This window comes from Streptomyces sp. NPDC092296, from assembly GCF_044755465.1.
Lineage (GTDB): Bacteria > Actinomycetota > Actinomycetes > Streptomycetales > Streptomycetaceae > Peterkaempfera.
In genome coordinates, this window is the sequence record NZ_JBIVRB010000009.1 from 115,344 (window position 1) to 173,014 (window position 57,671).

At 73.2% G+C, this 57,671-nt stretch carries 28 protein-coding genes and 1 pseudogene (2 of these 29 cut by a window edge); 16 read left to right on the top strand and 13 right to left on the bottom strand.

Annotation, left to right across the window (positions count from 1 at the left end):
- The 5 genes from ACIQGZ_RS20425 to ACIQGZ_RS20445 form a co-directional block, all read left to right on the top strand.
- Positions 1–331, top strand: the 3' end of a protein-coding gene (locus ACIQGZ_RS20425; protein WP_402603540.1) for a carbamoyltransferase. Its footprint begins 1,427 nt before the window's first position; 331 of the gene's 1,758 nt are visible here — the last part of the coding sequence; the start codon falls outside the window, past its left edge; it ends in the stop codon at positions 329–331.
- A 144-nt stretch (positions 332–475) separates the two neighbouring features.
- Positions 476–2,011, top strand: a complete 1,536-nt coding sequence (locus ACIQGZ_RS20430) for an MFS transporter (protein WP_402603542.1) — start codon at positions 476–478, stop codon at positions 2,009–2,011.
- Positions 2,001–2,756, top strand: coding sequence for an ABC transporter ATP-binding protein (locus ACIQGZ_RS20435; RefSeq protein WP_402603544.1), 756 nt, complete (start codon positions 2,001–2,003; stop codon positions 2,754–2,756). Before ACIQGZ_RS20430 ends, ACIQGZ_RS20435 begins: the two co-directional genes overlap by 11 nt.
- On the top strand, positions 2,753–3,523 hold the full coding sequence (locus ACIQGZ_RS20440; RefSeq protein WP_402603546.1) for an ABC transporter permease: 771 nt from the start codon (positions 2,753–2,755) through the stop codon (positions 3,521–3,523). Before ACIQGZ_RS20435 ends, ACIQGZ_RS20440 begins: the two co-directional genes overlap by 4 nt.
- Before the next feature lie 20 nt (positions 3,524–3,543).
- Complete coding sequence (locus tag ACIQGZ_RS20445) at positions 3,544–5,436, top strand: NAD(P)/FAD-dependent oxidoreductase (protein ID WP_402603548.1); 1,893 nt, start codon at positions 3,544–3,546, stop codon at positions 5,434–5,436.
- A 528-nt stretch (positions 5,437–5,964) separates the two neighbouring features.
- Here ACIQGZ_RS20445 and ACIQGZ_RS20450 read toward each other — a convergent pair.
- Complete coding sequence (locus ACIQGZ_RS20450; RefSeq protein ID WP_402603550.1) at positions 5,965–6,927, bottom strand: zinc-dependent alcohol dehydrogenase family protein; 963 nt, start codon at positions 6,925–6,927, stop codon at positions 5,965–5,967.
- A 93-nt stretch (positions 6,928–7,020) separates the two neighbouring features.
- Here ACIQGZ_RS20450 and ACIQGZ_RS20455 point away from each other — a divergent pair, with 93 nt between their 5' ends.
- Together ACIQGZ_RS20455 and ACIQGZ_RS20460 are read left to right on the top strand one after the other, a co-directional pair.
- The gene (locus ACIQGZ_RS20455) at positions 7,021–7,680 is read left to right on the top strand and encodes a TetR/AcrR family transcriptional regulator (protein ID WP_402603552.1); all 660 of its coding nucleotides are present in this window, start codon (positions 7,021–7,023) and stop codon (positions 7,678–7,680) included.
- Between the two features lie 49 nt (positions 7,681–7,729).
- The gene (locus ACIQGZ_RS20460) at positions 7,730–7,948 is read left to right on the top strand and encodes a hypothetical protein (RefSeq protein WP_402603553.1); all 219 of its coding nucleotides are present in this window, start codon (positions 7,730–7,732) and stop codon (positions 7,946–7,948) included.
- Between the two features lie 172 nt (positions 7,949–8,120).
- Here ACIQGZ_RS20460 and ACIQGZ_RS20465 read toward each other — a convergent pair whose 3' ends face one another.
- From ACIQGZ_RS20465 to ACIQGZ_RS20490, 6 genes are all read right to left on the bottom strand, one after another.
- On the bottom strand, positions 8,121–8,309 hold the full coding sequence (locus ACIQGZ_RS20465; protein ID WP_402603554.1) for a hypothetical protein: 189 nt from the start codon (positions 8,307–8,309) through the stop codon (positions 8,121–8,123).
- A gap of 34 nt (positions 8,310–8,343) precedes the next feature.
- Complete coding sequence (locus ACIQGZ_RS20470; RefSeq protein ID WP_402603555.1) at positions 8,344–9,081, bottom strand: SRPBCC domain-containing protein; 738 nt, start codon at positions 9,079–9,081, stop codon at positions 8,344–8,346.
- A 30-nt stretch (positions 9,082–9,111) separates the two neighbouring features.
- Positions 9,112–10,371, bottom strand: coding sequence for a cytochrome P450 (locus tag ACIQGZ_RS20475; protein WP_402603556.1), 1,260 nt, complete (start codon positions 10,369–10,371; stop codon positions 9,112–9,114).
- Positions 10,372–10,382: 11 nt separating this feature from the next.
- Positions 10,383–10,598, bottom strand: a complete 216-nt coding sequence (locus ACIQGZ_RS20480; RefSeq protein WP_402603557.1) for an MbtH family protein — start codon at positions 10,596–10,598, stop codon at positions 10,383–10,385.
- A 5-nt stretch (positions 10,599–10,603) separates the two neighbouring features.
- Complete coding sequence (locus tag ACIQGZ_RS20485; RefSeq protein ID WP_402603559.1) at positions 10,604–34,567, bottom strand: non-ribosomal peptide synthase/polyketide synthase; 23,964 nt, start codon at positions 34,565–34,567, stop codon at positions 10,604–10,606.
- A gap of 105 nt (positions 34,568–34,672) precedes the next feature.
- Positions 34,673–36,616, bottom strand: a complete 1,944-nt coding sequence (locus ACIQGZ_RS20490; protein ID WP_402603561.1) for an ABC transporter ATP-binding protein — start codon at positions 36,614–36,616, stop codon at positions 34,673–34,675.
- Between the two features lie 141 nt (positions 36,617–36,757).
- Between ACIQGZ_RS20490 and ACIQGZ_RS20495 the strand changes: the two genes are divergently transcribed.
- Entirely contained in the window at positions 36,758–37,003 is a 246-nt protein-coding gene (locus ACIQGZ_RS20495) for a hypothetical protein (RefSeq protein WP_402603562.1), read from the top strand.
- A gap of 142 nt (positions 37,004–37,145) precedes the next feature.
- Here the strand turns inward: ACIQGZ_RS20495 and ACIQGZ_RS20500 are convergent, their stop codons facing one another.
- Together ACIQGZ_RS20500 and ACIQGZ_RS20505 are read right to left on the bottom strand one after the other, a co-directional pair.
- Positions 37,146–37,484: a DUF5132 domain-containing protein gene (locus ACIQGZ_RS20500; RefSeq protein ID WP_402603563.1), complete on the bottom strand. Its 339-nt coding sequence runs from the start codon at positions 37,482–37,484 to the stop codon at positions 37,146–37,148.
- A 300-nt stretch (positions 37,485–37,784) separates the two neighbouring features.
- Entirely contained in the window at positions 37,785–39,482 is a 1,698-nt protein-coding gene (locus ACIQGZ_RS20505) for a DUF885 domain-containing protein (RefSeq protein ID WP_402603564.1), read from the bottom strand.
- A 211-nt stretch (positions 39,483–39,693) separates the two neighbouring features.
- On the opposite strand from ACIQGZ_RS20505, the gene ACIQGZ_RS20510 reads away from it, so the two are divergent.
- The 4 genes from ACIQGZ_RS20510 to ACIQGZ_RS20525 are packed head-to-tail and all read left to right on the top strand — an operon-like array spanning position 39,694 to position 45,026.
- On the top strand, positions 39,694–41,277 hold the full coding sequence (locus ACIQGZ_RS20510; protein ID WP_402603566.1) for an ABC transporter substrate-binding protein: 1,584 nt from the start codon (positions 39,694–39,696) through the stop codon (positions 41,275–41,277).
- Positions 41,278–41,291: 14 nt separating this feature from the next.
- Positions 41,292–42,260, top strand: a complete 969-nt coding sequence (locus ACIQGZ_RS20515; protein WP_402603568.1) for an ABC transporter permease — start codon at positions 41,292–41,294, stop codon at positions 42,258–42,260.
- A 40-nt stretch (positions 42,261–42,300) separates the two neighbouring features.
- Positions 42,301–44,238 carry a dipeptide/oligopeptide/nickel ABC transporter permease/ATP-binding protein gene (locus tag ACIQGZ_RS20520; protein ID WP_402603569.1) on the top strand — a complete coding sequence of 646 codons (1,938 nt, stop codon included), beginning with the start codon at positions 42,301–42,303 and terminating at the stop codon, positions 44,236–44,238.
- Positions 44,235–45,026 carry an ABC transporter ATP-binding protein gene (locus tag ACIQGZ_RS20525; RefSeq protein WP_402603571.1) on the top strand — a complete coding sequence of 264 codons (792 nt, stop codon included), beginning with the start codon at positions 44,235–44,237 and terminating at the stop codon, positions 45,024–45,026. Before ACIQGZ_RS20520 ends, ACIQGZ_RS20525 begins: the two co-directional genes overlap by 4 nt.
- Positions 45,027–45,279: 253 nt before the next feature.
- Here ACIQGZ_RS20525 and ACIQGZ_RS20530 read toward each other — a convergent pair whose 3' ends face one another.
- The gene (locus ACIQGZ_RS20530; RefSeq protein ID WP_402603572.1) at positions 45,280–46,338 is read right to left on the bottom strand and encodes an alpha/beta hydrolase; all 1,059 of its coding nucleotides are present in this window, start codon (positions 46,336–46,338) and stop codon (positions 45,280–45,282) included.
- Between the two features lie 741 nt (positions 46,339–47,079).
- Complete coding sequence (locus ACIQGZ_RS20535) at positions 47,080–47,775, bottom strand: alpha/beta fold hydrolase (protein ID WP_402603574.1); 696 nt, start codon at positions 47,773–47,775, stop codon at positions 47,080–47,082.
- A gap of 77 nt (positions 47,776–47,852) precedes the next feature.
- Here ACIQGZ_RS20535 and ACIQGZ_RS20540 point away from each other — a divergent pair, with 77 nt between their 5' ends.
- Positions 47,853–48,434: a TetR/AcrR family transcriptional regulator gene (locus tag ACIQGZ_RS20540; protein ID WP_402603576.1), complete on the top strand. Its 582-nt coding sequence runs from the start codon at positions 47,853–47,855 to the stop codon at positions 48,432–48,434.
- A gap of 369 nt (positions 48,435–48,803) precedes the next feature.
- A pseudogene (locus tag ACIQGZ_RS20545) lies at positions 48,804–48,920 on the top strand (IS5/IS1182 family transposase); the annotation flags it as partial.
- 102 nt (positions 48,921–49,022) lie between these two features.
- Here ACIQGZ_RS20545 and ACIQGZ_RS20550 read toward each other — a convergent pair.
- Positions 49,023–52,133: a discoidin domain-containing protein gene (locus ACIQGZ_RS20550; RefSeq protein WP_402603577.1), complete on the bottom strand. Its 3,111-nt coding sequence runs from the start codon at positions 52,131–52,133 to the stop codon at positions 49,023–49,025.
- 721 nt (positions 52,134–52,854) lie between these two features.
- Between ACIQGZ_RS20550 and ACIQGZ_RS20555 the strand changes: the two genes are divergently transcribed.
- Positions 52,855–56,052: an amidohydrolase family protein gene (locus ACIQGZ_RS20555; protein WP_402603578.1), complete on the top strand. Its 3,198-nt coding sequence runs from the start codon at positions 52,855–52,857 to the stop codon at positions 56,050–56,052.
- Between the two features lie 112 nt (positions 56,053–56,164).
- On the opposite strand, the gene ACIQGZ_RS20560 is transcribed toward ACIQGZ_RS20555, so the two are convergent.
- Complete coding sequence (locus ACIQGZ_RS20560) at positions 56,165–57,163, bottom strand: alpha/beta hydrolase (protein WP_402603579.1); 999 nt, start codon at positions 57,161–57,163, stop codon at positions 56,165–56,167.
- A 271-nt stretch (positions 57,164–57,434) separates the two neighbouring features.
- Between ACIQGZ_RS20560 and ACIQGZ_RS20565 the strand changes: the two genes are divergently transcribed.
- A protein-coding gene (locus tag ACIQGZ_RS20565; protein WP_402603580.1) for a discoidin domain-containing protein crosses the window boundary here: on the top strand, positions 57,435–57,671 show its start. It continues 3,318 nt past the right edge of the window; 237 of the gene's 3,555 nt are visible here — the first part of the coding sequence; its start codon is at positions 57,435–57,437; its stop codon lies off the right edge, out of view.

The window sequence follows — 57,671 nt, forward strand, 5'->3', positions numbered from 1 at the left end:
CGGTTACGGGCCCGAGTACTTCGTGGACTACCAGGACTCCCCGTACATGGAGCGCACCCTGCGGTTCCGGGACGAGGTGAAGTCCACGGTGCCCGCCGTCGTCCACGAGGACGGCACCGGCCGCCTGCAGACGGTCACCGCGGAGCTCAACCCGCGCTACCACCGGCTCATCGAGGAGTTCCACCGGATCACCGGGGTGCCGCTGGTGCTGAACACGAGCTTCAACGTGATGGGCAAGCCGATCATTCAAACCGTGGAGGACGCGCTCTCGGTCTTCTACACGTCCGGACTCGACCTGCTGGTCATCGGCGACACGGTGATCGAGAAGTGACGACCGTCCGCGCGGCGGAGAGGTTGCCCAGGTGGATCTTCCCTCCGTGCGCCCGAGCGGGGTGCCGCCGTGGAACGAGCGCCGGCCGTCGACCGCACCCACTACGCTTCGATGCGCACCGTCGACAGCAAAGAGGGACCGCACATGACTGATGTGAAGTCGGCGGTCGAGCCGGTAGTGGGCCGCAGGTGGTGGGCGTTGGTGGCGATGGCATTGCTGCTCGTCTCCGTCGGCCTCGACCTCACCATCCTCAATGTCGCGTTACCGTCGCTCGCGGTCGACCTGAACGCCACCTCCACGGACTTGCAGTGGATCGTCAACGCCTATGCGGTGGTCATGGCGTCGACGCTGCTGCCCGCCGGCCGCCTCGGCGACCGGATCGGCCCCCGGGCGCTGATCATCGCTGCCGCGCTGCTGTTCGCGATCGCGTCCGGCATGTGCGCCTGGGCCGGCAGCACGGCCTGGCTGATCGTCGCCCGAGCGCTGCTCGGCGGCGCGGCGGGCGTGTTCATGCCGCTGTCGATGTCCATGCTCACCCGCTTGTTCCACGGCGCCGAGCGCAGCCGAGCGATCTCGGTGTGGACCGCGGCCGTCGCCCTCGGCATCCCCGCCGGCCCACTGCTCGGCGGCTGGTTGTTGGACCACTTCTGGTGGGGCTCGGTGTTCGTCATCAACGTCCCGGTCGCCGCTGTGGCCGTGGTGCTGCTGATCGCCACCCTCCCGGCGGTCGCCGGGCAGCGTGCCGCGCGGATCGACGTCGTCGGCGTGGTCCTCTCCACCGTCGCGTTCGTGGCGCTGACGTTCGGCTTCACCCGGGCCGGTGACACGAGCTGGAGCGGCACCGGCGTGCTGGTGCCGATCGCCCTCGGCGTGCTCGCGGTCGCGGCGCTCGCGGTGTGGCTCAACCGCGCCCCGAACCCGCTGTTCTCGCTGGACATCTTCGGCAGCCCGCAGTTCCTGTGGGGCTGCGTCACGGCCTCGGTGGCCTCGCTGGTCATGATGACGACGATCTTCATCGTCCCGCAGTACGCCCAACTGGCCGCGGCCGGGGACGCGTTCGACCTCGGCCTGCGGCTGCTGCCGTTCATCGGCGGCCTGGTCTTCGCGGTGCCGGTCAGCGAGGCGCTGATCAAGCGCTTCGGCTACAAGGTCGTGGTCGTACTGGGCTTCCTGGTCATGGCAGCCGGCACCGCGCTCGCCGCCTGCACCGGAACTGGCAGCTCCACCGGCTATCTGGTGCTGTGGAGCGCGGTCGCCGGCGCCGGGGTCGGCTTCGTCCTGCCCAACTCGATGGACCTGGCGATGAGCGCCATGGACGACGAACGCAGCGGCGTCGGCTCCGGCATCGTGCAGAGCCTGCGGCAACTGGGCGGCACCATGGGCGTCGCGGTGCTCGGCACGCTGCTGGTGACCGCGTACCGCGACCGCCTCGACCTGACCGATCTGCCCGCGCAGGCCGCGGACGCCGTCCGCAGCTCCCCGGCCGGCGGCGCGGTCGTCGCCGAGCGCTCGCAGCACGAGGTGCCGCAGCTGCTTGACATGGTGCGCTCCGGGTTCGTCACCGGCATGGACCGGTCGTTCGCCGCCATGTGCGTGATCTGCGTGATCGGCGCCCTGGTCGCGGCGTGGCGGGTGCCCCGGGAGGTCGGTGAGAACGATGGAGCGGCTGGTGCCTTCTGAGCGGCAGCCCGGCGACGTCCTGCTGGAAGCGCGGGGCGTCCGCCGGTCACTCGGCGGCGATGCCGTCCTGCACGGCGTCGACCTGGCGATCCGGTCCGGCAGTATCCACGCGCTGGTCGGGATGAACGGCGCGGGCAAGACGACGCTGATGCGCATCCTGCTCGGCATGCTGTCGGCCGACGGCGGGACCGCGTCCCTGTTCGGCGTCCCCGTCGGCTCGCTGCCCGCCGCCCGCTGGCGCGAGGTCGGGCAGATGATCGAGACCCCGGCCGTCTACCCCGAGCTCACCGCCCGGGAGAACATCACCGCGGCCGCCCTGCTGCACGGCCTGGACCGCGCGGCCGTCCCGGAGAGCGTGCAGCGCATAGCCGAGAGCCTCGGCCTGGAGCGGTGGCTCGACCAGCGGGGAAAACGGCTGTCGCTCGGCACCCGGCAGAAGGCGGCACTCGCCGCCGCGCTCGTCCACCGGCCCACCGTGCTCGTGCTCGACGAACCGAGCAACGCCCTGGACCCCTCGGCGGTCGTCCGCCTCCGGGAGCTGATCACCGGCGTCACCGAGCGCGGCGGCGCGGTGCTGGTGTCCAGCCACCACCTGGACGAGCTGGCCCGGCTCGCGGACACCGTGACCGTGCTGCACCGGGGCCGGGTCGTCGGCGGCCTCGATCCGCGCGGCATCGACCTGGAACGCGCGTTCTTCGACCTGATCTACCAGGCCGATCAGGATCTGCCCAGGGAGGCGGGATGAACGGCGGCTTCGGCAGGCTCCTCGCCGTCGAGACGATGAAGGCGCGCCGCGCGCCGGTCTTCGTCCTCTGCACCGTCATCGTCGTGCTGGCGCCGGCGCTGCTCGCCGCGGCGGCCATTCTGGCGCTGCGGGCGAACTCCTCGTCCAGCTTCGCGGCGAAGGCCCGGCTGCTGGTGCACGGCTCCGGGTGGGACGCCTACGTCGGCACCGGCGCGGAGGTCATGTCGGTCGCGGTGCTGTTGTGCCTCGGTTTCGGGTTCGCCTGGTGCTTCGGCCGGGAGTTCACCGAGGACACCGTCGTCGGGCTGTTCGGCCTGCCGGTGGGCCGCGGCGCCATCGCGCTGGCGAAGTGCGCCGTCCTGCTGGTCTGGAGTGTGCTCGTGTCGATCGCGTCGACGCTGGTGCTGCTCGGAGTGGGCCTGGCCCTCGGCAACCTCGGGTCCCAGCCGCCGCAGTGGTGGCTGCCGCTCGGCGTCTGCCTGCTGACCGCGTGCAACACCTTCCCGCTGGCCTGGCTGGCCACCGTCACCCGGGGCTACCTCGGCGCCGTCGGCGGTCTGGTCGGCCTGGTCGTCGTCACCCAACTCGTCACCTCCTTCGGAGGGGGCGGCTGGTTCCCGTGGGCCGTGCCGGGCCTGTGGGCCGGGTTCGGCGGCGCCGAAATCCAGGTCGGCGGTATGCAGTTCGCCCTGCCCGTCGTCGTCGCGCTGATCTCGGTCGGCGCGACGGCGGTGCGCTGGCGCGGACTCGAACTCGGCAACGCCTGAAGAGACAGAAGAGAGTAACGATGACCGCGTCCAGTTTCACTTCGCCCGACCCGAGCCCGGAGGGCCCGGACCGGATATTCGACGTCTGCGTGTACGGCGCGGGCATCATCGGCATGTTCAACGCCCTGCAGTACGCGAAGCGCGGGTTCAGCGTCGCGATCGTCGACGAGCTGACCGAAGCCGACATGCAGGCATACAAGGTGGGCGAGTCGCTGCTGATCTTCTCCAACGCGATGCTGCGGTCGGTGTGCGAACTCGACGACGAGATCTCGGTGTCGTTCGACAAGCGCGGCCTGTGGTTCATCCACGGCTACGAGAACCAGACCACGTTCGACGGGGTCACCGAGTGGGCCGAATACGCCGTGCTGCCCAAGCACTGGCAGGACGAGGTGTTCAGCAGCCGCTTCGGCCGTGCCATGTTCCAGAACGCACAGGTGGTCCGACCTGAGGTCGAAGCCGTGCTGCGCGACCGCATGCACCGCCAGCCGCTCATCACCGTCATGAACACCGGCCGCGTCGCCGACCTGGCCCTGGGCGCCGCGGGCGAACCGCACGTGACGACCTGGCGGTCCCGCAACCGGTCGGTGACCGGGCAGGTCCGCTCGCGCTGGGTGGTTGACTGCACCGGCCGCAAGCGGTTCCTGGCCCGCCGGTTCGACCTGTCGGTCCCGCTGGACGACGGCTTCGTCACGTCCGCGGTCTGGGGGCAGTTCGCCCACTGCACGGACGACGACTTCAAGGACTGGGAGTACACCTTCCCGGAGGGGGACCGGGCGCGGCGCGACTACACCACCGTCCACCTCTGGGGCGACGGGTACTGGATCTGGCTGATCCGGCTGACCAAGGACCGGATCAGCGTGGGCGTCAACGTCAACCGCCGCATCCTCGCCGAGGGCGAACAACTACGGGAAGTGTTCTGGAAGATCATCCGGCGCTACCCCACCCTCGACTTCCTGGTCGAGGAGAACCTGCTGGACTTCAGCGCCTACAAGAACGTCCAGCACATCTCGGAGGAGTACGTATCGGCGGACCGCTACATCCTCGCCGGCGACGCCGCCGCGATCATCGATGCCTACTACAGCCAGGGCATGTCACAGGCGATGCTCACCTCCTGGCACGGCGCCAACATCGTCGAGCGCGACCTGCGGGAGGGCGTGCTCGACACGGAGTACGTCCAGCGCGTCAACCGGTCGATGAAGGCGGACTGGTTCCTGATCCGGTCCATCGTGAAGCACAAGTTCAGCCCGGCCATCGCCGACAGCCGGTTCTTCATCCTCGACCATCTGCTCGACTACCTCGTGTTCGCCGCAGTCGTCCCGACCCGGTTCCGGATGGCCACCTGGCTGGTCCGCACCGAAGGCGGCGACACGTCCCGGGAATCCGCGGAGATGGCCGGATACCGGCGCTGGCTGCAGCGGCGCGGGTTCCTCAACCGCTCGTTCCCGTTCAACCTGCTGAGCCCGGACGGGATCGTCGCGCTGATCGAGCGGCTGCGTGCGCTCAACGAGCGCAACGCCCGATGGCGGCTGGACAACGGTATCGAGACCGCGCCGATTGACGGCGTGCTCCGGTCGCTGTCGCCGCTGCCCGCGACCTGGCGGATCCCGTGGGGGCAACTGCGCAACCGCCCCGTCTCGGTCACCCCGTCGCTGCCGAAGAAGGAGGTGGGCCCGCCGGACTTCGAAGCGGGTCTGCCGTTCGCCTTCAAGGCGTTCGCGCCGATCGCCGCGCCGATGGTCGCGCTGACGATCGCGTTCGACAGCGTGCTGACCAAGTCCCAGCAGCTCCGGCGCCGGCTCGGCTTCCGCCCGGGGAGCCGCAGGCAGCGGTCCGTCCAGACCCCGACCCCGCCGGCCGCCGTCCAACGCGACCCGGTCGCCGCAGGCGAATCCGGCGAGAACTTCCCTGCCTGACGGGGTGTCGTCGACCGAGTCCGCTGCGCGTCGATGGCTCCGGGCGTGCCACGGAACGCCGTCGCATGGTGAACACCCGCAGGGAGGGCTTCCTCGGTTCCGGATAGGCGGCGCGCGATCGTGGGATCGCGCGGCCGCGCGATCCCACACCTGCGGCAGAGGCCGCACCCCTGTTGGGGTGGCCTGATCGCCGCGCTGTCGCGGCGGACGCATGCTGCGTGCGGGTTGTCGTCGAGGCTGCGGGTGCGGGATCTTGGACAACGTTGCTGGAAGACATCGCGCGGGTCGACCTGGCCGGCCGGCTGGTGGGGCTTCGGCCAATCTGGGTCGAAGATCCAGTTCTGCTGCCGGTCAGGCGGTTCCATGACGTTCATAAGCCCTATGGACGCCGGACGCAGCTGTTCGGCCGGCTCCGCGCGGCCGCGACCCGACCGCCGACGCTCTCCCGGGCTTCCCCTCGGCCACCCGCGCCGAGCACCAGGTGAGCATGTTGGTCCGCAGACTCTCCGTGGTCACCCAAGGTCCGGATCAGGGCGCCAGCACGACTCTGCCGAACACCTCCCCCGCGTCCATCCGGCGGTGGGCCAGCGCCGCCTGGTCCAGCGGCAGCACCTCGTGCACGACCGTGCGCAGGTCCCCGTGCGCAGCGTCGGCGAACTGGGACGACCGCACGGCCTGCCGGTCGGGGCCGGGCACGGTGTCAGAGCTGAAAGTGGCGAACGACAAGGACTTGCGGAAGGCGTCGATCAGCCGCATGCCGAAGTCCGCCGGCGGCTGCCCACCGACCACCCCGACAGCCACAAACCGCCCGTTGGGGTTGAGCTTGTCCAGGAAGAGGGGAAGCCGGGGGCCTGCCACGACATCGATCACCACGTCGAAGCCCACCGGCGCGTCCGGGCCGCCCTCGCCGGTGCGGTCAAGGACATGGGTGGCGCCCAGGTCCCGCAGGCGGGCGCCACGGTCCGCCGACGAGGTGGTGACCGCCACCGCGCTCGCGCCGTGCCTGGCCGCGAGCTGGACCGCCGTGATCCCGATGCTGCCCGCCGCACCGCGTACGAGCACCGCCTCTCCGGGCGTGAAGCGGGCCCGTTCCAGGGCGAAGTGGGCGACCACGCCGGAGCCGCCGAGGGTCACCGCGTCGGCGCCGGTCAGCTCGTCGGGCAGTGCAAGGACGTCCTCGACCGCCGCGACGGCCCACTCGGCATACCCGCCGGACAGGCCGGTGAACGCCCACACCCGCCGCCCGATCCACGAGGCGTCCACGCCCTCTCCCACCGCGGCGACCCTTCCCGCGACCTCGCTGCCGAGGAGGTGGCCCTCCCGGAAGCCGTAGGCGGCAAGCGTTCCCCGGCGGATCACGGCGTCCACGCCGCCTACCCCGATCGCCTCCGTGGCGATCTGCACCTGTCCCGGGGCAGGAACGGGCGCGGGCACATCGATGACCTCCAGGCCATCGGGGTCGCCGAACGTCCTGATCACGACGGCTTTCATCTCTGCTCCTCGGGTCGTTGGCGGGACGGGGCTGCGAGCACCACCATCGGACCGTAACGGACGCCCCCGTCCGTCTTGCTGAAGTGAGAGACGATGACCAACCCATTGCCTCAGACCGTGCGCTCCGACGCCCGCGACAACCGGGTCCGCATCCTGGACGCCGCCCGAGCGGTGTTCGGTGAGGAGGGCCTGAGTGCACCCATGCGCGAGGTCGCCCGGCATGCGAGCGTCGGCCCCGCCACGCTGTACCGGCACTTCCCGACCAAGCAGGCACTGATCATGGAGACCTTCGCCGAGCAGCGGCGGGCCTGCCATGCGGCTGTCCGCGACGCCCTTGCGGACTCGGACCCGTGGCACGGGTTCCGGAGCCTGGTCGAGCGGATCTGCGAACTCCACGCGCACAGCCGGGGATTCGCCGACGCCTTCATGACGGCCTTCCCCGAGGCCATGGACTTCGCCGCCGACCGGGAGCAGACTCTGCGCGCGGTCGGCGTACTGGCTCGCCGTGCCCAGCAGACCGGCCAACTGCGCTCCGACTTCGTCATCGACGACCTGGTCCTCATGCTCATGGCCCACCGGGGCCTCCAGGACACGCCGCGTGCCGCCCGGGTCACGGCCTCCCGCCGCTTCGCCGCCTATGTGATCGAGGCGTTCCGCGCCGCACCACAGACCGGCGAGCAGCCCCCGGGGCCGCTGATCGGGGCGGTCGACTGCAACCGTCGGCAGACCGGCACTCCGGTGGTCGGTCGGTGACCGGGCAGCCCTCGCGGGTCTTCCGGTCCACCGGGTTGACGCCGACGGCGTGCGCACCTTCACCCGGCACCGCAGCGAGGTGGGCAGCAGCCCACTGAAGTGGCTGGCGCAGCGGCGCCTGGCGCACGCGCGCCTGCTGACGGATCGCCACCGCCTGCGGCTTCGGCGACCCGTCGCCCTGCGCAAGCACTTCTACACGTACCTGGGCCTGTCACCACTGGCCTACCGCCGCGCCCACAGCGCACCGGAGCCGACGACGGCACGGTGACCACCGCGGGGGTGGCGGAACCCTCCGACGGACAGGCAACGGAGCTGCTCGGAGACCAGCGGTCTTGGCGGACTACCTGGTCCACGCGGCCCCGTTGCCCGTGTTCCCATCGGACGCCGAACTACCTTGCCACCAGCGCGAATGTGAACGATCTGGCCTTGGGGTCTGGCCCCTACCAGCGACCGCGCGTCGCTGCGGTGCCGAGCTTGGAGCTCAGCGCCGACAGGAAGGTCGGGAGCTTGTCCACCGCGGATTTGGGGACCGGGGTGATCTGGACGGTGTCCCGCACCACGTCCTGCACCACGAGTTTGTAGGTGCCGTCTTCCTCGACGAGTTCGGCGGCGAAGAGCAGTGTTTCCACCAGAAGGTCCTTCGGTTGTCTGTCGTGCGACGGGTCAGGCGCCGTTGAGCCAGTCGTTCCACACCTTGGTGGCCTGCTCCTCGTCCGCGTCCTCGGCGAACAGGTGGTGGCCCAGCCAGATCGGCCAGTTCCAGGAGCTGCCGTTGAAGAACCGGTACAGCCCGTCCGGGCCGCGCAGGCCGACGAAGTCGGGGCTGAGCCAGTCCACGACGACCGCCTGCGGGCCGCCGTCCGGACCGGGGACGTGGAGTTCGAGCCGGTCACCGACGGCCGCGTCGTCGGCGAGGCCGAGGCGGCGATGCAGGGCGGCGAAGTCGGCCGGGTCGGTGGTGGGTCCGGGGCACTGGGCCTTGATGTAGACGGCGGGACGGCCGCCGAAGTGCCGTAGGTACTCGGCAAGGCCGTGCTGGTAGAAGTGGACGTGCTTCTCGGCCGCGTCCGCCTTGGTGTCCCAGGTCTCGTCCCAGACGCCCTCGTGCACCCAGTGGATTCCCATGCGCAGATGGCTCGTTCCGCTGTCCACCGGCTCGATCCGGTAGCTGAGCGTGTTGGAGAACTCGCGGCCCAGGGTCGCCCGGACGGCGAAGTGGCTCGGCGGCTCCCACGCCACGACGGTGCTGTCGGACCGGGTGACCTTTCCGCCGACGCGCGGCTCGACCTCCATGGGGTACAGCCAGCCGAGGTTGCCGGCGCCGGTGGCGACCGCGGCCCAGACCTGTTCGGGTGTCGCGGGCAGATCCTGTTCCTTGCGGACCTCGAACTCTCGGGTCACGGTCGGTTCTCCTTCGTCGTCGTTCAGGTGTCAGTAGGTGAGCGGGAGGGCGCTCAGCCGCCGTTGCAGCGGGTTGGGCCGCCATTCGAGGGCCGCCCCGCCGGCTGCTTCGTCGGCCAGCCGCAGCTGCGGGAGCCGGCGGACCAGCGTGCCGACGGCCACCTCCACCTGGAGCTTGGCCAGCGGGCCGCCCAGGCAGAAGTGCGGGCCGTTGCCGAAGCTCAGGTGCCGGTTGCCGGGGCGGGACAGGTCGAGCAGGTCGGGGTCCTCGAAGCGCTCGGGATCACGGTTGGTCGCGGCGAGGAACAGGTACACCAGCTCGCCCGCGCGGAGCGTCCGCCCGCCGATCCCGACGTCTTCGGCGACGACCCGGACGATCGCCTGGGTCGGCGTGTCGTAGCGGGTGAGTTCGTCGACGGCGGTGCGGATCAGCGCCGGGTCCTCGCGCAGCCGGGCCAGTTGGTCGGGGTGGCGCAGCAGGGCGAGCATCCCGTTGCCGACCAGGTGGGTGGTGGTCTCGTCGCCCGCGGTGATCAGGACGAAGCAGGTGGACAGCAGCTCGGAGTCGGTGAGCCGGTCGTCCTGCGCCTGCGTCGCGACCAGGGCGCTGATCAGGTCGTCGCCGGGGTCGGCCCGGCGTCGGCGGACGAGCCGGGCGAGGTACTCCTCGTACTGCCCGATCGCCTCCTCGGACTTGTCGATGTCCTCGCTGAGCCGGCCGAGGCGGCGGAACCATGTCTTGACCTGCGGGCGGTCCTCGGGCGGGATGCCGAACAGCTCGCAGACGACGGACAGCGGCAGCGGGGCGGCGACCGCCTCGATCAGGTCCATGGCCGGCCCGGCCGCGACCGCCTCGTCGACGAGCCGGTCGACGATCCGCTGGATGCCGTCGCGCAGGGCTTCGACCCGCCGGGCCGTGAAGGCGCGGTTGGCCAGCTTGCGCAGCCGGGCGTGGTCCGGCGGGTCGGTGTTGGTCATCACCCGGCCGAGCCGGTCGGTGAGCCGGCTGAACGCCTTCAGGTCGCCGCCGAGCGCGCCGTAGGCGCGGGTCATCCGGTCGCGGTCGTTGGACAGCCGCAGGTCGCCCAGGGCCGCCTCGACGTCGGCGTGGCGGGTGAGGTACCAGATGCCCTGGGCGCTGCGGTGCACCGGGTCCTCGCGCCGCATGCGGGCGTAGAACGGGTACGGGTCCCGGCGGGCCTCGGGCGTGTGAAGCGCTGCGGCGAGGTCGCCGGGCTGGGCGGGGCCCGCAGTGTCGCGGGCCCCGCCCAGGGTGTCGGTGGAGGTCAACGTCGGCCGCGCTACCGCTGGGTGTCCATGGCGTCGGCGAGGCTCTTGGGCCGCATGTCGGTCCAGGACTGCTCGACGTACTCCAGGCAGGCGGCTTGGGTATCGGGGCCGTGGGCGACGGTCCAGCCGGCGGGGACGTCCGCGAACTGCGGCCACAGCGAGTGCTGGTTCTCCTGGTTGACGAGCACGAGGAAGGTGCCGTCCTGGTCGTCGAAGGGGTTGGTCATGGGAGTCAGTCCTCCTGGTTGCGGATGGGGGTGCCACCGGTGTCACCGGTGGCCTCGGTGGCCTCGGCGAGCTTGGCGGCCAGGATCGGTCCGATCTGGGCCAGCGAGCCGGCTTGGGTCATCCGGTTGTGCCGGGTGGCGATCTCGTGCGATTCGATCCGGCCGGCGATGTAGGGGCGCCAGATCCCGGGCCCGGCGTTGTCCTCGGTCCGGTCGATCGTGGAGTTGAAGAGCAGCAGGTCTCCGTCGAACTTCCCGGGAACGAAGTCGACCGCCAGCTTCGCGTTGTTGATCATGATCTGGACGATGACCTCGATCTGCCGCTCCGTCAGCCCGGCCAGCGCGCTGCCCCGCCGGTTCAGGATCTCGGCGACCTCGCCGTAGGTCAGCGCCCGGTCGCCCAGCTCGTCCGGGTCGACGTCGAGCACACCGACCAGCACGTCCCGCTCGGTGGGCACGGGCACCTCCTCGAACCGCACGTCCTTCACCGGGTAGGCGTCGAGGATCGCCAGCAGTGCGGTGCGCTCGCCGCGTGACTGGAGCTCGCAGGCGAGCGCGTGGGCGATCAGCCCGCCGGCGGACCAGCCGAGCAGCAGGTACGGGCCCTGCGGCTGGAGCTTGCGGATCTGCTCGGCGTAGTCGGCCGCCATCTCCTCGAAGGACGTCGGCAGCGGTTCGGGCCGGCCGAGGCCGCGCGCCTGGATCGCGTAGACCGGGTGCTGGGGACCGATGTGGTTCAGCAGCCCGCTGTACGACCAGCTGATGCCGCCGCCGGGGTGGATGCAGAACAGCGGTGTCCCGTTCCCGGTGGTGCGCAGCGGCAGCACCACGTCCAGCGCGTCATCGGGATCGTTCATGACCAGGCGTTCGGCGAGCCCGGCCACGGTCGGCGCTTCGAACAGCGTGCGCAGGCCCAGTTCGACGCCGAGGGTCTCGCGGACGCGGGACGCCAGGCGGGCGGCCAGCAGCGAGTGCCCGCCCAGGCCGAAGAAGCTGTCGTCGATGCGGACCTGCTCCCGGCCGAGGACCTCGGCGAACAGGTCGCACAGCAGCTCCTCCTGCGGCGTCCGGGGGCCGCGCCCGGTGCCCGGCGCACCGTACTCGGGGGCGGGCAGGGCGGCCCGGTCCAGCTTGCCGTTGGCGGTCAGTGGCAGCGCGTCCACGGTGACGAACGCCGACGGCACCATGTACTCGGGCAGCTCGCGGCGCAGCCGGTCGGACAGCTCGCCCGCCTCGGGCACCCCCTCGGGGGCGGCCACCAGGTAGGCGACGAGCCGCTTGTCGCCCGGCTGGTCCTCACGGGCTACCACGGCCGCCTGGGCGACGCCGGGGCAGCTCGCGAGCACGGCCTCGATCTCGCCGGGCTCGATCCGCAGACCGCGCAGCTTGACCTGGTGGTCGGCCCGTCCGGCGAACTCCAGCGTGCCTCCCCCGGCGCCCCCAGCCTGGCGGCCGGGAGGTGCCCCCACCGGCCGGGGGTGCCCCCATGGCTGCCACCAGGCCAGGTCGCCGGTGCGGTACATCCGGCTCCCGGCCGGCCCGTACGGGTCGGCGGTGAACCGCTCGGCCGTCAGACCCGGGCGGCCGAGGTAGCCGCGGGCCACTCCCACTCCCGCGAGGTACAGCTCGCCGACCATGCCCGTCGGCACCGGCCGCAGGTGGTCGTCGAGCACGTAGGCGCGCATGTTGGCCATCGGCCCGCCGATCGGCACGGTCGCGGCGGCCTCGGGGAGGGTGCGCACCGGGTGGCAGGTGGCCAGGGTCGTGGCCTCGGTCGGCCCGTAGCCGTTGACCACCTCGATGCCGGGGCAGGCCGCGCGCACGCGGGCGACGGCGGCCGGGGAGACCACGTCACCGCCGGTCCAGACCTCGCGGACCCCGGCGAGCAGGCCCGGCCGCTCCTCGGCGACCAGCCGGAACAGGCCGGCCGTCAGCCAGAGGCCGGTCACCCGGTGCTCGGTGACCGCCCGCTCCAGCAGGTCGAGGTCGAGCCGCTCCGGCGGGGCGACCACGATCCGGCCGCCGCTGAGCAGCGGCACCCACAGCTCGTACGTGGAGAGGTCGAAGGCGGTCGGGGAGTGCATCAGCACCCGCTCGTGTCCGCCGCCGCGCCATTCGGGGGTGCGCGCGAGGCCCACCACGTCGCGGTGGGTGACGGCCACGCCCTTCGGCCGCCCGGTGGACCCGGAGGTGTACATGATGTACGCCAGCTGCCGGGGGTCGCACGGCACTTCGAGTGCGGACGAGTCGGGTTCGGCCTGGAGCAGCGCGGTCAGCACGTCCTCGGTGAGCACCAGCGCGGCCCCGGTCTCCCGCAGGATCAGTTCGATGCGGGACGACGGGAAGCGCGCGTCGAGCGGCACATAGGCGCCGCCCGCCTTGACGATCGCGAGGATCGCCACGACCAGCTCCGCCGAGCGCTCCAGCATGACCGCGATCGGCGTCTCCGGCCGGACGCCCCGGCGGACCAGCGCCCGCGCGAGGCGGTTGGTCCGCAGGTCGAGTTCCCGGTAGGTCAGCTCGGTGCCGCCGGCCACGACCGCCACGGCGTCCGGGGTGGCCAGGGCCTGGCGGGCGAACAGGTCCGGTACCGCGGCCTCGGGCAGCTCGGCGGCGGCGCCCGTGGACGCGGACAGCAGCCGGTGGCGTTCCTCGGCGGACATGATGTCGATCCGGCTGATCGGCCGGTCGGGGTCGGCCGCCGCTGCGCGCAGCAGCCGCGCCCAGCGGTCGAACAACAGCTCCACGGTGGGCGCGTCGAACAGGTCGGTGGCGTACTCCACCGCACCGACCAGGCCGTCGAGGCCGCCGTCCGGGCGGAACTGCTCGGCCAGGCTGAAGGTCAGGTCGACCCGGGAGGTCCCGGTCGGCGCCTCCAGGTGGCCGGTCTCCAGCCCCGGCAGCGCGAACTCGCCCAGCGGCGCGTTCTGCAGGGCCAGCATGATCTGGAACAGCGGGTGGTGGGCCAGCGACCGCACCGGGTTGACCACCTCGACCAGGTACTCGAACGGCACGTCCTGGTGGTCGTACGCGGTGAGCGCCTTCTGCCGCACCCGGCCGAGCAGTTCGGTGAAGCCGGGGTCGCCGCCGGTGTCGGTGCGCAGCACCAGGGTGTTGACGAAGAAGCCGACGAGCTCGTCCAGGGCCTGGTCGGTGCGGCCGGCGATCGGGCTGCCGATGGGGATGTCCGTACCGGCGCCGAGCCGGGTGAGCAGCGCGGCGAGGCCGGCCTGGAGCACCATGAACAGGCTGGCGCCCCGCTCGGCGGCCAGGTCCCGCAGGGCCTGGTGCAGTCCGGCGTCCAGCCGGACGGTGATCCGGCCGCCCCGCTGGGAGGCCACCGCCGGCCGGGGCCGGTCGGCGGGCAGGTGCAGCTGCTGCGGAATCCCGGCCAGCTCGTCCTTCCAGTAGGCCAGCTGCCGGGCGAACAGGCTGTCCGGGTCGGCGGCGTCACCCAGCAGTTCGCGTTGCCAGCGGGTGTAGTCGGCGTACTGCACCGGCAGCGGGGACCACTGCGGCTCCTCGCCCCGGCAGCGGGCCGCGTAGGCCGCCGCGAGGTCGCCGGAGAGCGGGCCCATCGACCAGCCGTCGGCGGCGATGTGGTGCACCACGACCAGCAGCACATGCCGGTCGGGGGCGAGCGCGTACAGCGCCGCCCGGACCGGCGGTTCCGCGGCCAGGTCGAAGCCGCGCCGGGCCGCGTCCGCCAGCCGTTCGGCCAGCCGGCTCTCGTCGAGCTCGACCACCGGCAGCTCCGGGTACGCCTGCGAGGCGCTCAGCACCACCTGGTACGGTACGCCGTCCGTCTCCCGGAAGACGGTCCGCAGGCTCTCGTGCCGGGCGATCACGTCCGCCAGCGCGGCGTGCAGGGCCGGCCGGTCGAGTCGGCCGGTCAGGCTGAGCGCGAGCGGCATGTTGTAGGTGGCGCTCGGTCCGTCCATCCGGTGCAGGAACCACAGGCGGCGCTGGGCGAAGGACAGCTGTACGTGCTCGGGGCGCGGGTGGGCGGTCAGCGCGGGCCGCGCCGTTCCGGAGCCGTCGAGGCGGGCCGCCAGCCCGGCCACGGTCGGGGTCTCGAACAGCGTGCGGACCTCCAGTTCCGCGCCGAGGGTCGCCCGCACCCGGGAGGCCAGGCGGGTCGCCAGCAGCGAGTGGCCGCCCAGGTCGAAGAAGCTGTCCTCGACCCCGACCTGGGCCAGCCCGAGCACCTCCGCGAACAGCTCGGCGAGCAGCTGCTCCTGCGGGGTGCGCGGCGCCCGCCCGGCTCCGGCGGAGCCGAGGTCGGGAGCGGGCAGCGCGCGGCGGTCGAGCTTGCCGCCGGCCGTCAGCGGAAGCGTCTCCAGCACCACGAACGCCGAGGGGATCAGGTAGTCGGGCAGCCGCCCGCGCAGCCAGTCGCGGAGTTCCCCGATGAGGGCGCCGGTGCCCCGGCTGCCGGTCGGGCGGTTGGTCAGCGAGGACAGCGCCCCGCCGGAGGCCCTGGCCGGCCGGTAGGGCTCGACCGGGGAGCCGTGGTGCGCCTGCGGGTGGGCGAAGACGACGTCCACGGCGTCGGCCTGGGTGGCCGACCAGGTGACGCCCACCCAGCGGTCGAGTTCCCGCCCGAGCTCATGGAAGTCCTCCGGGTCGGGCGCTCCGCCCTGCTCCGGGGCGTGCAGCCGTTCCAGCAGCTCGGCGAGCGGGGTGTCCCCGTCCTGCACCGCGCGGGCCAGGGCGGACTCCCGCGCCACCCGGCGGTTGGGCACCCCGGTGACCCGCAGCACGCCCGCGAGCGGCTGGGCGAGCAGCCCGCGCAGCTCGGCCAGGCCGACGACCTGCCGCCCCCACTCCAGCTCGACCGGCCGGCTCGTGGCTGCCGGGGCGACCGGTGACTTGTGCAGCGTCACGTCGTAGCGGTAGCGGCTCAGTTCGTTGTGGTGGCGGCCGCGCTTGACCTCCACGGCCACCGCGCCGATGTCCGCACCGATGTCCGCACCGTGCTCCCGCAGGGCGGTGAAGAAGTCCGGGTCGACCAGGAGTTCCTTCTCGACCCGGAGGGCCTGCTCCACGGCGCGGCGCACCGTCGCGAGGTCGGCGCCGGCACCGGTCCGGTGCAGTTGGACGGCCGTGGCCAGCGGGCGCAGCAGCCGCAGGTTGCGGACGTCACCGATGAAGAGCGCGCCGCCGGGGGCGAGCAGCCGCATCAGCTTCCCGATCACGTCCGCCAGGTAGTCGGCGGACGGGAAGTACTGCACCACCGAGTTGATCACGATGGTGTCGAAAGTCCCGGCGGGCAGTCCGTCGGTGTCGTGCGCCGGGCGGGTCTGCAACACGACGCGCTCGGCCAGGTCCTCCTGTCGGGCCACCTGGGCGGCCAGTGCCTCGATCGCGGTCGCGGAGAAGTCCGTCGCCCAGTAGGTCTGGCAGTGCGGCGCGATCTGCGAGAGCAGCAGGCCGGTGCCGACGCCGACCTCCAGCACCCGGCGGGGGCGCAGGGCCAGGATGCGGGAGACGGTCGCGTCCCGCCACTCCCTCATCTGCTCGACCGGGATCGGGCTCGCGTCGTAGCTGCTGTTCCAGCCCACGAAGTTCCGGCCGAAGGCGGTCTCCTCGGGGGTGATGGGCAGGGCGTCGTAGATGTCCTGCCACTCGCCCACGTGGTCGGCTTCGAGACCGCTGTCCCGGGACGCCTCCGGACGCGGGACGACGTAGCCGATGAGCCGGTCGTCCTGGGCGAGGACGGCGGCCCGAGCGACGGCGGGGTGCTCGGCCAGGACCGCCTCGACCTCGCCGGGCTCGATGCGGAAGCCGCGCACCTTCACCTGGTCGTCGGCCCGGCCCGCGAACTCCAGCTCGCCGCCGGCCCGCCACCTGACCAGGTCGCCGGTCCGGTACATGCGCTCGCCGTCCGTGCCGAACGGGCAGGCGACAAACCGCGTGGCGGTGAGCCCCGGCCGGTTCAGATAGCCGCGCGCCAGGCCGGCGCCGGCCACGTACAGCTCTCCCACCACGCCCGGCGGCACCGGCCGCAGCCGGTCGTCCAGCACGTACACCCGGGCGTTGGCGATCGGTCGGCCGATCGGCGGCACGCCCGACCCCGGCGGCAGCGGGTCGCTCATCGTCGCGCACACCGTCGTCTCCGTGGGACCGTACGCGTTGATCATCCGACGCCCCGGGGCCCACCGCGCCACCAACTCCGGCGGGCAGGCCTCACCCGCCACCACCAGCGTCGACACGGTCATCGCATCCTCCGGCAGGGCGGCCAGGACCGACGGTGGCACGGTCACATGGGTGACAGCGAGGCCCGGGTCGGCCAGCGCGGCGACCGGATCCGCCGCAGGGGGCAGCACCAGGGCCGCGCCGCACAGGAGAGCGGTGAAGATCTCCGACACCGAGGCGTCGAAGCTGGGCGAGGCGAACTGGAGCACCCGGCTGCCGGGTTCGATCGCGAACCGCTCGATCTGGGCGGCGACCAGGCTCGCCACGCCGCCGTGGCCGACGACGACACCCTTGGGCCGGCCGGTCGAGCCGGAGGTGTAGATCACATAGGCCGGGTGCCGCACGTCCAGCGCGACCTCCGGAGCGGTGTCCGGCCACTCGGACACCTCAGCCACCATCGCCGGGTCGTCGACCACCACCGCCGGACGGGCATCCGCCAGCATCAACGCGATCCGCGACCGCGGATACGCCGGGTCCACCGGCAGATACGCGGCCCCGGCCTTCAACACACCCAGGACCGCCACCACCGACTCCACCGAACGCGGCAACGCCACCGCCACGACCTGCTCCGGACCCACACCCCGCCCGACCAGCGCATGCGCGAACCGGTTCGCCCAGAGATCCAACTGCCGATACGTCAACTCCACCTCGCCGCAGACCACCGCGACCGCATCCGGAGACGCCGCCACCCGCACCGCGAACGCCTGCGGGACCGGGACGGCGCCCACCTCACGGGCGGTCGCGTTACCGCTCTCCAGGAGCCGGTGCCGCTCGCCGGCGTCGAGGAGGTCGATCCCGCCGATCGGCTGTTCCGGGTCGGCCGTGACCGCCTCCAGCAGGAGCGTCCAGCGCCGGGCGAGGGCGGCGACCGTATCCGGGTCGAACAGATCGGTGGCGTACTCCACCGCGCCGACGATCCCGGCCGGGCTTCCGTCCGACGCGAACTGTTCGGCGAGAGCCACACCGAGGTCGAACTTGGCGGTGCCGGTGGCCACCGCGAAGGTGGTGACGTCCAGTCCGGGCAGCGCGAACCGGCCCATCGGCGCGTTCTGCACGGCCAGGATGGTCTGGAACAGCGGGTGGTAGGAGAGCGACCGGGACGGGTTCAGCACCTCCACCAGATGCTCGAACGGCACATCCTGGTGCGCGTACGCCGACAGCGCCGTCTCCCGCACCCGACCCAGCAACTCCGCGAAACTCGGATCACCACTGGTGTCCGTACGCAGCACCAGCGTGTTCACGAAGAACCCGACCAGATCGTCCAGCGCCTCATCCGTACGCCCCGCGATCGGACTCCCGATCGGAATGTCCGTCCCCGCACCCAACCGCGTGTACAACGCGGCAAGACCCGCCTGCAACACCATGAACAGACTCGCACCCGAACGCCGCGCCAACTCCACCAGAGCCGCATGCAGCTCGGCGCTCAACTCCAGGCCGATGAGGCCGCCGCGCCAGCCGGCGACGGCCGGCCGTGGCCGGTCGGCGGGCAGGTGGAGCAGCTCCGGCAGGTCCGACAACTGCTTCTTCCAGTAGCCGAGTTGCTCGGCGAACCGGCTCTCCGGGTCTGCGGCATCGCCGAGCAGGTCCCGCTGCCACAGGGTGTAGTCGGCGTACTGCACCGGCAGGACCGGCCAGCCCGGTGGGCGACCCTCGCACCGGGCGGCGTAGGCGGTGGCCAGGTCACGGGCCAGCGGGCCGGTGGACCAGCCGTCGCCCGCGATGTGGTGCATCACCAGCAGCAGCACGTGCTCCTGCGGCGCGAGCGCGAACAGCTCCGCCCGCAGCGGCGGTTCCACGGCCAGGTCGAACGGCTGCCGGGCGAACTCGGCCAGCCGGTCCCGAAGTTCCGCCTTCGACACCTCGGTCAGCCGGACGCGGGGCCGGGCCGCCGCCGGGGGAAGGACGCGCTGGCACGGTACGCCGTCGACCTCCGGGAACACCGTCCGCAGGCTCTCGTGCCGGGCCACCACGTCCGCGAGCGCCTCGTCCAGCGCCGCCCTGTCCAGGGTCCCGGTCAGCTGGAGTGCCAGGGGGATGTGGTAGGTCGCGGCGGCGCCGTCCATCCGGTGCAGGAACCAGAGCCGACGCTGGGCGAAGGAGAGCGGCACAGCCTCCGGCCGCTCATGCGCGGTCAGCGCCGGGCGGACGCGACCGGCCTCGGCCAGCGCCTCGGCCAGGCCCGCCGCAGTGGGTGCCTGGAAGAGCGCGCGCAGTCCCAGTTCGACGCCGAGTGTCGCCCGGACCCGCGACACCAGCCGGGTGGCGAGCAGGGAGTGCCCGCCCAGGTCGAAGAAGTCGTCGTCGACCCCGACCCGGGACACACCCAGCACCTCCGCGAACAACTCACACAGGATCTGCTCCTGCGGCGTGCGCGGCGCCCGACCCACCACCGCGCCGACCGCCTCCGGCACGGGCAGCGCCGCCCGGTCCAACTTCCCGTTCGGCGTCAACGGCAGCACATCCAGCAGCACCAACGCCGACGGCACCAGATAGTCCGGCACCCGATCACGCAGATACGCCGCCAGCACCGCCGGTCGTACGTCCGCGTCGGGACGCGTTGCCACATAGCCGATGAGCCGGTCGTCCTGGGCGAGGACGGCGGCCCGGACGACGGCGGGGTGCTCGGCCAGGACCGCCTCGACCTCCCCGGGCTCGATGCGGAAGCCGCGCACCTTCACCTGGTCGTCGGCCCGGCCGACGTACTCCAACTCGCCGCCGGCCCGCCACCTGACCAGGTCGCCGGTGCGGTACATGCGCTCGCCGTCCGTGCCGAACGGGCAGGCGACAAACCGCGTGGCGGTCAGGCCCGGCCGGTTCAGATAGCCGCGCGCCAGGCCGGCGCCCGCGACGTACAGCTCTCCCGCCACGCCCGGCGGCACCGGCCGCAGCCGCTCGTCCAGCACGTACACCCGGAAACCGGCGACCGCTCGGCCGATCGGCGGCACGCCCGACCCCGGCGGCAGCGGGTCGCTCATCGTCGCGCACACCGTCGTCTCCGTCGGACCGTACGCGTTGATCATCCGCCGCCCCGGGGCCCACCGCGCCACCAGCTCCGGAGCGCACGCCTCACCCGCGACCACCAGGGTGGCGGCGGTGAGTTCGGCGCCGTCCAGCGCGGTCAGGACCGAGGGCGGCAACGTCACATGGGTGATGCCGAGCCGCCGGTCCGTCAGGGCCGCCAGCGGTGCCTCGGACGGGGCCAGAACGAGGGCGGCACCGGTGAGCAGGGCGCTGCACAGGTCCCAGAACGACGCGTCGAAGCTGGGCGAGGCGAACTGGAGCACCCGGCTGCCCGGCGCCACGCCGAGCCGCTCGACCTGCGCCGCCACCAGGCCCGGCACCCCGGCGTGGCTCACCACGACACCCTTGGGCCGGCCGGTCGAGCCGGAGGTGTAGATCACATAGGCCGGGTGTCGCACGTCCAGCGCGACCTCCGGAGCGGTGTCCGGCCACTCGGACACCTCCGCCACCACCGCCGGGTCGTCGACCACCACCGCCGGACGGGCATCCGCCAGCATGAACGCGATCCGCGACCGCGGATACGACGGGTCCACCGGCAGATACGCGGCTCCGGCCTTCAACACACCCAGGACCGCCACCACCGACTCCACCGAACGCGGCAACGCCACCGCCACGACCTGCTCCGGACCCACACCCCGCCCGACCAGCGCATGCGCGAACCGGTTCGCCCGGACATCCAACTGCCGATACGTCAACTCCACCTCGCCGCAGACCACCGCGACCGCATCCGGAGACGCCGCCACCCGCACCGCGAACATCTCCGGCAGGCCCGTGGCGGCAGCGCCGCTCCCGGCAGCCGGCAGCAGTTCGCGGCGCTCCTGGTCGGACAGCAGGTCGATCCCGCCGATCGGCTGGTCCGGCGCGGCGGCGACCGCGGTCAGCAGCCTGGTCAGCCGGGCGAAGAGGGCCTCCACCGTCGAGCGGTCGAACAGGTCGGTGCTGTACTCGACCGCGCCGCTGAGACCGGCCGGCGCGCCGTCGGGACCGTACCGCTCCGCGAGGCCGAAGGTCAGGTCGAGCCGGGAGGTCCCGGTGGGGACGGCCATCCCGGCGGCGTTGAGGCCGGGCAGGTCGAAGTCGCCGCCCGGCGCGTTCTGCACCACCAGTCCGGTCTGGAACAGCGGGTGGTAGGAGAGCGACCGGGACGGGTTCAGCACCTCCACCAGATGCTCGAACGGCACATCCTGGTGCGCGTACGCCGACAGCGCCGTCTCCCGCACCCGACCCAGCAACTCCGCGAAACTCGGATCACCACTGGTGTCCGTACGCAGCACCAGCGTGTTCACGAAGAACCCGACCAGATCGTCCAGCGCCTCATCCGTACGCCCCGCGATCGGACTCCCGATCGGAATGTCCGTCCCCGCACCCAACCGCGTGTACAACGCGGCAAGACCCGCCTGCAACACCATGAACAGACTCGCACCGGAACGCCGCGCCAACTCCACCAGAGCCGCATGCAGCTCGGCGTCGATCCGGACGTCCAGCAGGTCGCCGCGGTACGACACGGCAGCCGGGCGCGGCCGGTCGACCGGCAGTTGCAACTGGTCGGGCAGCCCGGCCAGCGCCTCGGTCCAGTAGGCGACCTGGCGGGCGAACACGCTGTCCGCGTCGTGCTCATCACCGAGGATCTCGTGCTGCCACAGGGTGTAGTCGGCGTACTGCACCGGCAGGACCGGCCAGCCCGGTGGGCGACCCTCGCACCGGGCGGCGTAGGCGGTGGCGAGATCGCGGGCCAGCGGGCCCATGGACCAGCCGTCGCCCGCGATGTGGTGCATCACCAGCAGCAGCACGTGCTCCCCGGGTGCGGCCGCGAACAGCTCCGCCCGCAGCGGCAGTTCCGACGTCAGGTCGAATCCCCGCACCGCCGCCTCGCGGAGCAGGACCGGGACCTCCGCCTCGCCGGCCGCGCGCACGGTCAGCGGGACGGTGACCTCGGCGGCGTCCAGAACCCGCTGGTACGGCACTCCGGCGGTCTGCGGGAAGACCGTGCGCAGGCTCTCGTGCCGGGCCACCACGTCCGCGAGCGCGGCGTTCAACGCGGCCCGGTCGAGGTCGCCGGAGAGCCGCAGGGCCAGCGGCATGTGATAGGTGGCGCTCGGTGCCCCGAACTGCTGGAGGAACCAGAGACGGCGCTGTGCGAAGGACAGCGGCATGGGCTCGCGGCGAGGCCGGGGAACGAGGGCCTGCCGAGCGGTGCCGGCGTCATGCAGCCCGGCCGCGAGCCCGGCGGGCGTCGGCGTCCGGAACAGGCTGCGCAGCTCCAGTTCGACGCCGAGTGTCGCCCGGACCCGCGACACCAGCCGGGTGGCGAGCAGGGAGTGCCCGCCCAGGTCGAAGAAGTCGTCGTCGACCCCGACCCGGGACACACCCAGCACCTCCGCGAACAACTCGCACAGGATCTGCTCCTGCGGCGTGCGCGGCGCCCGACCCACCACCGCGCCGACCGCCTCCGGCACGGGCAACGCCGCCCGGTCCAACTTCCCGTTCGGCGTCAACGGCAGCACATCCAGCAGCACCAACGCCGACGGCACCAGATAGTCCGGCACCCGATCACGCAGATACGCCGCCAGCACCGCCGCCGTCGCCCCCGACTCGGCCGAGGGCACCACGTACGCGACGATCCGGATCTCGCCCTGCCCGTCCTCCCGGGCGAGCACCGCGACCTGGGCCACGCCGGGGTGCGCGGTCAGCTCGGCCTCGATCTCGCCGGGCTCGATCCGGAACCCGCGCACCTTCACCTGGTGGTCCACCCGGCCCGCGAACTCCAGCTCGCCGTCGGCCCGCCACCTGACCAGGTCGCCGGTCCGGTACATCAGCGCGCCCGCCGGACCGTACGGGTTGGCGACGAACCGCGTGGCGGTCAGGCCCGGCCGGTTCAGATAGCCACGGGCCAGCCCTGCCCCGGCGAGGTACAGCTCACCCGTCACGCCGGGGGCGACCGGCCGCAGAGCCGCATCGAGCACGTACACCCGGCAGTTGTCGATCGGACGGCCGATCGGCACCGGGAGCGGGCAGTCGGCGGGGTCGGCCGGCAGCGGATAGGCGGTGATCACATGGGTCTCGGCGGGCCCGTAGTGGTTGTGCAGCGCCCGGCCCGGCCGCCGGGTCTGGAAGCGGCGCACCGCGCCGCCCAGGCGCATCGCCTCGCCGGCCTGCGCGACCAGCCGCAGCCTCGGCAGCTCCAGCCCCGCCTCCTCGGCGGCCTCGGCCAGCGCCTCGACCACCAGGTTGGGCGCGAACAGCTCCTCGACCCCGTGCCGGTCCAGCCAGTGCGCGAACAGCTCGGCACTGCGGCGCTGCTCCTCGGTCGGCACGACGAGGGCCTTGCCGTACAGCAGCGCGGAGAGCATCTCCTGCACCGAGACGTCGAAGCTGATCGCGGTGAACTGCGCCGTACGCGTGCCGGGTCCGCCGCCGACGGCGCGGTGGTGCCACTCCAGCAGGTTCAGCAGACCGGCGGCGGGCATCACCACGGCCTTGGGCCGACCGGTGGAGCCGGAGGTGTAGATGACATAGGCCGGGTGCCGCGCGTCCACGGCGACGGCCGGATCGTGCTCCGGCTGCTCCTCGGCCGGTGTGACGGCCGCCAGGTCGTCCAGGACGACGGCCGGCCGCGCGTCCTCCAGCATGTACGCGATGCGGGCGGCCGGGTAGTCCGGGTCGATCGGCAGGTACGCCGCGCCCGTCTTCAGCACCGCGAGGACGGCGACCACCAGCTCGGCCGAGCGCGGCAGCCGCAGGGCGACGACCTGCTCCGGCCCCACCCCGCGCGCGATCAGCGCGTGCGCCAGGCGGTTGGCCCGGCGGTTCAGCTCCCGGTACGTCAGCACCGTGTCCTCGAACACCACCGCCGGGGCCTGCGGGGTCGCCCGGACCTGTGCCGCGAACAGGGCGGCCAGGCCCACGGCCGGAGCCGGGCGGGCGGTGTCATTGCGCGCCACCAGCAGCTCATGCCGCTCCTCGGCGGTGAGGACGTCGATCCGGCTCAGCGGCCGGTCCGGCTCCGCGACCACCGCCGCCAGCAGGCGCAGCCACCGGGCGACCAGTGCCTCCACCGTGGCGTGGTCGAACAGGTCGGTGCTGTACTCGACCCGCCCGATGATGCCCTCGGCCGGGCCGCCGGTGCCGCCGCGCTCCAGCAGGTGGACGGAGAGGTCGAACATCGCCGTGGGCGTCCGCACGAGGACGACCTCGGCGCTCAGGCCCGGCAGGGCGAGCTCGGTGCGGGGCACGTTCTGCAGCGCGAGCAGTACCTGGAACAGGGGCTGGCGGGCGAGCGAGCGGGTCGGGTTGAGGGCCTCGACGAGGTGTTCGAACGGCAGGTCCTGGTGCGCGTAGGCGCCCAGCGCGGTCTCCCGGACCCGGCCCAGCAGCTGCGCGAAGGTCGGGTCGCCCGAGGTGTCGGTCCGCAGCACCATGGTGTTGACGAAGAACCCGACGAGGTCGTCCAGGGCCTGGTCGGTCCGGCCGGCGATCAGGCTGCCGACCGGGATGTCCGTGCCCGCGCCGAGCTTGTCCAGCAGCGCCGCCAGCGCGGCCTGCACCACCATGTAGGCACTGGCCCCGTGCTCCCGGCCCAGGCGGATCAGCCCGGCGTGCAGCTCGGCGTCGATCTCGACCGCGAGGTGGCCGCCGGAGTAGGAGGGCGCCGAGGGGCGGCGGCGGTCGGCGGGCAGCCGGATCTGCTCCGGCAGGTCCGCCAGCGTCCGCGTCCAGTAGGCCGCCTGGCGGGCGAACAGGCTCTCCCGGTCGGTGGCGTCGCCCAGCAGCTCGCGCTGCCACAGGGTGTAGTCGGCGTACTGCACCGGCAGCGGCGCCCACTGGGGTTCCCCGCCCCGGCAGCGTGCCGCGTACGCGGTGGCCAGGTCGGTCGCCAACGGGCCCAGCGACCAGCCGTCACCGGCGATGTGGTGGACCACCACCAGCAGCACATGCTCGTCCGGTGCCGCCTCGAACAACTCGGCGCGCAGCGGTGGTTCGGCGGCGAGATCGAATCCGCGCTCCGCCGCCGCCACCAGCAGCTCCGGCAGGTCCGTCTCGTCGGCCGGGGTGGCCGGCAGCTTCGGCCGCACCGCCCCGGGGGCCAGCACCTGCTGGTACGGCACGCCGTCCGTCGCCGGGAAGATCGTACGCAGGCTCTCGTGCCGGTCGACGACGTCGGCGAGCGCCTTCTCCAGGGCCACCCGGTCCAGTGCTCCGGAGAGCCGCCACGCCAGCGGCATGTGGTAGACCGGCCCGGCGCCCTCCAGCTGGTGCAGGAACCACAGCCGCCGCTGCGCGGACGACAGCGGCACCATCCCCCGGCCTTCGGCCGGGGGTGTCCCCATGGGTCGCTCCGCCCGGCGCAGGGCGAGCCGGGCTCGGTCGGCGCCGCCCAGCGCGGCGGCCAGCCCGGCCACCGTCGGGGTCCGGAACAGGGTGTGCAGCGCCAGCTCGACGCCGAGGGTCGCCCGGACCCGGGCCACCAGGCGGGTGGCGAGCAGGGAGTGCCCGCCCAGGTCGAAGAAGTCGTCGTCGGCGCCGACCCGCGGCACACCCAGCACCTCGGCGAACAGCCCGGCCAGCACCTGCTCCTGCGGAGTGCGCGGTGCCCGGCCGGCCCGCGATCCGGTGAAGTCGGGCTCGGGCAGGGCGCGCCGGTCGAGCTTGCCGTTGGCGGTCAACGGCAGGGCGTCGAGGGTGACGAACGCGGTGGGCACCATGTAGTCCGGCAGCCACTCCCGGAGGTGGGTGCGCAGTTCCTCCGGCCGAGGCCCGGCGCCGGTGGCGGGCACCAGGTAGGCGACCAGGCGGGTGTCCTCCGTCTGGTCCTTCCGGGCGATCACCGCGACCTGGCCGACCTGCGGGTGTTGGGCCAGCGCCGTCTCGATCTCGCCGAGTTCGATCCGGAAGCCGCGCACCTTCACCTGGTCGTCGACCCGGCCTAGGTACTCCAACCGGCCGTCAGGGCGTCGGCGCACCAGGTCCCCGGTGCGGTACATGCGCTCACCCTCCGCGCCGAACGGGCAGGCCACGAACCGCCCGGCGGTCAGGCCCGGCCGGTCCAGATAGCCGCGTGCGAGCCCCGGGCCGGCGACGTACAGCTCCCCGGTCACGCCCGGCGGCACCAGGTCCAGCCGATGGTCCAGCACATAGGTCCGGAATCCGGCGACGGCACGGCCGATCGGCGGCACGCCCGGCCCCGGCGACAGCGGCTCGCTCATCGTCGCGATGACCGTCGTCTCGGTCGGACCGTACGCGTTGACCATCCGCCGCCCTGGCGCCCAGCGCGCCACCAGCTCCGACGGGCAGGCCTCGCCCGCGACCGTGAGCGTCGGCACGGCCACCGCGTCCGGCGACAGCGCCGCCAGCACGGACGGCGGCACCGTCGCATGGGTGAGGGCGAGGCTCGGGTCGGTCAGCGCGGAGACCGGCTCGCTCGCGGGTGCCGGAACCAGGGCGGCACCGGTGAGCAGGGCGCCGCACATGTCCCACAGCGAGACGTCGAAGCTGGGCGAGGAGAACTGGAGCACCCGGCTGGCCGCGTCGATGCCCAGCCGCTCGACCTGCTCGGCCACCATTCCCCGCAGCCCGGTGTGGCTCACCACCACGCCCTTGGGCTGTCCGGTCGAGCCGGATGTGTAGATCACGTACGCCGGGTGCCGGGCGTCCACCGCAACGGCGGGGTCGGTGTCCGGCTGCCCGGACACGTCGGCCACCATCGCCGGGTCGTCGACCACCACGGTCGGCCGGGCATCCGCCAGCATGAAGGCGATCCGCGACCGCGGATACGCCGGGTCCACCGGCAGATAGGCGGCTCCCGTCTTCAGGACGCCCAGGACGGCCACCACGAACTCCACCGACCGTGGCAGTGCCACCGCCACGATCTGCTCCGGCCTCGTACCCCGCGCGATCAGCGCATGCGCGAAGCGGTTCGCCCAGGCGTCCAGCCGGCGGTAGGTCAGCTCCACGCCCTCGAAGACCAGGGCGACGCCCTCGGGCGTCGCCGCCACCCGCGCCGCGAACATCTCCGGCAGACTGGCGGTGACCGCCCCGCCCGGGGCGGCGGGCAGCAGCTCGCGGCGCTCCTCGACGGACAGCAGATCGACGTGGCCGAGCCGTTGCCGCGGGTCGGCGACGGCCGCCCTCAGCAGCCGCACCCAGCGCGCGACCATCGTCTCGACGGTGGCCGGATCGTAGAGATCGCTCGCGAACTGGACGAACGCGTCGATCCCGGCCGGGAGACCGTCCTCGGCGTGCCGCTCGGACAGCGAGAAGACCAGGTCGAACTTGGACGTGGTCGTGGTCAGCTCCACCTCGCCGACGCGCAGCCCCGGCGGGGCGAAGTCGGCCCGGGGGGCGTTCTGCAGCACCAGCATGACCTGGAACAGCGGGTGGTGCGCCAGCGACCGCACCGGGTTGAGGGCTTCGACCAGGTACTCGAACGGCAGGTCCTGGTGGGCGTACCCGGCCAGCGAGGTCTCCCGGACCCGGCCCAGCAGTTCGGCGAAGGTGGGGTCGCCCGAGGTGTCGGTACGGAACAGCAGGGTGTTGACGAAGTAGCCGACCTGGTCGTCCAGGGCCTGGTCGGCCCGGCCGGCGACCGGACTGCCGACCGGGATGTCGTCGCCCGCACCGAGCTTGCTCAGCAGCGCCGCCAGCCCCGCCTGGAGCACCATGAACAGACTGGTGCCGTGTACGCGGGCGAGCTCGCGCAGACCGCGGTGCAGCTCCGCGTCCAGCCCGGCGCGCACAGAGCCGCCCCGGTGCGAGGCGACCGCCGGGCGGGGCCGGTCAGCGGGCAGCTGGAGCTGCTCCGGAAGGCCGGCCAACTGGCGCGTCCAGTAGTCCGCCTGGCTGGTGAACAGGCTGTCCCGGTCGGTGGCCTCGCCGAGCAGTTCGTGCTGCCACAGGGTGTAGTCGGCGTACTGGACCGGCAGCGGCGCCCACTGCGGCTCCTCGCCCCGGCAGCGCGCCGTGTAGGCGGTGGTCAGGTCCCGTGCGAGCGGGCCCAGCGACCAGCCGTCGCCGGCGATGTGGTGGAGCACCACCTGGAGCACGTGCTCGTCCGGCGCCAGTGCGAAGAGGTCTGCGCGCAGGGGCGGTTCGGCCGCCAGGTCGAACGGGCGGGCCTTGGCGGCCGTCAGCGCGTCCGGCAGCCCGGCCTCGGTGGTCCGGACCGTCTCCAGCCCCGGGCGGCCCGCCGCCACGTCCAGCACCTGCTGGTACGGCACGCCGTCGACCACCGGGAAGACGGTGCGCAGGCTCTCGTGCCGGGCCGTCAGGTCCGCCAGGGCGGCTTCCAGGGCCCGCCGGTCCAGGTTCCCGGACAGCCGCCACGCCAGGGCGATGTGGTAGTTCACGCCGGCGCCCTCCAGCTGGTGCAGGAACCAGAGCCGTCGCTGCGCGAAGGACAGCGGGAGCTGCTCGGGTCGCGGGCGGCGTACCAGGGCCGCCTGCGCCCGGCGGGCGCCCGCCAGGGCGGAGGCCACACCGGCCGGGGTCGGGGTCTCGAACAGGGTGCGCAGCTCCAGCTCGACCCCGAGGGTCGCGCGGACCCGGGCGACCAGGCGGGTGGCCAGCAGCGAGTGTCCGCCCAGGTCGAAGAAGCTGTCCTCGGCGCCGGCCTCGGCCACCCCGAGGACCTCGGCGAACAGCTCGCACAGGATCTGCTCCTGCGGCGTGCGCGGCGCGCGGCCGGTGCCGGCCGGGGCGAGGTCGGGTGCGGGCAGCGCACGGCGGTCCAGCTTGCCGTTGGCGGTCAGCGGCAGGCTCCCCAGGGTGACGAACGCGGCCGGCACCATGTACTCCGGCAGCCGCTCCCGCAGGTGCTCGCGCAGCTCGGCCGGGTGCGGGCCGGCGCCTGCGGCAGGCACCAGGTACGCGACCAGCCGGGTGTCGTCGGCCCGGTCCTGCCGCGCCAGGACGGCGACCTGGGCGATTTTGGGGTGCGCGGCGAGCGCGGCCTCGATCTCACCGAGCTCGATCCGGAAACCCCGGACCTTCACCTGGTCGTCGGCCCGGCCGACGAACCGCAGGCCGCCTCCCCCGGCCTCCCGGCGCACGAGGTCGCCGCTGCGGTACATGCGCGTACCGGCCGGCCCGAACGGGTCGGCCACGAACCGCCCGGCGGTCAGGCCGGGCCGGTTCAGGTAGCCGCGCGCCAGCCCGGCGCCCGCGACGTACAGCTCGCCGGGCACGCCCGGGGGCACCGGCCGCAGATGGGCGTCGAGCACATATGTGTGCAGGTCGGGGAGGGCCGCACCGACCTGGCCGGCGGCGGTGCCGGAGCGGTCGAGCGGCGCGTGTGTGACGTGCACCGTGGTCTCGGTGATGCCGTACATGTTGACCAGCCGCGGCGCGTCGTCCGGGTGCCGGTCGTACCAGCTCGCCAACCGGGCGTGCTCCAGCGCCTCGCCGCCGAAGACCACGGTGCGCAGGGCGAGCGGACGGCCGGTCGCCGCCGCCTCCTCGTCCGCCCGCATCAGCTGGTAGAAGGCGGACGGCGTCTGGTTGAGCACCGTCACCCGCTCGCGGGCGAGGAGGTCCAGGAACCGGTGGGGCGAGCGGCTGGTCTCGTGGTCCACGACCACCAGGCGACCGCCGTGCAGCAGCGGGCCCCACAGCTCCCAGACCGAGAAGTCGAAGGCGTAGGAGTGGAAGAGCGTCCAGACGTCCTCGGCGGAGAAGCCGAACAGCTCCTGGGTGGCGCCGAACAGCCGCACGACGTTCCGGTGCGGCACCACGACGCCCTTGGGGTCGCCGGTGGAGCCGGAGGTGTAGATGACGTAGGCGGGGTGGCCCGGGTCGAGGGGGACCTCCGGGTCCGTGTCCGGCAGTCCGTCCAGGTCGGCGTCGTCCAGCAGCAGCCGCTCCACCGCGTCCGTGCCCGGCAGTTCGCCGGTCCGGCCCGTCGTCACCAGCAGCGACGGCCGGGAGTCCCGGAGCAGGTAGGCGATCCGGGCGGCCGGGTACTCCGGGTCCACCGGCACATAGGCGGCGCCCGCCTTGAGCACCCCGAGGACGGCCACCACCAGCTCGGCCGAGCGCGGCAGGGCCAGCGCCACCAGCTGCTCCGGCCCCACGCCCCGGGCGATCAGGGCGTGCGCGAGCCGGTTGGCCCGGGTGTTCAGCTCCCCGTACGTCAGTGCGACTTCGCCGCCGGCCACGGCGACCGCAGCGGGGTTCGCCCGCACCTGCTGCTCGAAGAGCGCGGTGAGGCTGCGCTCCGGCATCTCCCTGCTCCGGCCGACGCCGGTCGGCAGCAACGCGCGGAGCTCGTCGGCGGACAGCACGTCCACCTGGCCGATCCGCCGGCCGGGGTCGGCGGCCACGGTACGGAGCAGCCGCAACCACCGGTCGGCGATCCCCGCCACGGTGGCCTCGTCGAACAGGTCGGTGCTGTACTCCACCAGGACCGACAGCCCGTCCGCACCGGGCTGTTCGGTCACCATGAAGGTGAGGTCGCATTTGGCCGTCCCGGTGTGGACCAGGTCGGCCGCCACCCGCAGCCTCGGCAGGTCGAACGCGCCGAGCGGCGCGTTCTGCAGGGCGAGCATGGTCTGGAACAGCGGGTGGTGCGAGAGCGACCGGGCCGGGTTCAGCGCCTCCACCAGGTGCTCGAACGGCACGTCCTGATGCGCGTACGCGGCCAGCGCGTCGGCCCGCACCCGGCCCAGCAGCTCGGTGAACGACGGGTCGCCCGACAGGTCGGTGCGCAGCACCAGGGTGTTGACGAAGAAGCCGACCAGGTCATCCGCTGCCTCGTCGGTGCGCCCGGCGATCGGCGTGCCGATCGGGACGTCGGTGCCCGCGCCGAGCTTGCCCAGCAGGGCGGCCAGTCCGGCCTGGAGCACCATGAAGAGGCTGGCCCCGCCGTCCCGGGCGAGCGCGCGCAGGCCCTGGTGCAGCTCGGCGTCGATCCGCACCGGCAGGTGGGCGCCCCGGTAGGACATCGCCGCCGGCCGGGGCCGGTCGAACGGCAGCTCCAGCTGCTCGGGCAGGCCCGCCAGCTGCTCGCTCCAGTAGGCCAGTTGACCGCTCAGCAGGCTGTCCGGGTCCGAGCCGTCGCCGAGCAGGTCCCGCTGCCACAGGGCGTAGTCGGCGTACTGGACCGGCAGCGGCGCCCACTCGGGCTTCGCCCCGTCGGATCGGGCCGCGTAGGCGGTCGTCAGGTCCTGCGAGAGCGGCCCCATCGACCAGCCGTCACCGGCGATGTGGTGCACCACGAGCAGCAGTACGTGCTCCTCCGGTCCCAGCTGGAACAGTTCCGCGTGCAGCGGCGGCTCCTCGGACAGCTCGAAGCCGTGCCGGGCCGCCGCCGCCAGCCGGTCCGGCAGGTCGTCCTCGCCCACCTCGGTCACCCTCAGCCGCGGCCGTGCCGCGTCGGGGTCCAGCACCCGCTGGCACGGCACGCCGTCGACCACCGGGAAGACGGTGCGCAGGCTCTCGTGCCGCTCGACCACGTCCGCCAGGGCGGCTGCCAGGGCCTTCTGGTCCAGGTCTCCGGAGAGCCGCAGTGCCAGCGGGATGTTGTAGGTGGCGCTCGGGCCCTCCATCCGGTGCAGGAACCACAGCCGGCGCTGCGCGAAGGACAGCGGGACGGCCTCGGGCCGCTCGCGCCGCGCCAGGGCCGGCCGCGCCCGGCCCGCGACATCCACCGCCGCCGCCAGTTCCGCCACCGTCGGCGCGTCGAACAGGTCGCTCAGCCTCAGCTCCACACCGAGCACCGACCGCACCCGGGCGATCAGCCGGGTGGCCAGCAGCGAGTGGCCGCCGAGGTCGAAGAAGCTGTCGTCCGGCCCGGCCTCGGCCACTCCGAGCACTTCGGTGAAGAGTCCGGCGAGCAGGTGCTCGGTCGCGGTGCGCGGAGCGCGGCTCGGGGCGGCCACGGTCTGCTCGGGGGCCGGAAGGGCCCGTCGGTCGAGCTTCCGGTTCGGCGTCAGCGGCAGGGCGTCCAGCGTCATGAACGCGGCCGGCACCAGGTACTCCGGCAGCCGGTCGCGCAGGTGCTCGCGCAGGGTGGCCGCGGTCACCTCGGAGCCGGGGGCCGGCACGACGTAGGCGACCAGCCGGGCGTCCCACTCGGTCCGCACCACGACGGCGGCCTGCGCGACCTGCGGGTGTTCGACGAGTACGGCCTCGATCTCGCCGAGTTCGACCCGGAATCCCCGGATCTTGACCTGGTCGTCGGTCCGGCCGAGGAACTCCAGGTTCCCGTCCGGGCCCCACCGCACCAGGTCGCCGGAGCGGTACATGCGGGTGCCGGGCGGCCCGGACGGGTCGGCCACGAAACGCCCGGCGGTCAGGCCCGGCCGGCCCAGGTAGCCCCGCGCCAGGCCCGCGCCGGCGATGTAGAGCTCACCCACCTCACCTGCGGGCACCGGCCGCAGCGCGCCGTCCAGCACCTGGAGCCGGGCGTTGCCGACCGGTCGGCCGATGACCGGGCGCCGGCTCGACCCCAGCGGCGCGACGACCGAGTTCACCGTGCACTCGGACGGCCCGTAGAGGTTCACGCAGGACACCCCGTCGGCCGCCCGCAGCCGCTCCCACAGCTGCTCCGGGACGGCCTCGCCGCCCGCCGCGACCATCGCGGGACGCCGCTGCGGGTCGTCCAGCAGGCCGTGCGCCACCAGGATCCGGAGGTAGGACGGGGTGGCCTCGACGGCGTCGAGGCGGCACCGCCTGGCGTAGTCGACGAAGGCGTCCGGGTCGGTCCAGGTCGCGTGGTCCAGGACGTGCAGCTCATGGCCCGCGAACAGGGCCAGCAGCTGGTTCCAGGACGCGTCGAACGAGACCGAGGTGGTCAGCGCCACGCGGAGCCGGTGCCGTTCCGCAGGCGGGGACGGGAAGGGGGGCCGCCGCAGGCCGGCGAGCAGGTTGAGCAGGCCGCCGTGCGTCGGCAGCACGCCCTTGGGCCGCCCTGTGGAGCCGGAGGTGTAGATGACGTAGGCCGGGTGCTCCGGGTCGACGGCCGCCTCCGGGTCCCGCGCCGGGCAGGCGGCCACCAGCGCCGCCGTCGCCGGGTCGTCGACCAGCAGTGGCTCCGCAGGACCGGTCCCGGGCAGCCGGTCCCGGGTGCGGGCGTCGGTCACCACCAGGACCGGCCGCGCGTCGTCGAGCAGGTACCCGATCCGGGCGGCGGGGTACTCCGGGTCGACCGGGACGCAGACGCCCCCGGCCTTGAGCACCGCGAGGATCGCCACCACCAGTTCCGCCGAGCGCGGCAGGGCCACCGCCACCGGCCGCTCCGCCCCCGCCCCACGGGCGATCAGGGCGTGCGCCAGCCGGTTCGCCCGCGCGTCCAGCTCCGCGTACGTCAGGGACGCGTCCGGCCCCACGACCGCGAGCGCGTCCGGCGTCGCCCGCACCTGCGCCCGGAACAGCTCCGGGAGGCTGCCCGGGGGGCCCTCGACCACCGGACCGGTGCCCAGCTCCAGCAGCTGGCGCTCCTCGTCCGCGGTGAGCAGGCCGATCCGGCCGACCGGCTGCTGCGGGTCAGCGGCTGCGACGCTGTCCAGCAGTGCGAGGAGGCGCCGTTGGTGGACGGCGAGTTCGTCGTCGCTCCAGACCTGGGGCGCGCCCTTGAGTTCGACCCGGAGCTCGTCGTCGCCCCGTCGGCCGGTGATCCAGAGGGCCAGCCCGGTGGTCGGCTCCGGGAGCAGGTAGTGCAAGGTGGCGGGATGACCGGCGAAGCTCGGTGCGGAGTCGAAGACCATGATGTTGACGACGAGCGGGAACGCCGCCCCGGGGGTTCCAAGGTCCCGGAACAGTTCCTCGCTGCGGTGGCGCTGGTGCGCGAGGGCCGCTTCGGCCTCCCGTGCCGTCTCCGCGACCAGGTCGTGCCACCGCGTGTCGGGGCGCACCGGCAGACGCAGGGGCACCACGTTCGCCACCGTGCCGGGCGAGGACATCAGGGCGCGTTCGGCTCCCTCGCGCCCGGTGACCGGAAGGCCGATCAGCACGTCACGGTCCCCGGTGAGCCGGTGTGCGTAGAGGGCCGCCGCCGCGATCAGCGGGCGGGACCAGTGGGCTTCGGTCCCCGCGTCCGCCGATCGCAGCGTGTCCACGCGGAGCACCGCCGGTTCCACCGCCGAACGCAGGCCACTGCCGCTGCGCCGGACCCGGCCGGTGAGCCGGGTCGGTTCCGGTAGGCCGGCGAGCCGCTCCGTCCAGTACGACCGGTCGGAGGTGAACCGCCCCGAGGCGCGGTAGTCGGCGTCACTGCGGAGCAGGTCGTCCAACGAACGGAACGGCGACGGCGGGACCGGCCCGCCCGAGGCCAGCGCCGTGTACATCCGTGTGAGACGCCGTCGGACCAGGGAAAGGCCGAAGCCGTCCATCACCAGGTGGTGATGGTTCTGGTACAGGAGATGGTGCACCGGCGACAGGCTGATCAGCGCGAAGCTGAAGAGCGGGTCACGGGCGAGGTCCAGCGGGCGCATCCGGTCCCCGGCCATCCACGCCAGGGCCGCCGCCCGGGGGTCCGGCTCCGCGCTCAGGTCGAGCCGGGTCGGCGCCCAGTCCCATGCCGCACGGACGACCTGGCGCGGCTCCTGCCCGTCGTGGACGAAGCTCACGTGCAGGGCGTCGATCTCGTCGACGACCCGGCGCAGCGCGGTCTCGACGAGTTCCGTGTCGACCGGTCCGTGGACCTCCAGGTATTCGCCGATGCGGTAGGCGTCGAGGGCTGTCCGCGCGCGCTGTTCGGCGAGCCAGATCTCGCGCTGCGCCGCCGTCAGGGGAAGGGCGTCGCCATCGCGACGGGACATGGGGTACCTCCAGGAGTGTGGGCAGGCGTGGTCGCAGGACGCGCCGGAGCACACCGATCGCGGTGACGTCACGCGGTGGGTGGTCGGGCGGCGCGGCCGGTGCGGTCAGGCGGCGAGTTCGCCGGCCTGGAGCTGCCAGAGGGATGCGTAGAGTCCGTGCCGGGCGAGGAGTTCGTCGTGGGTGCCCTGTTCGGCCACGACGCCGCCCCTGTCCATGACGTAGATCCGGTCGGCGTGGCGGACCGTGGAGAGCCGGTGGGCGATGACGACCATCGTCCGGTCGGCCGCGAAGACACGGAGCGTGCGCTGGATGGCGGCCTCGGTCTCGTTGTCGACGGCGGAGGTGGCTTCGTCGAGGATCACGACCGGCGCGTCCTTGAGGATCGCGCGCGCCAGGGCGATCCGCTGCCGCTGGCCGCCGGACAGGGCGGCGCCGCGTTCGCCGATCACCGTGTCGTAGCCGTCCGGCAGCGACGCGACGAAGGTGTGCGCCTCGGCCATCGTGGCCGCCTCGACCAGGGCCTCGTCCGAGGCCCCGAAGCTGCCGTAGCGGATGTTGTCGGCGATGGTGCCGTCGAAGAGGAAGGGGTCCTGGGCAACGAAGCCGATCGCGTGGCGCAGATCCCTGCGCGGTAGGTCGCGCACGTCCCGCCCGTCGATCAGCACGCTGCCGGACGCCACGTCCTGAAAGCGCATCAGCAGCTTGGCGACCGTCGTCTTGCCGGAGCCGGTGGCGCCGACGAGGGCGGTGACCTGCCCGGCGGGGATGGTCAGGGAGAGGTCCTCCAGGGCCGGCGGCCGGCCGGGGTAGGCGAAGGTCACGCCGTCGAGGACGATCTCGCCCCGGACCTTTTCGACGTCGAGCGGACCGCCGGTTCCTTCGGTCTCGGCGGGCAGGGCGTACAGCCGCCGGACCCGGTCGTGGGCGGCGAGCGTGCGCTGGTACTGGTCGACGATGCCGCCGAGCCGGTTCATCCGCATCAGGACCATCTGGGGCAGTCCGATCAGTGGGCTGAACACCTCGAACGGCAGACTGCCGCTCAGCACCGCCCGGCCGCCGATCAGCAGGGTGCCGGCCATCGAGCTGGTCGTGCAGACCCGGACGATCTCGGCGTGGCGGATCGTGCTCCGGTCGGTCTGCCGGCTGCTCTCCTGGACCTGACCGCTCAGCTCGTCGATGCGCTCGGCCTCGTAGTCCTCGGTGCAGAAGCTCTTGACGGTGGCGCCGGCCTCCAGGGTGTTCACCAGCTGGCTGTGCAGCCTGGCCCGGTCCTCGCCGGAGACGGCGTAGTCGGCCGCGACCTTGTCCTGGTAGTGGAACGACAGCCAGGCGATGACCGGGATGGGCAGGAACGCGATCCAGGCGATCTGCGGGGCCAGCAGCAGGAACAGCGGCACCAGGACGGCCAGGCTGGTGCCCAGTTGCAGCAGGTCGCCGGCCGAGGTCGCGAAGAAGGCGCCCAGCTGGCGGACGTCCTCGGTGAGCGCGCCGGCGACCCGGGTGGTCCGCTCGCCCTCCAGGTGTCGCAGTTCGAGGTGCTGCACGTGGGCGTACGTGCGGCCCCGCCAGTCGTGCTCGATGTCCTGGCCGAGTCGGCGCCACTGGAGGTTCGAGGCGTACGACAGGCCCGCCACGGCGGCGCAGGCGGCGGCCACCAGCCCCGCCAGTCCGCAGAGTTGAGCGGACGCGGTGGTCAGGCCGAAGCGGATCAGCGGCGCGGCCTCGCCCTTGATGAGGACCAGCGCGGTCCAGCCGAGGAAGGTGCCGAGCGCCATCTCCGCGATCTGGCAGGCGACGGACAGGGCGGAGGCACGGCAGAGCCGCCGGCGGTGCGGTCCGACGATCTCCAGCAGGGGGTGTCGTTCGGTTCCGGCTCCGGGCAGGTCCGTGGTCGCGTCGGCCGTTCGGCGCCAGGCCTTCCGGACGACGGCCCCGGTCGCCGCCGCCACGCCGCCCAGCGCGACCAGTTGCCTGCTGAGCGCCGACCCGCGGATCAGGGCGATCCCGGCCGCCACGCCGCCCCCGACGGCGAGCACGGGGCGTACCACGACGCCACGGTCGGCGCGCGGGGCCGGTTCGGCGGCGGACCGGGCCGGCCCGGGACGGGCGACCCTGGACACACCCTCCGTGACCAGGGCGACGGCCCTGCGGATGATCCGGTCGACGTCTGCGGCGCTTACGCGCACATCGTGCCGGACGAGGACCCGGCCGGTGATCGGGTTGGCCTGCGCCTGGGTGATCCCGGGGATCCGCCGCAGGGCCGCGGCGAGGACTTCGGCCGCCCGGGGCCGCCCGAGAACCGGTTTGACGTCCCAGCGCTGACGGCCCGGAATGACCGATCGCAGGCGCACTTCCAGATCCACGACGTGATTCCCGGCTGCGGCACCCAGCAGAGACGGCATGTGTACGATCACCTGTTTTGCGGAGGTCGCTGAAAACGTCACGGGCGTGACGTATTACTGCGACGGAGTGGAATTCTGAAGGAGGAGGGAAACCCGGCCGACGGGCCTGCGGCCGACCGCCGCCCGGACGCGCATCCGAGCCCGGCCGGAATGTGCGCCCAGGCGACCGGGGCCGTCAGTGCGCCTTGCCGACGCCGGCGGTGGTACGGACCCTCGGGGTCCTCGCCTCGCCCTCGGTCCGATCGGCGGAGTCGCCCTTCCCGGCGGCGGCCGGCCGGCCGTCGCCCGTACGGGCTCCGCCGTCACCGGCGGCGATCTGCGCCGCCACCACATCGGCGGCGACCTCGGCCGCGAGGTCGTGGATGTTCTCTCCGGCCTCGTGGGCCGCCTTCTTCACCTCAAGGACGATGCCGACGGAGGTCTTGACGACACCGCGCATCAGCGGCTTGAGGAGCCGTTTGGCGAGTGGCGCGACGACGAGGCCGACCAGGAAGGGCGGTACTAGGGGCGGCATGATGCTCCATCCTCTCTACATATACGCATGACAGGGGGCCCGGACACTGCGGATAGCGAAGCAGCGCCCAGCCGGGCGGACACAGCGGGGTCGCTTCCGCTTCCGGAATTCGGCAGTCAACCTGCCGAGCCGAATTCCTCAGGGGTGGAGCCCACTGCCCGCTCTGCCACCACCGTAGTCGAACCGTGGGCATCAAGGCCGAACAGCCTGGGCCGGTTCACTCGTGCGAGTGCTCTTGACCTTTCTGGGCACCACGGATTGCAAGGACACCCATTGAACGATTCGATCGTATTTTCATAATTATTGATGCTGGTATCCGAGTTCACGCGCCACCCGCCGCCGGAGGGCCGCAAACGGCAGCCCGCCGCCGCCCAGCACCACCTCATGGAAGGCCCGCACGTCGAAGCCGCCGCCCGAGCCCGCCTCGGCCCCGGCCCGCAGCCGGGTGAACTCCAGGTAGCCCGCACGGTAGGAGAGCGCCTGCGCGGGCAGGTCCGTGGAGTACCGCAGCAGGTCCGAGTCGATCTGGCCGTCCGCCTCGGTGGAGTTGGCGCGCATGAAGTCCCGCGCCTGCTCCAGGCTCATCGTCCCGAGGTTGAGCCCGGTGTCGACGACGAGCCGCTGCGCGGTGAACCGCTCCTGAGCAAGGCGCCCGTACGCGTCCCAGGGGTCGTCGTAGAGGCCCATCTCCCAGCCGAGGCCGGCCGCGTACTCGGCCCAGCCCTCGTTGAACGCGCCGAACTCCGCCACCTCACGACGCAGTTGCGGCAGGGTGCGGCTCTCCGCCTGCCGGGCGAGATGGAAGTGGTGCCCGGGTGCCAGCTCGTGGTAGATCAGCGAGGCCGAGCCCAGCAGGGACCTCCGGTCCAGCTCCGAGCCGTTGTAGCGGTAGCGCCCGACCGGGTCGGCTGCGGTCGGCGGCTCGTAGTATCCGAAGGTCATCCCCGCCTCCAGGGCCGGGTCCAGTCGGGCCAGCCCGTACGGGGCGGCCGGCAGAGCGGCGAACCACCGCGGCAGCAGCGGGGCCAGCCGGTCGAGGTGGCCCCGGTACCGGGCCTCGACCTCCTCCGGCGTCCGGGCGTACAGACGGGGCTCGGCCCGCAGCCGGTCGTGGAACTCGGCCTCGGAGCCGCGAAAGCCCAGGGCCGCCCGCAACTCCCCCATCCGTTCGGCGAGCTCGCGGCACTGCTCGCGGCCGAGCTCATGGAGCCGCTCGGGCGGCACGCCGTCCCCGGTGTGGGTCCGGACGAACTCCCGGTACGCCTGCTCACCGCCCTCGTACCGCGCCCAGCCGACGGCCTGCGGCGCACCGCACGCGGAGGCCGGGTCGTCGACGGCGGCGAGCAACCGGTCGAAGGCCGGCACCAGCTCGGTCGCCACCAGCCGTCGCACGCCGTCCCGGAGTAGCCCTCGGTCGGCCGGCCCCAGTCCGACGAGCCGGTCGTCGTCCACTGCCACCCGGCGGGCCACGGAGGACCGCAGGCCGGCGACGGTGGTGCGCACACCGGCCAGGGCCGGAGCGGGCACCCGGAAGCCGTGGGCGGCCTGCTGCACCGCCTTGTCGACGATCGAGCCGACCACCCGGCCCAGCCGGTGCACCAGCCCCAGGTACCGCTGGACGTCCGGTCGTCCGGTGAAGGTGAACGGGCGCAGCACCGCGTCGGTGTACAGCGACAGCGGGAACAGCCGGTACGGCGTGGCGGCGGGCGTCAGCCAGTAGCAGCGGCAGGCCCGCAGTTCCTGTTCGGCGAGCGCCGCGAGGAACGCCGCGGTGTCGGCGTCGACACCGGACAGCTCCGCGCCGTCGAGCATCCGGACCCGGTCCAGCACGCCCCGGGCGAACCGCGCCCGCTCCTCGGCCTCGGCGAGTGATGCCCCGGGCAGCGTCTCGACCCGGAGCCCCTGGCGGACCCTCAGCAGCGGGTCGCGTTCCAGCAGGAACCCCCAGTAGCGGTCCGCCAGGCGGCCGATCTCACGGCCCGGTTCGTCCGTCCTCATGCCGCAAGTGTGGCGACGGTGCGCCGCCCCGGTCGCCGGCCGACCGGGGGGAAGCCGCGCTGTCCCACGAACGGGTGAATCACGTGGGCCGCACCGCGCCCGCCCCGGTGGCCTCCGGCCCAGCGGGCAGGCGTCTCCCCCCTCTCGGCACGGACTGTCCACGCCGCCGGGCTGACCCTCCGTCGTCCGAGCCCGGTGGCACCATGACGCCATGCCCCGCCGTTCCCTGCCGATCCGCCTGGCGGCCGGCGTGACCGCCGCGACCGTCGTGCTGGCCGGCTGCGGCAGCACGGGGCGGTCCGCCACGACCACGCCCCTCGTGGCCGGCGGGACCGTCCGTATCGCGGCATCCGCCGAGACCCCGAGCTTCGATCCGTACTCCGCCTTCGGCGCCGCCCAGGCCGGCTACGCCTACGACTCGCTGGTCAACGTCGCCGCCGACGGCACCCTGGTCTCCGGCCTGGCCTCGTCCTGGCAGGCCACGACCACCACCGCCACCTTCACCCTCCGTCCGGGCGTCACCTGCTCCGACGGCACGCCCCTCACCGCCTCGGCGGTGACCCGGGCGCTGACCTACGCGGGCGACCCGGCCAACCAACTCGCCGGCGCCCAGGCCGTCCTGCCGACCGTCCCCTTCACCGCGAGCGCCGACGACCCGACCGGCACGGTGTCGGTGACCACCACCGCCCCCTTCCCGTTCCTCACCCGCACCCTCGGTCTGCTGCCGATCGTCTGCCCCGCCGGTCTGGACCACCCCCGGTCGCTCGACCGCACCACCCAGGGCACCGGCCCCTATGTGCTGACCCGCTACACCCCCGGCGGGCCGTACGAGTTCACCGTCCGCGACGGCTACACCTGGGGACCGGCCGGGGCGACGACGGCGGAGCCCGGCCTCCCCGCACACCTCGTCGTCTCCGTGGTGCCCCGGGCCTCCACCGCCGCCAACCTGCTGATCACCGGGGGCGTCGACATCGCGAACGTGGACGGGCCGGACCGCGCCCGGCTCACCGGCCGCGGCCTCGCCACCACCGACGTGGCGACCGTCGTCGGACTGACCTTCTTCAACCAGCGCCCCGGCCGACCCCTGGCCGACCCCGCCCTGCGCCGGGCCCTGGTATCCGCCCTCCACCGCCAGGGGCTCGCCAACGTCGCCGTCGGCGGCACCGGCCGGCCCGCCACCGACTTCGGCGCTGACGGCGCCGTCTGCCACGCCGACCTCGCCGCCGCCAACCTGCCCGCGCCGGACGCGGCCAAGGCCCTGCGCGGCGCCGGTTGGACCCGCGCCGGTGGCGGCCCCCTCGCCAAGGACGGCCGACCGCTCCGGCTACGCCTGATCACCAGCGCCGACCTCGGCCGGACCCTGCCCTCCGTCGCCGAGCTGATGGCCCGGACCTGGACGTCGCTGGGCGCGGACGTCAGGCTGGTCACCGAGAGCCTGCCGGCCCTCGTCAACGCCATGTACCGCACCGGTGACTTCGATGTCGTGGTCGGCACCTCACCGGGCTTCGCCCTGCCGGTCGGCTTCGTCCCGTTCTTCTCCGGCCCCACCCCCGCCCGGGGTCTCAACTTCGCGGGCGTCGCCAACCCCGAGTACGACGCGCTGGTCACCCGGGCGCTCCGGGAGGCGGACACCGCCGGCTGCGACACCTGGAACCGGGCCGCCGCCGCACTCCTCCGCTCGGCCGACGCGCTCCCGATCGCGGACGGCCGGAGCACCGTCTACGGCTACCGCACCACCTTCACGACCACCTTCGGCGGCCGGCTCGTCCCCACCAGCATCCGCCTCCACCAGTGACCGGGGGACCCAGCGTGTCCGTACCCCACCTGCTGCGGCACCCGTGGACGGCGTTCCTCGGCCGCCGGACCGCCCGGCTGCTCCTCTCGCTCGGGATCGTGCTCACCGCGTCGTTCGCGATGGTCCGCCTGGTCCCCGGCGACCCGGTCCGCGCCGCGCTCGGCGTGGACGCCCCGCCCGCCCTGGTGACCGCCCAGAGGCACCGGCTCGGGCTCGACACCCCCTTCCTGTCGCAGTACCGCCACTATCTCGACGGCCTCCTGCACGGCGACCTCGGCACCTCGCTGATCACCGGCACCCCGGTCGCGGAACTGGTCCGCACTCGGCTGCCGGCCACCCTGGAGATCGCCGGCCTCGCCTTCCTCGTGACCCTCGCCGTCGCCCTGCCCTGCGGCCTGCTCGCCGCCGTCCGCACCCGCGACGGCCGGCATCCGCGCACCGAGCTGGCGTTCACGGCGGTGAGCGCGGGCCTGACCGGGGTGCCGGACTTCGTCCTGGCGGCCGGGCTCACCGCACTGCTGGCCGTCGGCCTCCAGTTGCTCCCGGCGGCCGGCGCGGCAGGCGCCGCGTCCCTCGTCCTGCCGGTCCTCGCGCTCTCCCTCGCCCCCACCGCCGTCCTGGTGCGCATCGTCCGGGTGGAGGCGCTGAAGGTGCTGGACGAGGACTACATGCGCACCGCCCGGAGCAAACGGCTGTCCCCCGCGCGCCGCTACCTGCGGCACGCGGCGCCGAACATGGCGACCGCCACGCTCACCGTCGCCGGGAGCCTGCTGCCCGCCATGATCGCCGGCACGATGCTGGTCGAGAAGGTGTTCGCCTGGCCCGGCATCGGTTCGGCCATGGCGCAGTCCGTGGTCGCGCAGGATTACCCGGTGGTCCAGGCGATGGTGCTGATCCTGGGCACGACCGTGCTGCTCGCCGGCCTCCTGGTCGACATGCTGCTGGCGGTACTCGATCCGCGTTCCGCGATCCGGGAGGGGTGAGCAGCCGATGTCCCCTTCCACCAGGTGTCCGCGCCCGCCCATGGTCTGGATCGCGGCAGCCATGCTGGCGTCGCTGGTCGTGCTCGCGCTGGCGGGCCCGCTCGTCTGGGGCGCGGCGGCCGACCGCCCCGATCCCGCTGCGGTGCTGCGGGGCCCGTCCGCAGCACACCCGTTCGGCACCGACGACCTCGGCCGGGACGTGCTCGCCCGAGTGCTGACCGCCACCCGGCCCTCCCTGCTGTTCGCGCTGGCGGCGGCTCTGGTCGGCGCCGGTGCGGGCGTCCTCCTCGGGGCGTCCACCGCAGTCGTCGGTCCCCGCACCCGGCGGTGGCTCGGCGCGCTGATCAACCTCCTGCTCGCCTTCCCCGCGCTCCTGGTCGCGCTCTTCCTCGCGGTCGTGTTCGGCGCGGGCGCCGGCGGGGCGGTGCTCGCCCTCGCCGTCGCGGGAGTGCCCGGCTTCGCCCGCCTCGCCCAGACGCTCGCCGCCGCCGTCGCGGGCACCGACCACCTGGCTGCGGCCCGGGTCCTCGGCCTGCGCCGGTACCGGCTGCTGTGGCGACATGTCCTGCCCAATATCGCGGAGCCGCTGCTGCTCAGCGCCACCACGGCGGCGGGCACGGCCCTGGTCGCGCTTTCCGGGCTGAGCTTCCTCGGCCTGGGCGTCCAGCCGCCCGGCTACGACTGGGGACAGCTGCTCGACCAGGGGCTCGACCGCATCTACGCCGAACCCCTGCCCGCGCTCGCCCCGGGCCTGGCCGTCCTCTACGCCGCCCTGACGTTCCAACTGCTCGGTGAGGTCCTGGCCGGGGGCGCTGCCCGACGCAACCGGGCACCCGGCAGACCCGCGCCGCCGGTCGCGCCGAGCGGGCCCGCCGAGGACGGCCTCGTGCTCCAGGTCGAGGACCTCGGTGTCGAACTCCCCACTCCGCACGGCACGATCCGGCCGGTCCGCGGCGTGAGTTTCTCGCTGCGCCCCGGCGAGATGGTCGGGCTCGTCGGTGAGTCCGGCTCCGGCAAGTCGCTCACCGCGCTCGCGATCGCCGACCTCCTCCGGGACGGGGCGCGGGTGTCCCGCCGGACTCTCCGTCTGCTCGGCGCCGACCTCGCCGTCATGACGCCGAAGCAGCGTGAGCACCACCTCGCGACCGGACTGGCGTTGATCTTCCAGAATCCGGCCTCCGCGCTCAATCCGTCGCTCCGTGTCGCCACCCAGCTCACCGAGACCGCCCGGACCCACCGCGGCCTGAGCCGCGCCCAGGCCGCCGCGGACGCCGCCGAAGCGCTGCGCCGGGTCGCCCTCCCCCCAGCGGTGCTGCGCTCCCGCCCCCACCAGCTCTCCGGCGGGCAGCGCCAGCGCGTGATGATCGCGGCCGGACTCATGGTGCGGCCTAGCCTGATCATCGCCGACGAGCCGACGACCGCGCTCGACGTCACCGTGCAGCGGCAGATCACCCGGCTGCTCTCCGACCTCCGGCAGGACACCTCCGCCGCCATCCTGTTCATCAGCCACGACATCGCGCTCGTCGGCGAGTCGTGCGAACGCGTCCTGGTGATGTACGGGGGGACGATCGTCGAGACCCTGCCCGCCGACCGCCTCGCCGACGCCACCCGGCACCCCTACACCCGGGCACTGGTCGAATCGGTGCCGGACCTCGCCGGGCACCGCGACCGGCCGCTGCCGACGGTGGAGGGCGCGCCGCCCGATCCGCTGGCTGCCGCCCCGGGCTGCCCGTTCGAGCCCCGCTGCCCACGCCGCCGGGAACCCTGTGCCGAGGAGGCCCCACCGCTGGACAGCCTCGACGCGGTCCACCGGGTCGCGTGCTGGTATCCGATGCCGGCGGCAGCGGACCGGGTGGGGACGGCTCCGGCGGGGACGACTCCGGTGTGGACGACTCCGGTGGAGGCGGATCAGGCGGAGGCGGATCAGGCGGAGGCGGACCGGGTGAAGGTGGAGCAGGTGGAGGCGGAACCGTCATGACGGACCTGCGCCTCTGCGGCCTCACCGTCCGCCACCACGGCCCGCGCGGCCCCGTCACCGTCGTGGACGGCGTCTGGCTGGACATCCCGTCCGGCACCACGCTCGGGCTGGTGGGCGAATCCGGCTCGGGGAAGTCCAGTCTGTCCCGTGCGATCGTCGGGCTCGTCCCCGTGCACGGGGGCCGGGTCCTGCTGGGCGGCCGGGAGATCCGTGTCCGGACCGTCCGCGACCGGCGTCGGCTCGGCCGTCTGGTCCAGGTCGTCCTCCAGGACCCCGACACCGCGCTGGATCCCCGGATGACGGTCCGCCGGACGCTCGTCGAGGCGGCCACCGTCTTCCAGCGGCTCGACCGGCACGCCCGCGCCGAGCGCGTCACCGGCCTGCTCGGCCTCGTCGGCCTGGACCCCCGGCTCGCCGACCGCCTGCCACGGCAACTGTCCGGCGGCCAGCGCCAACGGGTCGCCATCGCCCGCGCCCTGGCCGTCGAACCCGGCCTCCTGATCGCCGACGAGATCACCTCGGCGCTCGACGTCTCGGTCCAGGCGTCCGTCCTCAACACGATCCGCGAACTCCAACGGCGGCTCGGCCTGACCGTGCTGTTCATCGGCCACAACCTGCCCGCGGTCTGCCATGTCTCCGACGCGGTGGCGGTGATGCGGCACGGCCGGATCGTCGAGACCGCCCCCACCGAGTCCCTTCTGCGCGCCCCGCAGCACCCGTACACCCGGGCGTTGCTGGCGTCCGTGCCGAGCCTGCGCACGGCTCCGCCCCAGGGGAGGCCGTCGTGACCGCCGCCCGGCCGGACGCGGTGACGGTCGGCACCGATCTGGTCGGCGCCGCGTCGCCGCCGCTGCCGGACACCGCCGCCCTACTCGTCGGCAACGCCCGGCCGACCGGCCGACGACCCACAGAAGTGCGTCGAGACCGGTCACGGCCCCGACGGCGACCCGGTCCACCGCCGTTGCGAGCGCACCGGCAGCGCCGTGGGGCCGGGCCCCTGCTCCCGCCGGCACCCGACCCGGGCCGACTCCGCCCGCACCGTCAAGGGCTGATCGCGCTCACCTCCCGCACCAGATCCCCGACCACCTCGGCCACGAACCCGGGAACCTCACGCGGGAAGTCGTGGCCGGTGCCCTCCGGCGTGTACACCAGCCGGGACGCCGTCGACGCCGCCAGGTAGCGGGTCCTCGTCCGAAGGTAGAAGCGGGCGGTCCGTTCAGCCTCGGCCGGGTCCCGGGCGGCGTCCAGCACCGTGTCGCCGCCTGTGAGATCCCGGGGTATGACCAGCACCAACGGCAGATCGCCGAGATCCTCGTCGTACACCACGATCTCCCAGCCCACCCCCGCCAGGCCGGACGGCGACAGTTCGGCGAAGATCGACGCCGCGGCGCAGGCCCGGCCGGTCCGGCCACCGGCATCCCGGTGCACACCGAACAGCTGCCGTACTGCCGTCAGCACGAACCTCCGACGCACCCCGGCGACCATCGGATTGGGCCCGAAGGCGATGACCTCCAGCGGTGTCGGGTCCAGCAGCACGAGTCCCGCCACCAGATCCGGCCGCCTCCTCGCCACGTTCGCGACCAGCAGCCCGCCGAAGGAGTGGCCGACGAACACGTACGGGGCCCGCTCCCCCGCCCCCTCCAGCGCCGCCACCAGCTCCTCCGCCTCGGCCGCCGTCGTCCGTGGGAACGGCCCGGCATCACTCCAGCCCGAGCCCAAGCGGTCGACCAGCACCGAACGGGTCCACGTCGCCGTCATCTCATGCAGCTGCCGGAACTCCTCACCCGGGGCGTGTCCCCCCGGCATCCAGACGACGGCCGGCCCGTCCCCGGCATCGCCCTCCGCGAGAACGTGCATCCGGTGGCCTCCCACATCCACCAGCTTCCCCGGCATCGGCCGCGCCCGCGCCTCGCGGGCCACCAGCAGCAGGTGCCGCACCGCTCCCACCGCCAGCAGGGCACCGACAGCCACGGCCGACCACCCGAGCGCCACCGCCCAGGCGCTCTCCAACGCCACGAGGCCGATGCCCACCGCCGTCACCAGCAGCGCGACCGGTACGCCCAGCCAGTCCCGGCTCAGCAGGGCCAGCCAGGCGTTCACGACCCGTCCGTCCCCGCACATCGGCCCTCCGCGGCAGCACCATCCGAAACCGGCCCCCGCGTCTCATTCCTACCCCCATGCAGGTACGCCACCCGACAACCGTTCGAGAACACCCCGCGCACGGCCGCCCCGGGCCGCGGAGAGCATCGTCGGGGTTCCCGGCTCTGCCGCCACCAGCCATCACCCTCCAAGCCGATCCACCGGACGGTTACGCACCGTAATAACGTCCCACGACCGCCGCCCTGGCTTCGAACCGCCGCATCGTCGATGAATCACAGCCAGGCTCGCCAAGAAAATCGCCGCAGTTCACAGGCGCAGGCGGTCGCCCGATTCGCTCCTCAGGCGCCGTGATCCGCTCATCGGCCCGCGCCCACAGGGATGGTCCGGCCGGGATCACCGACCGGACCGGCGGTCGCGGACGGCCGGCGCCGTCCCGCCGCTCGGGGCCGCCTGCGCCGGGGAGGCCGTGGCCCAGGGCAATGGAGACCCACCGCAGCGGCTGTGCTCTCGGTGCGGCGCGGGTTGCGGGTCGCGTTGAGTGCGGCGAGCTTTCCGGGAGTGCGGACCGCGGGCCGGGGTGATCAGCGAGCGGGACAGCAGCGGCGGCAGCCGCACGACACCCGGGCCGGTCGGCGTCATCGCTCACCAGCGCCGAGGGGGTCTCGACGTCTTGGTTGCGGTAAGCCGCGTACGCCCGGAGCAGGAGCGCTCGGCGGTCCGCCGACGCGCGGCCGGGCGCCGTCACAGGCCGAGGATCACTTCGCGTACCGCGGCCGGCTGGGAGAGGAACGGGTGATGGCCGGCGTCGAGTTCCACGACGCTGCCCGCCCGGCCGGCGTACTCGCGTTGCAGTTGGGCGGGGGTGCCTCTGTCCTGGGCGCAGACGAGGTACGTCGAGGGCACGTGCCGCCACGCCGTTGCCTTCACCGGCTGCTCAAGGACCGCCAGGCTCTGCGGGGCCGTCCGGTCCGCAGCCCGTCGCCGGATCTCCGGATCGCAGTCTTGGAGGAACGTTGCGGCCAGAGCGTCGGGCCGGACGGTGAAGGTGCCGGCCTCGGGATCGATGTCGAGGAACGGGGCGGGCTCCTCGCCGCCGAACGAGGAGAGGCTCTGCCCGACCTCGGGCAGGTAGCTCGACACGAGCAGCAGGTGGCGTACGGCGTCGATGCCCGCAGCTGCCTCCGCGGTGACGATCCCGCCGTAGCTGTGGGCGACCACGACGGTCGGTTCGTCGTTCGCGGTCAACACGTGTCTGACTGCGGCGACATCCTCGGCCAGCCCGGGGCCTCCCGCGCCCGGCGGCTCACCCGTCTCGCCGCAACTCGGCAGGGCGGGCGCCTCGCTGGTGACACCCCGCTCGGCCAGCAGCTCACCGGTTCGGTGCCACCACCACGATCCGTCCTTGACGCATGCCCCGTGCACGAAGACGACCCTCATCATGACCTCCTCGTTTTCTTTCGGCTACCTGTCGAGCCATAGTAGACGTACCATCAGTTACGTGAAACGATGACGCGATGGGCAGGCAGCGACAACCGCAGATCAGACAGCGGCTTCTCCTCGCGTGCACCGACTACTCGCTCGAGCACGGGCTCCCCGACCGGCTCGAGCCGTTGGCCACCGCCGCGGGCACCTCGAGCCGGATGCTGATCTACCACTTCGGAACCCGTGACGGACTGCTCCGCGAGATCCTCGGACAGGCCCGGCAGCGCCAGCTCCAGGCCTTCACCGACCTGATACGCCTGCGACCTGACGAGCCCTACCCGGCGACCCTGGCCCGCGCCTGGTCCGCGATCTCCGGGCCGGAAGGCGAGCCCTACCTCCGTATGTTCAGCCGGCTGCACGACACCGCAGGAGAGCCCCTCTGGCCCGGCTTTCGGCGGACCGCGACCACCGACTGGCTCGCGCCCATCGAGGCCGGCATGCGCAGCCTCGGGCGCCCCGAGCTGGCCACCGTCGTGCTCGCCGTCATCCGTGGCCTCCTCATGGACCTGGACGCAACCGGCGATGCCGCACGCACGCACCGGGCCTTCCATGACTTCCTCACCACGGTCGGCAGTGCCGAGGGCGCTGAGGTCGATTCAGTGGGCCTGGTGTAGGGGCTCCGGACCGGGCGGGTGGCGGGTCTGTTGCGGGGTGCGCCGGCGCAGCGTCATGTCGGTCATGGCTTCAGGTCCGGCCCACACGCCGGGTGGTCGAGCGCGCCTTCGCCCGGATCACCATGCGGACGACGCCCGGCCCGCGACTGCGGAAGGTATCTCCGACATCAGATCCGCCGTGTGCACCTTCAGCTCCAGCCGCTCTGGGAACGCAAGGTCGGCGGACAACGGCTTCACCTTCTCGACAAGCCGGTGGCCGACGGGCTGTCACTGCGGGACTCGGCCAGTGGCGGCAGCGGGCCCGACCCGAGGCTCCCGAGCCGTTGGGAGAGGTGTTCGAAGTCTCAACCCGCCGGCACAGGGGTGTCGTTGCTTCCCTGGTCTGCCGCACTCGACCTGCCGCACGCCTTGGTCGAGTGGGTCACGGTGCTCACCCTCACTCGTGCGGGTGACCAGCGGTGCAAGCTCCCTCCGCACCAGCGTGCGCGCTCGTCGCCCTCGTCCACGCAGAGGCGAGCCGCCTCCGCCATGGGGCGGAGACGGCCTTCGACCTGGTGGTCGGCCCGGATATCGAAGCGGCCAGGGTGGTTACTGGTTCCAGACCTGGAACTCGGAGATCTGGCCGGCGGGCCAGCCGGTGTTGGCGGTGACGGTGAGCCGTATGTACCGCTGCGAGGTGGGCGGGAAGGTGATGGTCACGCTGTTGCCGGCCGACGGGGTGAATGTGTAGGTCGCCGACGGCTTCAGGGTGGTGAAGCTCTGCCCGTCCACTGAGCCGAGCACGGACAGCGTCTCGTCACGCGTACCCCAGCCGGCGGGCAGTTGGAGCACCAGCCGGCTCACCGACTGCGACGCTCCCAGATCCACCTGCACCCACTGCGGGAACGCGTTGTTCGCGCTCTCCCAGTACGAGTTCTGGTTGCCGTCGGTCACATTGGACGACCCGTACACATCGGTGTGCGAGGACTCGCCGGTCGGCCTGCCCGCAGCCAGATTGGTGGGGCCGGCGGTCGCGCCGGTACCCGACAGCGGCACCGTGGACGGGCTGTTCGACGCGTTGCCGGTGATCGTGACCGACCCGGTCCTGGCGCCCGACGCGGTCGGCGTAAAGCGGACGTTGACCGTGCACGAGGCGTTCACGGCGAGCGCCGTGCCGCAGTTGTTCGTCTGGCTGAAGTCTCCCGAGGCGGCGACCGAGGAGAGCGAGGCGGCCGCCGATCCGGTGTTGGTCACCGTGACGGCCTGGGCCGCGCTGGTCGTGCCGACGGTCTGGCTGCCGAAGCCCAGCGCGGACGGGCTCGCCGTGAGCGAGGCGCTACCGCCGCCGCCCGAGGTGGCGAACGCCATGCTGTTGAGGTTCCACCCGCCATTGTCCTGATGGACGGTCAGGACCTGTCGGCCCGCAGGCAGCGTCACCTGAGTGGTAGCGGTCCCCCAGGTCTGCCACCCGCCGGTGGCCGGGAGATCGACGGCGCCGCTGAGATCGGCGCCCGACGCGTTGGACAGGTGCAGCGCGCCGCTGACCGCGTCGGGTGCGGCGACCCGCAGGCTGACCGTGTATGTGCCGGCCGTGGCGACGTCGACGGTGTAGCGGAACCACTGGCCGCCCGTCGTCCAGCCGAGGTTGTAGCCGCCGCCGGTGTCGGAGGTGGCCTCCAGGTCAACGCCCTCGGCGCGGTAGTCGTTGCCGTTGCCGTTGACGGAGGTGACGTTGAAGGCGACGCCCTGGCCGCCGGTGTCGTAGTCCTCGGCCTGGACGAGCCCCGGGACGGCGGCGGGGGTCCCGCCGTACGGGCCCTCCACGATGCCGCCCCCGCTCTGCCAGCTGTTGCCGCTCGCGGTGGTGGTGAAGCCGGCGGAGTTGTTGGCGAAGGCGATCTTCCCGGCCCCGAGGCCGGTGACGGTGTTGCCGGTGAGGGTGGCCGAGCCGGTGGGCGCGGGGTAGAACGGCGGGGCGATGACGACGCCGTTGCGCCAGGGCGCGGTCACCGTGTTGTTCCGGAGCAGCGTGTTGGTGGAGGTGGAGAAACCCACCCCGTCGTACAGGGCGTTGAGCACGGTGTTGTCGGTGACGGTCACCTGGTCGACGACGCCGACGTTCTGTCCGTCCCCGCCGTTGCCCACCTGGAGGGCCGGTTGGCCCTGGCTGTAGCCGTTGCCGCCCGAGCGGACGACGACGTTGCCGTTGACCGTGGCGCCGAGCAGATCGCTGCCGTTGACGCCGAAGCGGCCGGCGCCGAGTCCGATGTAGCGGGCCGTGTCGGCGATGTAGTTGTCCTCGACGTCCTGGTCGCTGCCGCCGTAGATCCCGATGCCCTTGCCTCCCCAGGGCGCGATGACGGTGTTGTGCGTCATCGTGATGTGCGACATCGGGGTGTAGTAGGTCCTGTTGCCGTTGGAGTCGGTGTTGTAGTTGACCGAGTTGATGGCCATCCCGTCGTCACCGGAGCCGCGTACGAAGTTGTTCGTCGCGGTGAGGTTGCTTCCGACGGAGTTGTTCAGCGACACGTTGTTGAGGTTGATGCCGTCGGCCCAGGCCTCGGTGACGCGGCTGTTCCTGACCGTGCCGCCGGTGCCGGACGCCCAGTAGCCGGACTCGACGTGCTGGCTCCAGATCCCGTCGGCGACCCAGTCGGACCCGGAGGTGTCCATGGCGCCGCCACCGCCGTCGACCATCTCGCGGCTGGTGGAGTTGGTGTCGAGGTGGAGGTTCTGGACGTGGCACGAGGTCAGCTCGAACAGGGCGGCCAGCGGGACGTTGTTGGGCAGCGGGATCTGGCGGTAGATCGTGCTGTACCACATGCCGGCGCCGGCGATGGTGATGCCCTGGGCCTTCAGGCCCGTGGTGCCCTTGAGGTAGAACGTGCCGGCCGGAATCCACAGGGTCTTGTGCTGGGACTGGGCCTGGTTGATGCAGTTCTGGATGGCCGTGGTGCTGTCGACGGCGGCACTGTCCCCGGTCCCGTTGGTCGGGGTGTTGTCGGCCACCGCGCCGCAGCTGGTGATGGAGATGGAGTCGGCGGGCTGGGCCGCCGGCGGCGGCGGGTTCTCCACGTCGATGACGTCGAGGTAGTAGAACGCGGCCGTGTTCGCGGCGTCCTTCTTCAGTTCGATCGTGCTGCCGGGGGCGATCGGCGCGCCGGTGACGAAGGTGTGCGCCTCGTCGAAGTACTCACGGGGGTTGCCGTCGGCCGGGTTCTGGTCGCTGCCGTTGTAGTGGTTGCTGCCGCCCTCGTAGAACCAGCTCTGGCGGGAGTTCAGGTTCAGCGCCTGCCGGAACACGCCGTCGACATAGAGGTCAAGGGTCGCGGTGGTGCCGCCGCCGGTGGCGGAGTCCGGGATGCTCGCGCGGAGGTTGAGCGTGCTGATCGGGGCGCCGGTGGTATTGGTCCACCGGACGCCCTGGCCGACGCCGGTGAGCTGGACGTATGCGTGTCCGGACGCCTCCAGCGCGGGACTTGAGTACTGCGTAGTCGGCGCGGCGGTCAATGACACGGCGGAGGCGCCACCGGTGAGCGTGCCCGCTTCGGCCTCGAAGCTGGTGAACGGGACCGTCGCTCCGGCCCCGGTACTCGCTGCGGCACCGGCGCCCGTCGCTGCTCCCGCCGTGCTGGCCGGGACCAGCGTGGAGACGGCGAGTAAGGCGGAGAGGAGCAATCCGGTCCAGGCACGTGGGGCAGCGTTCGGCAGGTGTCTCATCAGGTCCCTCCCTGGGACGTCCGGAGATGTCGTTCTGCCAGGCATGGCGTCGGCGTTCCGAGATCCGCGAACGCCGGCTGCGACGGCCCCATGGGGCGACGGCCGCCCAGGGGAAAGCAGCGCGCAGAGGGAACGTAGTCGGGTCGACAGCAGAACGCAATAGGTTGATGCATCCATGCAAATATCCAACTTGATTGCGGAGCAATCCACTTGCCGCTCAACGCGGGACGGACCGGTCGGGGTTGGTGCCCGGGATCGGTGCAGTCGGCCGGTCACACCGCGCCTGTTGCGGCTGCTCACGACCGGGCGGCGCGGGGGCGCCCAGGTCGGGCGGAAAGGGGCAGGCGGCATCGCCTGCGGAAGCGGCAGCCCGTACCGCAGCTCCTTCCGGGACGGGGGCCACACCGAAGTGGCCACCCGCGCCCGCGCTTCCGTCAGCCGTCGCTGCGGCGGCCCCAGCAGGTGATCAGCGGCGCGGTGGTGACATCGAGGGTGGGGCGGCAACGCCGTGGTGCGCGCCCTCGGGAGCCGACGTGGGGGGGCAGACTGCCGCCGAAGCCCCGCCGCACCGGGCCGCCGCCGCACCGGTGCCCGGTCGGCGGCATCGACGCTGCCCTGTCGGGCTGACCCGTTGTTTGGCGGGCGCCCCCCGGGTGGAACGCTCCAGTCCGGTTCAGCGCCGCCGCGCGACCCGCCCGCCCCCGCCTGGTGAGGAGTACCTGTGGTGGAGACCCATGGCGTCAGCCGGCGCGGCTTCCTCCACGCGGCGTCCGCCGCCGGACTGGCAGCCGCGACACCCCCGTCCGCACCGTCCGCGTCCGCCGCTGCCGCCGACACGCGCCGTACGACCCTGACCCGCACCGCCGCGACGGGAGGGTCCGTCACCGCCTCCCCGGACGGGAAGTGGCTGATCGCCGAGGTGCAGGGCATCCTGTGGCGACTCCCGCGCCACGGCGGCGAGGCGGTGCGGCTGACCGACTGGGACCTGGAGCCGACCCGGCCCGCCTTCTCCCCGGACGGCTCGGCGGTGGCGCTGTGCGCCTACCGGGGCGGCGGCTTCCACCTGTGGACCATGCGGCCGGACGGCACCGGCCTGCGGCAGCTCACCGGCGGCCCCTGGGACGACCGGGGCGTGGCCTGGTCACCGGACGGCACCCGGCTCGCGTTCTCCTCCGAACGCGGCGGCGACGCGGTCACCGGAAGCTCCTACGGCATCTGGACCCTGGAGCTGCGCAGCGGCCGGCTGACCCGGCTGACCGGCGGCCCGCACCAGGAGAACGAGCCCCGGTCGGCCGGCGGTGCGGCCGACGGCCCGTACGAGGACTACGACCCCGCCTGGACGCCGGACGGCCGCCATGTGGTGTTCGTCCGCGCCGCCGCCGCAACGGGCGGCGGGACGGACGGCGGTCTGACCCTGGCCCGGGTCTCCGCCGCAGGCGGCCGGGTGACCGTCCTGCGCTCGGTGGCCGCAGGCCGCCTGCTGTGCCCGTCCGTCTCCCCGGACGGCCGCGTCGCCCACCTCCAGCTGACCGGCACCACCGACACGCCGTCCTCGCCCGCCGTCGGCGCCGCGCTCATGGTGGACGGCCGGCCGGTCACCACCGCCGAGGACCTGGCCGCAGCGCCACCCCAGTGGATTGGGGCGGACCGGTTGCTGTACCTCGCCGACGGCCGCATCCGCATCCGCACGCTGTCCTCGCCCACGGTCGAGGAGATCCCGTTCACCGCCCACCAGCCGGTACGCCGCCCCCGCTACCCGCCGAAGCGCCGCGACCCGGACTCCACCGCGCCCGCCCGGGTACGCGGCATCCACCTGCCCGCCCTCGCGCCGGACGGCCGACGCGTGGCCTTCGCGGCGCTCAACGCCCTGTGGCTGATGCCCCTCGGCGGGGCCGCGCCGCGCAGGCTCGTCCAGGAGGACCCCGCCCGCTATCTGCAGATGCCGTCCTGGGCACCGGACGGCCGCTCCATCCTCTACTGCACCGACCGCGCCGGACTCACCGCCGTCCACCGCCACCACCTCGGCGACGGCCGCGAGACCGTGCTCGCCGCCGGCGGCCGGCTCCACCCGGCCCTCTCCCCGGACGGCACCCGGCTGGCCTGCCAGGACACCGCCGGCAACCTGCTGCTGCACGACCTGGCCACCGGCACCCACCGCGTCCTGGCCGCGCCGCTCGGCGGCGGCGGTCTGCCGGGCGCCCCCAGCTGGTCCGGTGACGGCCGGTACCTGGCGTTCTGCGACCGCAACCGGCTCAACCGGCGCTTCCGCGAGGGGTACAACCTCATCCGGGTCATCGACACCGCGACCGGCGCCGACACCCGCCACCTGCCCGCCGACCACCAGTCGCTGTCCGACCGCTGCGCCGCCGGGCCCGTCTGGTCCCCGGACGGCCGCTGGATGGCGCTCGTCCTGGAGTCCGCCCTGTGGCTGCTGCCCGTCACCCCCGAGGGCGCCCCCGCCGGACCGCCACGCCGACTCAGCGACGAGCCCGCCGACCACCCCACCTGGGCCGCCGACTCCCGCACCCTGCTCTACCTCTCCAACGGCAGGCTGCGCCTGACCGACCGGGACGGCACCGGGCGGCGCACCGTCCCCGTCGCCCTCACCGCCCGCCGCAGCCTGCCGCCGCGCCGCGACACCGTACGCGTCCACGCCGGCCAGCTGTGGGACGGTACCGCCGAGCGCCCCCGGCACGACGTGGACATCGTGCTGACCGGCCACCGGATCACCGCCGTCGAACCGCACCGCGCGCACCGGCCGACGGGCCGCACCATCGACGCCTCCGGCCGGACCGTCATCCCCGGCCTGTTCGACAGCCACACCCATCCCTGGCCCGACATCTACGGCGGCCGGCAGAACCTGCTCGCGCTCGCCTACGGCATCACCACCACCGCCTCCATGGGCGGCTTCGCCTACGAGGGCGCCCGGCTGCGCGAGTCCCTGGCGGCCGGCCGCCAGACCGGCCCCCGGCTGCTGGCCACCGCCGAACTCATCGACGGCTCCCGCGTCGCCTACAGCATGGGCCGCGCCCACCGCACCGGCGCCGGAGTCCGCCGCACCCTGCAACGCGCCGCCGCCCTGGACGCCGACTTCGTCAAGACCTATGTCCGCGCGCCCGGCTGGACCATGGCCCTGGCCGCCCGCACCGCCCACCGGCTCGGTGTGCCCTGCGGCAGCCACCTGTGCTTCCCCGGCCGCGACGCGGGCCAGGATCTGACCACCCATCTCCAGGCCACCCAGCGGCTGGAGTACGGGCATGCCACCACCCCCCTCGGCCACATCCACCAGGACCTGCTCCATGAGTACGCGGACGGCGCCTTCGCCCTCATCGCCACCCCCTTCACCGCCCTGCCGCTGCTCGGCGCGGACCCCGCCCTCGCCGACGACCCCCGGGTGACCGCCCTCATGCCGCCCTGGGACACCGCCACCGTGCGCGAGGCCGCCAAAGCCGCCCCCACCGCCCAGCAGTTGCACGCCCTCGCCGCCGAGATCCGCGACTACCGCGCCCTCGTCGCCCACGGCGCCACCCTCGCGCTGGGCACCGACGCACCCCTCGTCCCGGTCGGCCTCCATCTGCACCTGGCCCTGCGCGCCCTGCACGCGTACGGCTTCACCCCCGCGCAGGCACTGCGCTGCGCCACCTCCGTCCCGGCCCGGATCTTCGGCCTCCAGGACGACCTGGGCACCGTCGAACCCGGCAGGATCGCCGACCTCACCGTGGTCGACGGCGACCCCTTCACCGACTTCGCCTCCCTGGTCCGCACCCCCATGGCCATCCGCGACGGCGTACCCCACCACCAGGCCGACCTGCTCGCCGCCCACCCCGCGCATGGGCACGGCGCCGCCGAGCACGCCGCCTGGCTGGAGGTCGGCCGCGCCCTGCGCCACGACGCCTGCTGCCACCCGGCGGCGGGTTGAGGTGAACGTCCGACCTGCTCGGCGGCCGGCGCGGGAAGGAGTGCGGCACTGTCACACGCAGACGTGCTGCTCGGTGACGTGGTACGGGGCGGATGGCCGGGGTGCCCGCCGGTCAGCGGGCCGTCTCGGGGTGCCGCTGCTTCGCGTGCAGGGTGCTGTACAGGGTGTCGGCGGCCAGGTGGCGGGCGACATTGGTGGCGCGGCAGTGGCGGAGGCTGTCGAGCATGAGGAAGTCGTGGACCACGCCGAGCACCCGGACGGCGGTGACGTTCACCCCGGCCTGGCGGAGCTTGGCGGCGTACGCTTCGCCCTCGTCGCGGAGCACATCGGCCTCGTCGGTGATGACCAGGGTGGTGGGCAGACCGTGCAGCTGGTCCACCGACGCCCGGAGGGGTGAGGCGTAGACCTCCCGGCGCTGGGCCTGGTCGGTCGTGTACTGGTCCCAGAACCACCGCATGCCGTCGCGGGTGAGGTAGTAGCCCTCGGCGAACTGCTGGTAGGAGGGGGTGTCGAAGTTCGCGTCGGTCACCGGGTACAGCAGCACCTGCGCGCTGAGCCGGACGCCGCCGCGCTCCTTGGCCATCAGCGCGAAGACGGCGGCCATGTTGCCGCCGACCGAGTCGCCGCAGACCGCGAGGCGGGAGCCGTCCAGGCCGTGCCCGGCGCCTTCGGAGACGATCCACCGGCCCACCGCCCAGTTCTGCTCGATCTGGGTGGGGTACTTCGCCTCGGGGGCGCGGTCGAAGACGGGGAAGACCACCGCCGCCTCGGCGCCGACGGCGAGTTCGCGCACCAGCCGGTCATGGGTGGCCTCGTCGCCGAAGACCCAGCCCGCGCCGTGGAGGAAGAGCACCACCGGGAGGGTGCCGGTGGCGCCCTTGGGGCGGATGACACGGGTGGGAACCCGGCCGTACCGGCCCGCGTCCACGGTGATCCACTCCTCGTCCACCTCGGGCCGCTCCACGCCCTTGCCGCTCTGGAGGTCGGCCAGGATGCCGCGGCCCTGCTCGGGGGGCACTTCGTAGATGCGCGGGTGGGGGGAGGTCGCCTCGGCCAGTTCCCTGGCGGCGGCTTCGAGGACGGGGTCGGGGGGCGCGGGCAGCTGGGACATGCGGCGTTCCTTTTCCGTAGACGTTCCGTGGACGGGCGGAGGGGCGGCTCGCGCGGCGAGGCGCCCCCTCAAGCCTCACCGCACACGGGCGATCCGCAACCGCAGGCGCCGCAGAGGTGTTGACAGTGATCAGTCAGTTCACTCACACTCGCCGGGAGAGCGCTCTCCCGTTAGGCAACCAGTACGGAGCAGCCCGCAGCCACCGTGACGCCGCCGGCCGGTCGAGCAGCGGCCCGTCGTCCTGAGGCATGACCCCCTCAAGGAGATGCAGATGAGCCTCCTGTCCCTCTTCCGGCGGAGCATCAGGCGACGCCGACCACTGGTCGCCGCAGCGGCCGTGCTGGCGCTGCTGATGAGCGCTGCCGTCGGCTTCTCGGCCGGCACCGCGCAAGCCGCCTCCACCCTGCTGTCCCAGGGCAGGCCGGCCACGGCCTCGTCCACCGAGAACGCCGGGACCCCGGCCTCGGCCGCCGTGGACGGGGACCCCGGCACCCGCTGGTCCAGCGCC

What these genes read in the sequence shown, in the direction of transcription:
- ACIQGZ_RS20430 (WP_402603542.1), top strand. Translation starts at nt 476, where the DNA reads ATGACTGATGTGAAGTCGGCGGTCGAGCCGGTAGTGGGCCGCAGGTGG.
- ACIQGZ_RS20440 (WP_402603546.1), top strand. Translation starts at nt 2,753, where the DNA reads ATGAACGGCGGCTTCGGCAGGCTCCTCGCCGTCGAGACGATGAAGGCG.
- ACIQGZ_RS20445 (WP_402603548.1), top strand. Translation starts at nt 3,544, where the DNA reads ATGACCGCGTCCAGTTTCACTTCGCCCGACCCGAGCCCGGAGGGCCCG.
- ACIQGZ_RS20450 (WP_402603550.1), bottom strand. Translation starts at nt 6,927, where the DNA reads ATGAAAGCCGTCGTGATCAGGACGTTCGGCGACCCCGATGGCCTGGAG.
- ACIQGZ_RS20455 (WP_402603552.1), top strand. Translation starts at nt 7,021, where the DNA reads ATGACCAACCCATTGCCTCAGACCGTGCGCTCCGACGCCCGCGACAAC.
- ACIQGZ_RS20480 (WP_402603557.1), bottom strand. Translation starts at nt 10,598, where the DNA reads ATGACCAACCCCTTCGACGACCAGGACGGCACCTTCCTCGTGCTCGTC.
- ACIQGZ_RS20485 (WP_402603559.1), bottom strand. Translation starts at nt 34,567, where the DNA reads ATGTCCCGTCGCGATGGCGACGCCCTTCCCCTGACGGCGGCGCAGCGC.
- ACIQGZ_RS20500 (WP_402603563.1), bottom strand. Translation starts at nt 37,484, where the DNA reads ATGCCGCCCCTAGTACCGCCCTTCCTGGTCGGCCTCGTCGTCGCGCCA.
- ACIQGZ_RS20505 (WP_402603564.1), bottom strand. Translation starts at nt 39,482, where the DNA reads ATGAGGACGGACGAACCGGGCCGTGAGATCGGCCGCCTGGCGGACCGC.
- ACIQGZ_RS20510 (WP_402603566.1), top strand. Translation starts at nt 39,694, where the DNA reads ATGCCCCGCCGTTCCCTGCCGATCCGCCTGGCGGCCGGCGTGACCGCC.
- ACIQGZ_RS20520 (WP_402603569.1), top strand. Translation starts at nt 42,301, where the DNA reads ATGGTCTGGATCGCGGCAGCCATGCTGGCGTCGCTGGTCGTGCTCGCG.
- ACIQGZ_RS20525 (WP_402603571.1), top strand. Translation starts at nt 44,235, where the DNA reads ATGACGGACCTGCGCCTCTGCGGCCTCACCGTCCGCCACCACGGCCCG.
- ACIQGZ_RS20535 (WP_402603574.1), bottom strand. Translation starts at nt 47,775, where the DNA reads ATGAGGGTCGTCTTCGTGCACGGGGCATGCGTCAAGGACGGATCGTGG.
- ACIQGZ_RS20540 (WP_402603576.1), top strand. Translation starts at nt 47,853, where the DNA reads ATGGGCAGGCAGCGACAACCGCAGATCAGACAGCGGCTTCTCCTCGCG.
- ACIQGZ_RS20550 (WP_402603577.1), bottom strand. Translation starts at nt 52,133, where the DNA reads ATGAGACACCTGCCGAACGCTGCCCCACGTGCCTGGACCGGATTGCTC.
- ACIQGZ_RS20560 (WP_402603579.1), bottom strand. Translation starts at nt 57,163, where the DNA reads ATGTCCCAGCTGCCCGCGCCCCCCGACCCCGTCCTCGAAGCCGCCGCC.